This is a genomic window from Paenibacillus sp. IHBB 3054 (assembly GCF_051594305.1).
Classification (GTDB): Bacteria; Bacillota; Bacilli; order Paenibacillales; family Paenibacillaceae; genus Paenibacillus_AQ.
Window position 1 is genome coordinate 1 of record NZ_JBOFBG010000007.1, and the last position, 56,753, is coordinate 56,753.

The 56,753-nt window shown below is 51.0% G+C and carries 55 protein-coding genes, 1 tRNA gene and 1 other RNA gene (1 of these 57 running past the window's edge); 38 read left to right on the top strand and 19 right to left on the bottom strand.

Annotation, left to right across the window (positions count from 1 at the left end):
* Window positions 1–135: 135 nt before the first annotated feature.
* A complete protein-coding gene (locus ACQ76X_RS10390; RefSeq protein WP_438493545.1) occupies window positions 136–1,413 on the bottom strand; it encodes an MFS transporter in 1,278 nt (425 codons plus the stop codon).
* A 192-nt stretch (window positions 1,414–1,605) separates the two neighbouring features.
* Here ACQ76X_RS10390 and ACQ76X_RS10395 point away from each other — a divergent pair, with 192 nt between their 5' ends.
* From ACQ76X_RS10395 to ACQ76X_RS10410, 4 genes are all read left to right on the top strand, one after another.
* Entirely contained in the window at window positions 1,606–2,688 is a 1,083-nt protein-coding gene (locus ACQ76X_RS10395) for a tetraprenyl-beta-curcumene synthase family protein (protein WP_038599341.1), read from the top strand.
* 66 nt (window positions 2,689–2,754) lie between these two features.
* Window positions 2,755–3,726, top strand: a complete 972-nt coding sequence (gene pfkA / locus ACQ76X_RS10400) for a 6-phosphofructokinase (protein WP_341091865.1) — start codon at window positions 2,755–2,757, stop codon at window positions 3,724–3,726.
* 128 nt (window positions 3,727–3,854) lie between these two features.
* A complete protein-coding gene (locus ACQ76X_RS10405; RefSeq protein ID WP_438493547.1) occupies window positions 3,855–6,338 on the top strand; it encodes a CoA-disulfide reductase in 2,484 nt (827 codons plus the stop codon).
* A gap of 14 nt (window positions 6,339–6,352) precedes the next feature.
* Window positions 6,353–6,613 carry a metal-sensitive transcriptional regulator gene (locus tag ACQ76X_RS10410; RefSeq protein ID WP_438493549.1) on the top strand — a complete coding sequence of 87 codons (261 nt, stop codon included), beginning with the start codon at window positions 6,353–6,355 and terminating at the stop codon, window positions 6,611–6,613.
* Between the two features lie 111 nt (window positions 6,614–6,724).
* Here the strand turns inward: ACQ76X_RS10410 and ACQ76X_RS10415 are convergent, their stop codons facing one another.
* The 4 genes from ACQ76X_RS10415 to ACQ76X_RS10430 form a co-directional block, all read right to left on the bottom strand.
* Entirely contained in the window at window positions 6,725–8,092 is a 1,368-nt protein-coding gene (locus ACQ76X_RS10415; protein WP_438493551.1) for an MATE family efflux transporter, read from the bottom strand.
* A 137-nt stretch (window positions 8,093–8,229) separates the two neighbouring features.
* Window positions 8,230–9,486: a putative glycoside hydrolase gene (locus ACQ76X_RS10420; RefSeq protein ID WP_438493553.1), complete on the bottom strand. Its 1,257-nt coding sequence runs from the start codon at window positions 9,484–9,486 to the stop codon at window positions 8,230–8,232.
* Window positions 9,487–9,724: 238 nt separating this feature from the next.
* Window positions 9,725–9,919, bottom strand: a complete 195-nt coding sequence (locus ACQ76X_RS10425; RefSeq protein WP_038589654.1) for a hypothetical protein — start codon at window positions 9,917–9,919, stop codon at window positions 9,725–9,727.
* A gap of 161 nt (window positions 9,920–10,080) precedes the next feature.
* Window positions 10,081–10,914, bottom strand: a complete 834-nt coding sequence (locus tag ACQ76X_RS10430; protein ID WP_038589657.1) for a YitT family protein — start codon at window positions 10,912–10,914, stop codon at window positions 10,081–10,083.
* Window positions 10,915–11,231: 317 nt separating this feature from the next.
* On the opposite strand from ACQ76X_RS10430, the gene ACQ76X_RS10435 reads away from it, so the two are divergent.
* Window positions 11,232–12,881: a DEAD/DEAH box helicase gene (locus tag ACQ76X_RS10435; RefSeq protein ID WP_438493556.1), complete on the top strand. Its 1,650-nt coding sequence runs from the start codon at window positions 11,232–11,234 to the stop codon at window positions 12,879–12,881.
* Between the two features lie 95 nt (window positions 12,882–12,976).
* Here the strand turns inward: ACQ76X_RS10435 and ACQ76X_RS10440 are convergent, their stop codons facing one another.
* Window positions 12,977–13,072, bottom strand: coding sequence for a YjcZ family sporulation protein (locus ACQ76X_RS10440; RefSeq protein ID WP_438493558.1), 96 nt, complete (start codon window positions 13,070–13,072; stop codon window positions 12,977–12,979).
* A gap of 179 nt (window positions 13,073–13,251) precedes the next feature.
* Here ACQ76X_RS10440 and ACQ76X_RS10445 point away from each other — a divergent pair, with 179 nt between their 5' ends.
* From ACQ76X_RS10445 to ACQ76X_RS10455, 3 genes are all read left to right on the top strand, one after another.
* Window positions 13,252–14,112 (top strand): YesL family protein, encoded by an 861-nt coding sequence (locus ACQ76X_RS10445; protein WP_438493560.1) that lies wholly within the window; start codon window positions 13,252–13,254, stop codon window positions 14,110–14,112.
* 103 nt (window positions 14,113–14,215) lie between these two features.
* A non-coding RNA gene (gene ssrS, locus ACQ76X_RS10450) (6S RNA) lies at window positions 14,216–14,408 on the top strand.
* Window positions 14,409–14,569: 161 nt separating this feature from the next.
* The gene (locus ACQ76X_RS10455; protein ID WP_438493562.1) at window positions 14,570–14,959 is read left to right on the top strand and encodes a DUF1499 domain-containing protein; all 390 of its coding nucleotides are present in this window, start codon (window positions 14,570–14,572) and stop codon (window positions 14,957–14,959) included.
* Between the two features lie 191 nt (window positions 14,960–15,150).
* On the opposite strand, the gene tpx is transcribed toward ACQ76X_RS10455, so the two are convergent.
* Window positions 15,151–15,669: a thiol peroxidase gene (tpx, locus tag ACQ76X_RS10460; RefSeq protein WP_438493564.1), complete on the bottom strand. Its 519-nt coding sequence runs from the start codon at window positions 15,667–15,669 to the stop codon at window positions 15,151–15,153.
* Window positions 15,670–15,779: 110 nt separating this feature from the next.
* On the opposite strand from tpx, the gene ACQ76X_RS10465 reads away from it, so the two are divergent.
* On the top strand, window positions 15,780–16,406 hold the full coding sequence (locus ACQ76X_RS10465; protein WP_438493566.1) for a rhomboid family intramembrane serine protease: 627 nt from the start codon (window positions 15,780–15,782) through the stop codon (window positions 16,404–16,406).
* 14 nt (window positions 16,407–16,420) lie between these two features.
* Window positions 16,421–17,335, top strand: coding sequence for a LysR family transcriptional regulator (locus tag ACQ76X_RS10470; RefSeq protein WP_038589672.1), 915 nt, complete (start codon window positions 16,421–16,423; stop codon window positions 17,333–17,335).
* A gap of 50 nt (window positions 17,336–17,385) precedes the next feature.
* Here the strand turns inward: ACQ76X_RS10470 and ACQ76X_RS10475 are convergent, their stop codons facing one another.
* A complete protein-coding gene (locus ACQ76X_RS10475) occupies window positions 17,386–18,063 on the bottom strand; it encodes a zinc metallopeptidase (RefSeq protein WP_379142704.1) in 678 nt (225 codons plus the stop codon).
* 34 nt (window positions 18,064–18,097) lie between these two features.
* The gene (locus ACQ76X_RS10480; protein ID WP_076112320.1) at window positions 18,098–18,529 is read right to left on the bottom strand and encodes a MerR family transcriptional regulator; all 432 of its coding nucleotides are present in this window, start codon (window positions 18,527–18,529) and stop codon (window positions 18,098–18,100) included.
* A 669-nt stretch (window positions 18,530–19,198) separates the two neighbouring features.
* Here ACQ76X_RS10480 and ACQ76X_RS10485 point away from each other — a divergent pair.
* Genes ACQ76X_RS10485 through ACQ76X_RS10495 form a run of 3 tightly spaced genes read left to right on the top strand, consistent with a single transcriptional unit; the run spans window position 19,199 to window position 22,449 of the window.
* On the top strand, window positions 19,199–20,593 hold the full coding sequence (locus ACQ76X_RS10485) for an ammonium transporter (RefSeq protein WP_038589677.1): 1,395 nt from the start codon (window positions 19,199–19,201) through the stop codon (window positions 20,591–20,593).
* Window positions 20,594–20,629: 36 nt separating this feature from the next.
* Complete coding sequence (locus tag ACQ76X_RS10490; protein ID WP_438493871.1) at window positions 20,630–21,703, top strand: DUF294 nucleotidyltransferase-like domain-containing protein; 1,074 nt, start codon at window positions 20,630–20,632, stop codon at window positions 21,701–21,703.
* Window positions 21,700–22,449, top strand: a complete 750-nt coding sequence (locus tag ACQ76X_RS10495) for an exonuclease domain-containing protein (RefSeq protein WP_438493569.1) — start codon at window positions 21,700–21,702, stop codon at window positions 22,447–22,449. Before ACQ76X_RS10490 ends, ACQ76X_RS10495 begins: the two co-directional genes overlap by 4 nt.
* Here ACQ76X_RS10495 and ACQ76X_RS10500 read toward each other — a convergent pair.
* Complete coding sequence (locus ACQ76X_RS10500) at window positions 22,431–22,907, bottom strand: M67 family metallopeptidase (RefSeq protein ID WP_438493571.1); 477 nt, start codon at window positions 22,905–22,907, stop codon at window positions 22,431–22,433. The genes ACQ76X_RS10495 and ACQ76X_RS10500 overlap by 19 nt on opposite strands.
* A gap of 163 nt (window positions 22,908–23,070) precedes the next feature.
* Here ACQ76X_RS10500 and ACQ76X_RS10505 point away from each other — a divergent pair, with 163 nt between their 5' ends.
* Window positions 23,071–23,634, top strand: coding sequence for a TlpA family protein disulfide reductase (locus ACQ76X_RS10505; RefSeq protein WP_438493573.1), 564 nt, complete (start codon window positions 23,071–23,073; stop codon window positions 23,632–23,634).
* 90 nt (window positions 23,635–23,724) lie between these two features.
* Here ACQ76X_RS10505 and cimA read toward each other — a convergent pair whose 3' ends face one another.
* Window positions 23,725–25,344, bottom strand: a complete 1,620-nt coding sequence (cimA, locus tag ACQ76X_RS10510; protein ID WP_438493575.1) for a citramalate synthase — start codon at window positions 25,342–25,344, stop codon at window positions 23,725–23,727.
* A gap of 226 nt (window positions 25,345–25,570) precedes the next feature.
* Between cimA and ACQ76X_RS10515 the strand changes: the two genes are divergently transcribed.
* The 3 genes from ACQ76X_RS10515 to ACQ76X_RS10525 all read left to right on the top strand — a co-directional run bounded on the left by ACQ76X_RS10515 (window position 25,571) and on the right by ACQ76X_RS10525 (window position 28,898).
* A complete protein-coding gene (locus tag ACQ76X_RS10515; RefSeq protein WP_438493577.1) occupies window positions 25,571–26,863 on the top strand; it encodes a DNA polymerase IV in 1,293 nt (430 codons plus the stop codon).
* 159 nt (window positions 26,864–27,022) lie between these two features.
* The gene (locus tag ACQ76X_RS10520) at window positions 27,023–27,265 is read left to right on the top strand and encodes a ferredoxin (RefSeq protein ID WP_076112325.1); all 243 of its coding nucleotides are present in this window, start codon (window positions 27,023–27,025) and stop codon (window positions 27,263–27,265) included.
* A gap of 166 nt (window positions 27,266–27,431) precedes the next feature.
* Window positions 27,432–28,898, top strand: a complete 1,467-nt coding sequence (locus tag ACQ76X_RS10525) for a L,D-transpeptidase (RefSeq protein WP_438493579.1) — start codon at window positions 27,432–27,434, stop codon at window positions 28,896–28,898.
* On the opposite strand, the gene ACQ76X_RS10530 is transcribed toward ACQ76X_RS10525, so the two are convergent.
* Window positions 28,895–29,032 (bottom strand): hypothetical protein, encoded by a 138-nt coding sequence (locus tag ACQ76X_RS10530; RefSeq protein ID WP_179091796.1) that lies wholly within the window; start codon window positions 29,030–29,032, stop codon window positions 28,895–28,897. The genes ACQ76X_RS10525 and ACQ76X_RS10530 overlap by 4 nt on opposite strands.
* Before the next feature lie 210 nt (window positions 29,033–29,242).
* Between ACQ76X_RS10530 and ACQ76X_RS10535 the strand changes: the two genes are divergently transcribed.
* The 6 genes from ACQ76X_RS10535 (at window position 29,243) to ACQ76X_RS10560 (ending at window position 34,931) form a co-directional block, all read left to right on the top strand.
* Window positions 29,243–30,337, top strand: a complete 1,095-nt coding sequence (locus ACQ76X_RS10535) for a quinone-dependent dihydroorotate dehydrogenase (protein WP_438493581.1) — start codon at window positions 29,243–29,245, stop codon at window positions 30,335–30,337.
* Window positions 30,338–30,365: 28 nt separating this feature from the next.
* Entirely contained in the window at window positions 30,366–31,178 is an 813-nt protein-coding gene (locus tag ACQ76X_RS10540; RefSeq protein WP_038589698.1) for a GTP pyrophosphokinase, read from the top strand.
* On the top strand, window positions 31,168–31,623 hold the full coding sequence (locus tag ACQ76X_RS10545) for a DUF309 domain-containing protein (RefSeq protein WP_438493873.1): 456 nt from the start codon (window positions 31,168–31,170) through the stop codon (window positions 31,621–31,623). The genes ACQ76X_RS10540 and ACQ76X_RS10545 overlap by 11 nt, the downstream gene beginning before the upstream one ends.
* A gap of 98 nt (window positions 31,624–31,721) precedes the next feature.
* Entirely contained in the window at window positions 31,722–33,248 is a 1,527-nt protein-coding gene (locus ACQ76X_RS10550) for an RsmB/NOP family class I SAM-dependent RNA methyltransferase (protein ID WP_438493584.1), read from the top strand.
* A 3-nt stretch (window positions 33,249–33,251) separates the two neighbouring features.
* Complete coding sequence (locus ACQ76X_RS10555; protein WP_438493586.1) at window positions 33,252–34,016, top strand: pseudouridine synthase; 765 nt, start codon at window positions 33,252–33,254, stop codon at window positions 34,014–34,016.
* A gap of 114 nt (window positions 34,017–34,130) precedes the next feature.
* Entirely contained in the window at window positions 34,131–34,931 is an 801-nt protein-coding gene (locus tag ACQ76X_RS10560; RefSeq protein WP_342439562.1) for a Cof-type HAD-IIB family hydrolase, read from the top strand.
* Between the two features lie 249 nt (window positions 34,932–35,180).
* Here the strand turns inward: ACQ76X_RS10560 and ACQ76X_RS10565 are convergent, their stop codons facing one another.
* A complete protein-coding gene (locus tag ACQ76X_RS10565; RefSeq protein ID WP_218642532.1) occupies window positions 35,181–35,270 on the bottom strand; it encodes a YjcZ family sporulation protein in 90 nt (29 codons plus the stop codon).
* Between the two features lie 113 nt (window positions 35,271–35,383).
* Window positions 35,384–36,778 (bottom strand): RsmF rRNA methyltransferase first C-terminal domain-containing protein, encoded by a 1,395-nt coding sequence (locus tag ACQ76X_RS10570; RefSeq protein ID WP_438493874.1) that lies wholly within the window; start codon window positions 36,776–36,778, stop codon window positions 35,384–35,386.
* A 184-nt stretch (window positions 36,779–36,962) separates the two neighbouring features.
* On the opposite strand from ACQ76X_RS10570, the gene ACQ76X_RS10575 reads away from it, so the two are divergent.
* Genes ACQ76X_RS10575 through ACQ76X_RS10585 form a run of 3 tightly spaced genes read left to right on the top strand, consistent with a single transcriptional unit; the run spans window position 36,963 to window position 42,842 of the window.
* Window positions 36,963–38,099, top strand: coding sequence for a glycosyltransferase family 4 protein (locus ACQ76X_RS10575; RefSeq protein WP_038589703.1), 1,137 nt, complete (start codon window positions 36,963–36,965; stop codon window positions 38,097–38,099).
* Window positions 38,050–39,501 carry a metallophosphoesterase family protein gene (locus ACQ76X_RS10580; protein ID WP_438493589.1) on the top strand — a complete coding sequence of 484 codons (1,452 nt, stop codon included), beginning with the start codon at window positions 38,050–38,052 and terminating at the stop codon, window positions 39,499–39,501. The genes ACQ76X_RS10575 and ACQ76X_RS10580 overlap by 50 nt, the downstream gene beginning before the upstream one ends.
* Complete coding sequence (locus ACQ76X_RS10585; protein ID WP_438493591.1) at window positions 39,498–42,842, top strand: AAA family ATPase; 3,345 nt, start codon at window positions 39,498–39,500, stop codon at window positions 42,840–42,842. The genes ACQ76X_RS10580 and ACQ76X_RS10585 overlap by 4 nt, the downstream gene beginning before the upstream one ends.
* A 141-nt stretch (window positions 42,843–42,983) precedes the next feature.
* Here the strand turns inward: ACQ76X_RS10585 and ACQ76X_RS10590 are convergent, their stop codons facing one another.
* On the bottom strand, window positions 42,984–44,105 hold the full coding sequence (locus ACQ76X_RS10590) for a YkvI family membrane protein (RefSeq protein WP_438493593.1): 1,122 nt from the start codon (window positions 44,103–44,105) through the stop codon (window positions 42,984–42,986).
* 180 nt (window positions 44,106–44,285) lie between these two features.
* On the opposite strand from ACQ76X_RS10590, the gene ACQ76X_RS10595 reads away from it, so the two are divergent.
* From ACQ76X_RS10595 to ACQ76X_RS10605, 3 genes are all read left to right on the top strand, one after another.
* The gene (locus ACQ76X_RS10595) at window positions 44,286–44,858 is read left to right on the top strand and encodes a xanthine phosphoribosyltransferase (protein ID WP_038589705.1); all 573 of its coding nucleotides are present in this window, start codon (window positions 44,286–44,288) and stop codon (window positions 44,856–44,858) included.
* Window positions 44,859–44,963: 105 nt separating this feature from the next.
* Window positions 44,964–45,281, top strand: coding sequence for a hypothetical protein (locus tag ACQ76X_RS10600; RefSeq protein ID WP_038589706.1), 318 nt, complete (start codon window positions 44,964–44,966; stop codon window positions 45,279–45,281).
* Window positions 45,282–45,418: 137 nt separating this feature from the next.
* Window positions 45,419–45,637, top strand: coding sequence for a hypothetical protein (locus ACQ76X_RS10605; protein WP_076112335.1), 219 nt, complete (start codon window positions 45,419–45,421; stop codon window positions 45,635–45,637).
* Between the two features lie 73 nt (window positions 45,638–45,710).
* Here ACQ76X_RS10605 and ACQ76X_RS10610 read toward each other — a convergent pair whose 3' ends face one another.
* Window positions 45,711–46,166 (bottom strand): hypothetical protein, encoded by a 456-nt coding sequence (locus ACQ76X_RS10610; protein ID WP_340899129.1) that lies wholly within the window; start codon window positions 46,164–46,166, stop codon window positions 45,711–45,713.
* Window positions 46,167–46,345: 179 nt separating this feature from the next.
* On the opposite strand from ACQ76X_RS10610, the gene ACQ76X_RS10615 reads away from it, so the two are divergent.
* The 6 genes from ACQ76X_RS10615 to ACQ76X_RS10640 all read left to right on the top strand — a co-directional run bounded on the left by ACQ76X_RS10615 (window position 46,346) and on the right by ACQ76X_RS10640 (window position 49,637).
* Window positions 46,346–46,429, top strand: a tRNA-Leu gene (locus tag ACQ76X_RS10615).
* A 252-nt stretch (window positions 46,430–46,681) separates the two neighbouring features.
* Entirely contained in the window at window positions 46,682–47,278 is a 597-nt protein-coding gene (locus ACQ76X_RS10620) for a TetR/AcrR family transcriptional regulator (protein ID WP_438493596.1), read from the top strand.
* Window positions 47,275–48,141, top strand: coding sequence for an alpha/beta fold hydrolase (locus ACQ76X_RS10625; protein ID WP_438493598.1), 867 nt, complete (start codon window positions 47,275–47,277; stop codon window positions 48,139–48,141). The genes ACQ76X_RS10620 and ACQ76X_RS10625 overlap by 4 nt, the downstream gene beginning before the upstream one ends.
* Window positions 48,142–48,302: 161 nt before the next feature.
* Window positions 48,303–48,506, top strand: a complete 204-nt coding sequence (locus ACQ76X_RS10630; protein ID WP_038589712.1) for a helix-turn-helix transcriptional regulator — start codon at window positions 48,303–48,305, stop codon at window positions 48,504–48,506.
* The gene (locus ACQ76X_RS10635; RefSeq protein ID WP_438493601.1) at window positions 48,503–48,925 is read left to right on the top strand and encodes a hypothetical protein; all 423 of its coding nucleotides are present in this window, start codon (window positions 48,503–48,505) and stop codon (window positions 48,923–48,925) included. Before ACQ76X_RS10630 ends, ACQ76X_RS10635 begins: the two co-directional genes overlap by 4 nt.
* Window positions 48,926–48,980: 55 nt before the next feature.
* Window positions 48,981–49,637, top strand: a complete 657-nt coding sequence (locus ACQ76X_RS10640) for a hypothetical protein (protein WP_438493602.1) — start codon at window positions 48,981–48,983, stop codon at window positions 49,635–49,637.
* Here the strand turns inward: ACQ76X_RS10640 and ACQ76X_RS10645 are convergent.
* Genes ACQ76X_RS10645 through ACQ76X_RS10655 form a run of 3 tightly spaced genes read right to left on the bottom strand, consistent with a single transcriptional unit; the run spans window position 49,618 to window position 51,801 of the window.
* Window positions 49,618–50,295, bottom strand: a complete 678-nt coding sequence (locus tag ACQ76X_RS10645; RefSeq protein WP_438493604.1) for a DUF7002 family protein — start codon at window positions 50,293–50,295, stop codon at window positions 49,618–49,620. The two genes, ACQ76X_RS10640 and ACQ76X_RS10645, sit on opposite strands and share 20 nt — an antisense overlap.
* 16 nt (window positions 50,296–50,311) lie before the next feature.
* The gene (locus ACQ76X_RS10650) at window positions 50,312–51,466 is read right to left on the bottom strand and encodes a DUF2812 domain-containing protein (RefSeq protein ID WP_438493606.1); all 1,155 of its coding nucleotides are present in this window, start codon (window positions 51,464–51,466) and stop codon (window positions 50,312–50,314) included.
* Window positions 51,463–51,801: a PadR family transcriptional regulator gene (locus ACQ76X_RS10655; protein ID WP_038599360.1), complete on the bottom strand. Its 339-nt coding sequence runs from the start codon at window positions 51,799–51,801 to the stop codon at window positions 51,463–51,465. Before ACQ76X_RS10655 ends, ACQ76X_RS10650 begins: the two co-directional genes overlap by 4 nt.
* A gap of 241 nt (window positions 51,802–52,042) precedes the next feature.
* On the opposite strand from ACQ76X_RS10655, the gene ACQ76X_RS10660 reads away from it, so the two are divergent.
* The 3 genes from ACQ76X_RS10660 to ACQ76X_RS10670 form a co-directional block, all read left to right on the top strand.
* Entirely contained in the window at window positions 52,043–53,773 is a 1,731-nt protein-coding gene (locus ACQ76X_RS10660) for a response regulator (protein ID WP_438493608.1), read from the top strand.
* Between the two features lie 59 nt (window positions 53,774–53,832).
* Window positions 53,833–55,680 carry a sensor histidine kinase gene (locus ACQ76X_RS10665; RefSeq protein WP_438493610.1) on the top strand — a complete coding sequence of 616 codons (1,848 nt, stop codon included), beginning with the start codon at window positions 53,833–53,835 and terminating at the stop codon, window positions 55,678–55,680.
* 168 nt (window positions 55,681–55,848) lie between these two features.
* Window positions 55,849–56,753 carry the 5' portion of an ABC transporter permease gene (locus tag ACQ76X_RS10670; protein ID WP_342440358.1) on the top strand. 7 nt of this gene lie beyond the right edge of the window, so 905 of the gene's 912 nt are visible here — the first part of the coding sequence; its start codon is at window positions 55,849–55,851; its stop codon lies off the right edge, out of view.

Here is a 56,753-nt window from a genome sequence, read left to right on the forward strand (position 1 = left end):
GGTGTGCGGGAAATCCGCATGCACGGTTTGACGGGGAGTCCGAGGGAGTAATCCCTCGTCTTACCCTACATTTGTGTTTTTTATTATAGAGAAGAGACCTTGCCGGCCATAGTCTGGGCAGTAAGGTCTCTTGTTTTATTGAGCCGGCGGGAAGGGCGAATCCGGCGGCTGGCTGGCGGCAGGTTTTATTTTACGGTTAAAATAACGTCCTGGGCCTCCTCCAACATCAACGAGATGCTTGCCGAGAAACCCAAGGAAGGCGAGCAGCGAAAAGCCCGTGGCCACCAGGTAAAAAACCTTGCGCCCGGCGTCCTGATAAATCAGGCCTCCGAATGTGCCGCTGAGCAGGCCGGAGGCGCTGGACCACACCACCGTGAAGAGAGCGAGTCCTGTTGCACGCAGATGATCAGGAATGATCCGTGTAATGTACCGGACGGCCGTCACATAAAAAATTCCGAACGAAATGCTGTGCATCGCCTGAATAGCGATAATGGCCCCGGGAACATCGGCCAGCGACATAAGCAGAAAGCGCAAGGCATACATAAGGCTGCCAATCGCGAGCAGCGGCAGCTCTTTGAATCTTTCTCCATATTTGCTGAGCAAAAAGAAGACAGGGATTTCGCTTAGTGCCGAAGCGAGCAGTGCCCAGCCGATGACTTCATCACCGGCATTCATTCCTTTCAGGCTGAGTGTTAGAAAAGCTTCATTCATTCTGTGGCCGAGGGCGAGTACGAATACACAGCCGAAGAACCACAGCACTTCCTTTTGCAGTAAAATATCTTTAAGTCCGCCGCTCTTGACAGGGGGCTCTCCAGAGCTGACACTGCTCTCGGTTGCTTCATCATTCCGCTTGGCATCCTTCAGCCCGAAGGTGATAAGCAGTGCGGCTGCAATAATAACAAGACAGACGGTAATGCTGTAGGAAGGACCCAAGGCCCGCAGAACATAGCCGATGGTGAGCGCGAAGAAGGAATACCCGAGAGAGCCGAACACGCGTATGGCGATGAAGTTGCGTCCGTGGCGCTGCGCAATTTTGATGGCCATAGTGTCTGCAAGCGGAAAAACCGGGTAATAGAAGAAATAGAAAAGGGAAATAATAAGCATAACACTTGTAAAGCCGGTGGCTCTAGCCAGCATTAGTGCAGTTACCAATTGACCTGCCAGGAGGATAGCCATGATCTTTTTGATCGTGCCCAGCCGGTCGCTGACCATGCTCCAGAACAGATTGGAAAGAATGGAGATCAGCGGACCGACAGAATATAGCAGTCCGACCTGAGGGCTGCTGAAGCCCAGATGGGTATAGAATAGCGGGAAATACGAAACTACCAGCACGCTTGTGCCGTAGAGTGTGAACATAAAGGATCGCAGCCAGTTCTGATCGCTGTACCGGCCTCCGGTCCGTCCTGAATACATGAAGTTGCACTCCTCCGGATATCAAATACGGATAGTATAGCATAAAGAAAAGTCAGCATGTTTGTTAAAATTGAGGTATTTCTGAATCTTTCAGCCTTTTGCGAAAGTGATTTTGTTGTTTGTACAAATACGTTGATGATATTATAATAATGATGATTTGGATAAGGAGACAACAATGTGGAGGCACTGTCATTGAGTGAATTTGAGCAAGGCCGTTACCTTAGCCCGCGGGGCCCTATTGGGCTTATGAACAGGGTCTACAAGTACGTGCTGCCGGAAGTGCGGGAATGTCTGGGCTTCTGGCGCCAGGATGCGGAAGGGATTCCCGATCCCGAGCTCCGCAAGCAAGCGCTTGCCAGCATTGAAACGAAGCAGTTTCATTGTGAAGGCGGCGGGATTTATGCCGCCGGTAATTTGTCAATGAGACATATATTGATTCCGTTAATTGTCGCATATCAAACGATCAGTGATTATCTGGACAACTTATGTGATCGCAGTACTTCGCTGGATCCTGCCGATTTCAGGCTGCTGCATCAATCCATGCTGGACGCAATTACCCCCGGTGCAGAGCCTGTTAATTATTATGCGCTGCGCAGCGAGCAGAATGACGGCGGATATTTGTACAGGCTGGTCCGCAAGTGTCAGGAGATGACCGCGCTTTTGCCCGGGTATGCTTCGGCGGTCGCGGAGATTCATGATCTGGCTGTACTGTATACGGATTTGCAGGTTTATAAGCACATAAGCCCCGAACTCAGGGAAGATGCCCTGAAGGAGTGGTGGGCGAAAGAGGGAAAGCGTGCTCCGCATCTTCAATGGAATGAGTTTGCAGCAGCAACAGGTTCCACACTGGGTGTATTTATGCTTTTTCTGGCCTCTTGCGACCCCAAGCTGACTAAATCGGCATCGGTTTCGATTCGTGCTGCGTATTTTCCGCATCTTTGCGGATTGCACATTATGTTGGATTACCTGATCGATCAGGATGAGGACCGGGCCGGCGGTGATCTTAATTTCTGCAATTATTATGACAATTCAGATACTATGCTGAACCGGATCGCTTCCATCGTGGAGTGGGCCCGTAAGGATGTCCGTAATCTTCCCGAGACCTCCATGCACCGCATGGTGATCGAGGGGCTTCTGGCACTTTATTTATCCGATCCGAAAGTCAGCGAACAGCGGGAGGTTCGCACGGTATCGAAGCGTCTGATGAGAAAGAGCCCGCTGACCAGACTGTTCTTTTTTGTGAACAGCCGCTGGATCCGCAAACACATGTATTAGATGTCGTGGAGCGCATTCCCTCAACAAGGGATGTGTACCGCACAATTTTAAGGAGGAACAAACAGGATGACTAATGTTAAAAAAATCGCAGTATTGACCAGTGGAGGAGACTCACAGGGCATGAACGCCGCTGTTCGCGCGGTAGTGCGCAGCGCAATTTTTTACGGGGTTGAAGTGTATGGTATCCAGCGCGGCTATCAGGGTCTGCTGAACCGCGACATTTTCCCGATGGATCTGCGCAGTGTAGGCGATATTATTCAACGTGGAGGTACCATTCTGCAGTCTGCGCGATGTCTTGAATTCGTGAAGCCTGAAGGTCAGCAGAAGGGTGCGGACATCCTGAACGAAATGGGCATCGACGGCCTTGTAGTTATCGGTGGTGACGGCTCTTACAAAGGAGCTAACAAGCTCAGCAAGCTGGGAATTAAGACAATGGCTTTGCCGGGTACGATTGATAATGACATTTCTTTCACGGACTACACGATTGGCTTTGATACAGCAGTAGGGGTAGTTGTAGATGCCATTAACAAGCTTCGTGACACCATGTCCTCGCATGAGCGTTCCTCCATTGTAGAAGTTATGGGACGCCACTGCGGAGATATTGCTCTTCATGCAGGTCTGGCTTCCGGAGCCGAAACCATTCTCGTACCGGAAATGCCTTATGACCTCAACGAGGTGGCTGACCGGATGCGTGACAACTTTGCCAGAGGCAAACGCCACAGTATCGTTATTGTCGCTGAAGGCGTAGGCAAGGGTGAAGACGTTGCACAAGCGTTGAAAGACCGCCATGCTTCACTGGATGCCCGCGTAACGGTTCTGGGTCATATTCAGCGCGGAGGTACTCCGACTCCAGGCGACCGCAACCTGGCAAGCCGTTTGGGTGACTTTGCTGTTCGCAAACTGCTCGAAGGTGAATCGGATAAAGGCTGCGGCATTATTAAAGGCGAGCTGACGCTTACCGATATCGATATTGTGGTGAATACGAAGAAAGATTTCGATACGGAATTGTACGAGCTGGCTTCCCGTCTTTCCCAGTAGAATACAAGAGAGCGGCAAACGCCGCTTCACAAGCCGCCTAGAGATAGGCGGCTTTTTTGTGTTTGACAATATACCCCCACCCGTATATTATATACCCCATGGGGTATAATTATAAGGAGGATAAGAATATGGGTAAAACAATCATTATTATCGGTGGCGTTGCCGGTGGAGCGACAGCTGCCGCGAGGCTGCGGAGACTGAATGAACAGGATGAGATCATCCTGTTTGAACGCGGGGAGCATGTATCGTTTGCCAACTGCGGACTGCCTTATTATATTGGTGAAACTATTGATTCCCGCGATAAGCTATTTCTTCAGACGCCCAAGGGTATCAAGGAACGATTTAACATAGATGTGCGGGTGCTTACTGAAGTAACTGAAATTGTACGCCAGCATAAACTTGTTCATTACCGTGATATACGCACCGGTGAGACGGGAGAGATTCCCTATGACATCCTGATTCTGTCCCCGGGTGCGAGACCCATTGTGCCTGATATCCCGGGTCTCTTAGAGGCCAAGAATGTGTTCACCTTAAGAAATATCCCGGATACGGACCGGATTAAATCTTTTGTTGACAGTTTGCGTCCTAAGCATGCCACTGTTATAGGCGGAGGTTTTATCGGGCTGGAAATGGCGGAGAACCTTCGTGAACGCGGACTTGAGGTGACGATTATTGACCGCGGCGCACAGCTCCTCAATCCGCTGGACCCGGAAATGGCCAAACCTGTGGAAGAGCATCTCCGGATGCACGGCGTGGAAGTAAGGCTGAATGAGGGGGTGGAGGCTTTTGAGCAACAGGGCGGGATGCTGCGCCTTTCTTCTGGAGACGTGATCAGGACCGAGATGATCATTATGGCAATTGGAGTCACTCCAGAGAATGAGCTTGCCCGCCACAGCGGTCTAGAGCTGGGAATCCGCGGCGCGGTTAAGGTCAGTTCTACCCTGCAGACCAGCGATCCCGATATTTATGCCATCGGCGATGCCATTGAGGTCAAGGACCGCAATCATGGATTCGCCACCATGGTTTCTCTGGCATGGGGAGCGAACCGGCAAGGCCGTCTAGCGGCTGATCATATCAATGGTCACGCCATCTCCTATGAAGGAGCTTTGGGAACGGCAATCATTAAGACCTTTAACCTGACCTCAGCGGTTACCGGGAACAACGAGAAGACGCTCGCTGCTCTGGGTGTCCCTTATGAGGCCATTCATATCCACCCCAATTCACATGCGGGTTATTATCCCGGGGCATCCCCAATTGCCATGAAGCTGCTGTTCAATCCCGGTAATGGTGATATATACGGAGCACAGGCCGTGGGGGTAGACGGTGCAGACAAGCGGATTGATGTAATCGCCACTGCCATTCGAGGGAAGCTGAAAGTGAACGAGCTCGCGGATATAGAGCTGGCCTATGCACCGCCATATTCTTCGGCTAAAGACCCCGTCAATATGGCAGGTTATGCCGCTTCCAATGTTGTGGACGGATTAGTCAGCAATCTGCAGTGGCATGAGGTGGATGCTTTCTCCGCCAAGGGCGGACTGATCATTGACGTCAGGGACGAGGTGGAACGGCTGGCAGGTTTCATTCCCGGCTCAGTGAACATTCCCCTATCCGAATTGAGAAACCGGCTTGCCGAGATTCCTGCGGATCAGGAGATCGCGGTATCCTGCCAGGTAGGGCTTAGAGGCTATATTGCTGCAAGAATGCTGAGTCAACATGGATACAGAGTGAAGAATGTCGATGGTGGATACAAAACGTATGCTGTAATGGCAATGAAGGACATCCTGCCGCCAGAGGAGAGCAGCGCAGATACGGCAGCCCATTTACCAACCTCTCCGGATTCTTTAGATGACAGGGCACAAAGCGGCAGCGGGGAGCAGCTGTTGTTGCTGGATGCTTGCGGACTGCAGTGTCCCGGCCCTATACTCAAGGTATATGAGACTGTAAAGTCCATGCAGGAAGGACAGCAGCTGGAGATTGCTGCTACGGATTTCGGTTTTGCCGCAGATATTAAGCATTGGTGCCTCAAGACGCAGAATACGCTGGAATCGGTGGATGTGTCGGAAGGGAAAGTGAAGGCCCTTGTACGTAAAGGGTTAAACAGGGTGACGGGAGAAGCCTTGCCAGCAGTGCCTTCTGAAGCCAAGGAGGGTACGACGATGATCGTGTTCAGCGGTGATCTGGACAAGACGATTGCTTCCTTCATTATTGCCTCCGGTGCGGCAGCGATGGGCAAGCAGGTGACCATGTTCTTTACCTTCTGGGGATTGAATGTTCTGCGTCAGAGAAATGCTTCTCCGGTTAAGAAAAAAGGGTTGGACAAAATGTTCGGAATGATGATGCCTCAAGGTACCACAAAGCTGCCGTTGTCCAGAATGAACATGGGCGGGCTGGGTGCAAGGCTGATACGGCATGCAATGAAACGGAAAAATGTGGACTCTCTAGAACAGCTGATGCAGGGTGCGCTGAATGCCGGCGTAAAGATCATTGCCTGCACGATGAGTATGGACATCATGGGCATCAAACAGGAAGAATTAATGGCTGGTGTTGATTTTGGCGGGGTAGCCAGTTATCTGGGAGCCGCTGAGGATTCGGGTGTGAATTTGTTTATCTAAAGGATGTGGGATGTATGGAATATGATAAAGGCATCAAAAACAGATTGAAGCGTATTGAGGGCCAGGTGCGTGGTGTGCTGGGCATGCTGGAGGAAGGGCAGGATTGCCGGGAGATTGTGACCCAGCTGACGGCAATAAGAACAGCTGTAGACCGCACGGTGGGTGCTGTTATCGGCGCTAATCTGGAGCAATGCATTCAGGATGAGCTGGAGCAGGGCAATTCACCGGATAAAGTGATTAAGGAAGCGGTAGAGATGCTTGTGAAAAGTCGTTAACTCAAAAAAAGGAACAGCTGCGGAAGACCGCGCTGTTCCTTTTTAATTTACTGCGAGAACATCACATTTCTTCGGTATGGTGCCGAAAAAGCTGTGCTGCACTCAAAGCCATTATTGTTCTCCAGCCCCGGTGGCCAAGGCAAACCGCCGCTGGACTTTGACTAGCCGTGTCAGCAGCAGAATGGCTCCAATCGCCAGACCGGTAATCAGTCCAACCCAGTAGCCGTAGGCGCCCATATCGGTATAAGTCGCCAGGACATAGCCTGTAGGCAGGCCGATTACCCAATAGGCGGCGAAGCAAATGATGAATGCCGGGTTTACATCCTTATAGCCCCGCAGCACCCCTTGCGTCGGCGTGGCAATGGCATCGGAGATCTGGAAGAAGATCGCGTAAATCAAAAAGTGCTGAATCAGGGAGATGACCTCGGGTTCGTCGGAATAAAGTCCGGCAACCGAATCGCCGGCGAACAAGAGGACGAGAGCAGTCAGCAGCGACAGCACGGCGGCCGAGGCGATGCCCATAATGCCGTATTGGCGGGCATCCTTCTGCCTGCCGGACCCGTTCTCAAAGCCGACGAGAATCGTCAGGCTCATGCAGATGCTGAGCGGAATCATGTACAGGGTGGAGGCGAAGTTGATCGCCGCCTGATGAGCTGCAATGGTTACTGTGTCGAATCGGCTCATGAGCAGTGTTACTGCCGAGAAAACCGCCGTTTCAAAAAAGATGGAGAATCCGATAGGCACGCCGATCTTAAGCAGCTCTTTGAAGCTGCTCAGTGATATGGCGTAGAACTTGCGGAACAGCTGCAGGCTTTTGAAGGGCTCGGAGCGGTAAATGAAGGTCAGGGCAATTCCGAAGATCACCCAGTAGGTGATAGCCGACGCGACCCCGGCTCCGACTCCCCCAAGGCGTGGGAAACCGAAATTTCCGAAGATAAGCAGATAGTTCAGCCCAACATTGACAGGTAAAGCAATTAGCGTGATGAACATCGAAACTCTTGTCTGCCCTAATGCATCGATACAGCTGCGGACTACCGTATAGCCGAACAGAGGGATGATGCCGAAGGAAATGGCACACAGGAAGCGGAAAGCGATATTCCGTACTTGCGGCTCCAGATTCATAAAATCAAGAACAGGCGACAGAGCGAAACCGCCGATCACAAGGACGAGCAGAGAAACAATCAGTGAGAGCCAGATGCCCTGGGTCACCTGATAAGCGACATCTTTATCCCGGCGGTTGCCTATTAAATTAGACACAATCGGTGTTATACCCATGAGTATGCCGCTAAGCCCGGTTTGAATCGGGATCCATAAGCTGGTGCCGATGGCTACGCCGGCCAGATCATCCGTGCCGAATTTGCCGGACATATTGGTATCAAAGAAAGTAATAGCTGACAACGCAATCTGCGTAACAAGAATAGGAAATAAAATATGCAGGAATTGGCTTGCCTTTTGTTTAAGAGTAGTAGTATGTATCATCGGTTTGTGCCTCGTCATCTGAATTTTATAAAAGTGTGTAACATAATCCTTATATTATCAGTAAAAGACCCGGCAGGGCGCCGGGTCCTTGGCTTATATTTGCTAATTGATTTCATTAAGGATAATTGCTGTAGTCATTATTTCTCGTAATCCACACCCGAAGTGTAACGGTTGTTGGCATTCCAGAGGAGGAATTCATCCACTTTCTCGTCTTTTAAAGCCCGGATCTGGTCTTCCACCTGCGTCTTGCCGTATTTCACATAATGGCCGCTTCCAAGCCAGCTTGCGGTGAAGTCCTGAATCCAGGGGCGGATAATCGGTTTGTAGCTTCCCAGAGGGTCGAGCTTCTTATGTGTATCGACCATAGAACCCTTAATGGTCGCGTAAGGGTCTTTGTCAGGGTCTTTCACATCGAACCATCCTGTTGAATAATGGCTTGGGTATACCATCGGGCTGATGACGTCCACATTCTTCGATATTTTCACGAAATCCTGGCCTATGCCTTCCGCAGCGGGAACTGAAGCGGCGTATCCGAAAATATCAACTGATACCCGTACGCCCAGCGGATTCAGCTCTGCTTTGGCGTATTTAACGAAGTCGCCAATGATTTCTACACGTGGTCTGTCGTTCTTGGTATATTTAAGAGTATCAGCACGTTTCTCGAAGCCTTCCGGGAAACGGACGTAATCGAACTGGATTTCCTTGAAGCCCAATTTGGCGGCTTCCTTGGCGATGTCTACATTGTATTTCCATACATCTTCATTATAGGGATTGACGAAGCTGTCTCCGCCTTTATTGCTCCAGACTGTGCCATTTGTATTTACGAATGACATTTCCGGCTTCTTCTTGGCGAGAACAGAATCCTTAAAGACTACGATCCGGGCAATCGGATATACGTCATGCTCCTTTAGGCGGGTCATCAGCTTGTTGATGTCACCGATGAACGGCTGGGGATGACCCAGCTTCTGAAGTTCCGCATTGTCTGTCTTGTAGGTAATATATCCCGCATCATCCTTAATATCGATGACCATGGAATTTAATTCCGTTTTATCAAGCAGGTTAAGCAGGGACTCCATCCGTGCTCCGCCTGCACTGTAGGCTGTTACATAAATACCTTTAACCTTGGGGGCATCCGGCTGCGGATCGGCAAGAATCGCGCCGTCAGTACCTCCTGCTTCAGTTCCGGGTGAAGCGCTTGTAACCGGAGTAGGGGATGTGGTGCCGCCTGTGGCGTTTGGTGATGCCGATGCTCCGTTTGGATTGCTGCTGTGCTCTGCGACGATGGGGGGATTGGTGGCGGACTGCAATGCAGCCGTCACGTCGGAGTCGTGTCCGCCATGCGGCACGCCAACGCCTCCCAGGGCCATCATCAGTAATGCCCAGGTGATGTTCATTTGCTATTCTCTCCCTTTATGTACATTCCCTTAAAGTATAAAGGAACGGCAGCTGCCAAAAAGAACAGACTTGTAACAATCCCTGTAATTTTTGGCTGTTAAAAATAACCGCTCTTGTTGTTTATAAACGGGATGTACAGATTTTAAACGGTCCTGATAAAAAGTAAATGCCGCCCGGACCCGGCACATAGCCGAACCCCAAGCGGCAACTATGAAGACTTGCTTCGAAACGTCTTACTCACTGAAGATACGCAGAATTCTGATGCTCGCAAATGCTGTAATGGATGATATCCATGGCATCTGCCGGTTCCAGAATACTCAGACCGTCACGCAGAACGATTACGGAATTCAATTCGTTCTGCTTGAGAAACGGCATCATATCAGGATACCACCTCATGACGATTGCTGACAGTTTTACCGTTTCCATTTCCATAAAAATCACCCTTTCCTTTTTCGAATGGTACTGAATTGAATTCAGGGTACACCCGTAAAACGAAGTGCCGGAAAAAAGAGGGGTAAATCCCAATCTTCATGAAATTGTAAGGGTCCTGCGTGAGTATAATATATCACAATTTTAATTTATGCGCATTTCTTTCAATGTGATCTTTTGCGGAATGAACCCATGACTCCAACGGTTTCCACAATGTTCACAAAAGCCTGAGGATCGCTGGTTCTAATGATTCTTTTAAGCTCTGCGAGCTCGTAGCGGGTGGTCACTGTCATTAGCATGTCCCGTTCCACATGAGAATAAGCGCCCTCTGTTTTGATCTTTGTGACCCCGCGTTGCAAGCCCAGAAGCTGCTGAAGCAGTTCGTCTGTCCTTGTGGTTACGATGTAGACAGTCACTTTAACATGACTGATGTGAATCAGGTCGACGACCTTTCCGGTCACATAAATGGAGACCATGGAAGCAAGGGCTAAATTCCAATTGTCGTCAAAATAGGCAGCGGCCAAAATGACGATACCATTCAGCCCTACAAGCACATTCCCGATCGGGAAGTCGCGGTAGCGCGTAATAATGGAGCCGATAATGTCAAAGCCGCCCGTAGATCCTCCAACCCGAAAGGAAATACCGCTGCCGACACCTACCAGCACTCCGCCGAAAACGGAGGCAAGAAGCATATCCGACGCTACAGCTGTCTGCGGTACCAGCGTCATTAGCCAAGTTGTGGCCCCTACGGATAAAATGCTGAGAATAATAAATCTGCGCCCGAGCTGAAACCACCCTGCCACAAGCAGCGGCACATTGAAGAGCAGATATAGCAGACTGATGTTAAGGGGAGTGAAATAACCCACTAACATTGCCACACCGGATACCCCTCCGCTTAACAGCCGATGGGGGATTAAGAACAGATTGAAGCCGCTTGCTATCATCGCCGAACCCAAGATGATGGCAAGGTAATTGCCTAGTTGTCTTAGTCGTAACAAGCAAATTCACCTCTGACGTGTAATGTAAGTAATGAAAGAAAGGAATACACTGGTATTCCTGATCGGGTTTGTGATATAATGTATAGGATATTCTTGAGTAGAACGTTACAATGGTACTTTTGCATTGCTTCGGATGTGAAGCTACAATTGTTCAGGCTAAATAACCAGGCTTGATCATAGGACATTTTTTCGTCCCAATACGCGTAAACCATGCAGAGATTACGGCATGGTTGGACAGCCTATAAATGTGTTTACCGCTACTTAAGAATACAGACAAGCATGTGGAATGTCCACTGTATAGAAGGAGCATGAATAATTTGAAAACATTCGCAGAATTCGGCTTGGAGCCAAAAGTGCTTCAAGCAATCACAGAGCTAGGATTTGAGGAAGCAACACCCATTCAGGAGCAGGCAATCCCGCTCGCGCTGACTGGAGCAGACTTGATCGGCCAGGCACAGACCGGTACCGGCAAAACAGCCGCTTTCGGTATTCCCCTCATCTCCAAAATTGCTCGGGAAGAAGAAAGAATCCTGGCGCTAGTTATGACGCCAACCCGTGAGCTTGCTATTCAGGTTGCTGAGGAAATCGGCAAACTGACCCGCTTCAAGGGTCTGCGTTCACTGGCTATTTACGGCGGACAGGATATCGGCCGTCAAATCCGCGGATTGAAGAAGAAACCACAGATCATTATCGGAACACCTGGACGTCTTCTGGATCACATCAACCGCAAGACGATCCGTCTTGATGACGTGCAGACCATCGTATTGGATGAAGCTGATGAAATGCTGGATATGGGCTTCATGGAAGACATCCAGACGATCCTCAAGCTCGTGCCGGAAGAACGTCAAACCATGTTGTTCTCAGCAACAATGCCTCCTAACATTCAACGTCTCGCCCAACAGTTCCTGAAGAACCCGCAACATGTTTCCGTAATTCCAAAACAAATCAGCGCTCCATTGATTGACCAAGCCTATATCGAAGTTCCTGAGCGCCAGAAGTTTGAAGCACTGAGCCGTCTGATCGACATGGAATCCCCAGATTTGGCAATCGTCTTCGGACGCACCAAACGCCGGGTTGACGAGCTTGCCGAAGGCCTCCAGAAACGCGGATATTCCGCTGACGGATTGCATGGCGACTTGTCCCAGAACCAACGCGATGCGGTTATGCGTAAATTCCGCGACGGCAGCATTGACGTCCTGGTAGCTACTGACGTAGCGGCGCGCGGACTCGACGTTTCCGGTGTAACACATGTTATCAACTTTGACCTTCCGCAAGATCCGGAAAGTTATGTACACCGTATCGGCCGTACAGGCCGCGCAGGTAAAGAAGGAACAGCGTGGTCATTCGTGACTCCGCGTGAAATGGATCACCTGCATCTGATCGAGCGTGTAACCCGTCACCGGATTACCCGCAAACCGCTGCCAACAATGGCTGAGGCAATTGAAGGCAAACAGCGCATCACTGCAGAACGTCTGCTGGCAATGGTTGAAGAAGGCAGCGAGCTGAACGAATACAAAGGCATCGCGATTCAATTGCTGGAGCAATATGATTCCGTACAACTGCTCTCAGCAGCAATGAAATTGCTTACCGGCGACAACAAGGACACACAGGTTGAGTTGACACCTGAAGATCCGATCCGCGCAAAACGCCGCGGCGGCAAGAATGACATCCGCAGCGGCCGCAAGCCTAATGGCGGCTACGGCGGCAACCGCACTGGATCGAGCACAGGCGGTGGCTATAAGGGCAACCGTGATAGCGGCAGCAGCTATGGCGGCGGATATAAAGGCAACCGCGATAGTAGCAGCGGCAGCGCCACAACCCGTGGTGGTTACAGCAGCGGCTACGGCAGCAACAGCAGCAGCGGCGGTTACAAAGGCAACCGCGACAGCAGTGCCGACCGCAAACCATCGGCGCGTCCAAGCAGCACAAGTACTCGTCCGGCTAAACGCGAAGATTACGACATTTAAGCAGCACCGACAATAATGGAAGAAGACGAGTACCGGTTACGGTTCTCGTCTTCTTTTTGTACAATTGAACAAAATTAGGCTTTGTGTTTCATGCCTTAGATAATAAAAGTACGGGTGATAATAACGAGCAGGATGAACAGAACGAGGATAGTGCCTGTGGAAGTCCAGACGCCGCCAACTGGTGAGGACATAGGTAAAACCTCCTTTGAATTAAGGTGATTGTAATGGTTACGTTCCTAATATATGGACGGATCGCCGGGCTTGTATAGACCATAACCCAGAATCTTAAGAATGGGCGCTGGAAAAGTCCGGGTCAAATAAGGTATAGTTAAGATACGCAGTATGCGCGAGACAGACAGGAGGAAGGGAATTGGAGTTTAAAGGAGCAATGGGCGGTCTATACCGCGTCACGGAATGGATTTCACGTATCGCCTTCAGTAACATTTTGTGGGCAATCTGTTCGGTTCCGTTTCTGTTCATGGGAGTAATGAAGATGATTATGTGGGGATCGGGTGCAGGCGGCCCGAATGAACAGATCACACTGAACTGGGCGATGGGCATTTTGGCACCGTTTACGGTGTTCCCGGCAACAGCGGCACTATTTACGGTTGTACGCAAATGGGTTATGGGCAATAGCGATGTTAGCACATTCCGCACTTTTTTCCAGGGGTACAAAGAAAATTATTTCAAGAGTATGCTTGGGGGAGTAATCTACACAGTGCTGTTTGTTGTGATGTACGTAGATGTGACCGTATACATGACGCAAATGGCGAATTTCAGAATCGTCGGGATTTTAATGCTGGTGCTGATGATTATTTTGTTCGTCTCCATGTTTAATTTCTTCTCGATTGTGGTTCATTATCAAATGACCTTCAAAGAAGTGGTGACCAACTCTGTTCTGTTGACAATCGCCCGGCCGATCCGCGTATTCTCCACGCTTATTGGTGCAGCGGTTCTTGTCTATATAGGTCTGAAGTATCCGGTGCTTTACGCCCTGTGTATTCCTACACTGATTGCCTTTTTCGCCTTCTTTAACTTTTACGCTACATACAACAAGCTGCAACTGCAGGTGGAGAAGAAGAAGCAACAGGAACTGGAAGCCCAGGAAGCCCAGGAGGCTGCAGAAAGAGAAGCCGCGGAATTGCTTGAGGCAGATGGTGACGATTACGATGAAGATGATGACGACGATGATGACGAGTACGATACAGATAAAGATAAAAAACGGATCTAACATTAATTACACATAAGCCGCGAAATTAGGCGAGAAATTTATTCCAGTGTAAATTAAAGCGCATACAGGTTTACTTTTTCGTCAAAACGCAATATAATAGTAACAAATCCTGCGATGTACGTTTACGGTTGCTCGTTGTTTTGAACCAATGATAATGTCTTGGGAGATCTATACGAAGCGCGGCTGAAAGGCCCTGTCTATACGACTCGGGGAATTCAAAAACGACTTCTGCGGTCACCCACCTGCTATAGCAGGTTCAGAAGACACTGTAGCCGGACGGCATAGGCGGGTTTTCTACTGTTTTTGACAAGGTGCCCTGTTTCCCGCTTACCCGCGGGGATGGGGTACCTTTTTGTTTATAGTGAACAAGGTGAAAGTGAGCAATGCCCTTTTGTTCCTGGGATAAGAGTGTTACACTTAGACTAATGAACTTGGGATTTGAAGAGGGGGAAGAATTTTGTCGTTGAAAAGAACTTTGGTCGGTTTATTTCGCAGTCATGACGGAACAAGCGACCGTGCAAAAGATCCGACATTAAAGACGCGTTACTACACTCTTTCTAGAGATAAGGCGTGGGAAGAAGTATCCTCAACGCTGAAGAAGGTTCCTGGCTTCAAAGTGCTTCATGAAGTGCAATCTGTAGGAGAGATTACGCTTGAGAAGAGAACGGCATTCGGGCGTACGCTGGATATTACCGTTTCGGTGCTGAGTACCTCACCGGTGCGTTGCGGCGTAGATATGTACTCGGCATCCAGAGGTTCGCTTGGCGACCTGGGCGCCAACTATCGAGTAATTCAACGTCTGTACCAGTCTCTTGATAAGAAGCTGGGCAAATACAAGACAGAATAAAGGCAAGCTGCACTTTTCTGTTCAGAGATTGTATACGGTTTCGTGAAGTATGAAGATGCAGCCTGTCATTAAACAATAAGCCTACCCATAAGCAAAAAGCGGGAGAAGGATGACCTTCTGCCGCTTTTTTTAAAAAAATAAGAACTTATAGACTTTCATGTACTACGAATGAAATTCAATTCGGCTGCAGGCTACAGCAGTTCCTTTACAGCTACAATAGCGGCCTCGTAATTGGGATGCTCGGACATTTCGCCGAGGTACTCCACATAAGCCAAAGTATCGTTTTTGTCGATTACGAAGATGGAACGCATGTCCAGACGGAATTCTTTAATCAGGACGCCGTAGGCTTGTCCAAAGGCTGCTTCCTTGTGATCAGACAGTGTGATGACCCGGTCAATGCCGGCTGCGCCGCACCAGCGGGCTTGGGCGAACGGAAGATCCATACTGATGGTGAGAATAACGACATCATCGCCGAGCTCTGCGGCCTCGCTGTTGAAGCGGCGGGTCTGCGCATCGCATACACCGGTATCCAGAGAAGGCACCACGCTGATCAGCTTGATTTTGCCGGCGTAATCACTGAGGGAAGTATCTTCCAGCAGATTCTTGCTCACTGTGAACTGTGGTGCGGAATCTCCGGCTTTGAGCTGCGGACCCACCAGTGTGATGGGGTTGCCTTTAAATGCGGCCACGCCTGTTCTTTCTTGCGTCATATCCTTGGTTCCTCCTTGAATTGCAATATTGGATTCTTACTGCCACAATAAATTATAATCTTTTTAGAAGCTGGATGTCCAACCGACAACTTACATAAAGGGTGGGTGTTATGATATTCATACGATATGAAAAGTGGAGAAGCTATCTCCGGTATTATCCGGTAACCTGTTTGCTTATTTTGGCGAATGTGATTATGTTTATTGTTCTGACGTTAAACGGCGGCTCGACAAATATCCAGACACTGATTGATTACGGGGGAACTGTTAATGTCAGCCCGCTGAAAGAGGAATTGTGGCGTTATGCGACAGCGATGTTTCTGCACAATGGCTTTGCCCATCTGTTCTTTAACTGTTTTGCGTTATTGGTGTTTGCTCCGCCTTTGGAACGGCTGATGGGCTGGTGGCGCTACGCGCTGCTCTATCTGGCAGGAGGTTTCCTTGCCAATCTTCTGGGAGTCGCGGTCAGCAGCCGTTCTGTGGTGGATTACGGTACGGTTTCAGTAGGGGCTTCAGGAGCGATCTACGCCATATACGGCGCATTTCTCTATATTGCGCTGCTGCAGAGAGCGATGATGGATGAGAGCTCACGTAAGACGTTGTACGGGCTTTTGGTGATGGGGATTATTATGTCCTTCGCCACACCTCATGTGGACTATACAGCCCATATTGGCGGCCTCGTGGCCGGGTTCTTTCTTTATGGACTTATGATACGGGTATTCAAAAAAAGCCGAAGGTAGGAGGTGTTGGATTCGTGGAGCTTAGACAGCTGCAATATTTTTTGAAGGTAGCGCAAAAAGAGCATGTTACCCGAGCGGCAGAGGAGCTGCATGTGGCGCAATCTGCGGTTAGCCGCCAGATTCATCAGCTGGAGCAGGAGCTTGGAGTGGACTTATTCATGCAAAAGGGGCGCAATCTGCAGCTCACCCCGGTGGGGCAGCTTTTTTGCAAACGGGTAGAGTCGGTGCTGAAGGAATTAGAGCGCTCGGTAGCTGAGGTGCATGAATTTCTGGACCCGGAGCTTGGAGAGATCCGCATCGGATTTCCGCATAGCCTGGGTACGCATCTTATACCTTCCATTGTGGCGGAGTTTCGCCGGCATTATCCTCAGGTTAAGTTTCGTTTCAAGCAGGGGTCTTTTCCGTCTTTGATTAAAGACGTACTGTCCGGTGAAGTGGATCTGGCTTTTATTTCTCCCTTCCCCGAAAATGACGGTCATGTGGCCGGAGATATTGTAATGACAGAGGAGCTGTTCGCGATCCTTCCGCAGAATCATCCGCTTGCCGGAGAGAAGGTAATCCGGCTTGAACAGCTGCGGGAAGAAAAGTTCGTCTTGTTCAGCCAGGGATATTCACTGAGACCGATCGTATGGCAAGCCTGCCTGCAGGCGGGGTTCAAGCCGCAGATTGCTTTTGAGGGCGGAGAGACTGATACCATACGAGGTTTGGTTGCCGCTGGCATGGGAGTGAGCCTGCTGCCGGAAACGGCATTGTATCAGACTAATCCTATGCAGCCGGCTCAAGTGAGGGTGATAGATCCCGTTGTGACCAGAACGGTGGGAATCATTCACCGCAGTGAGGGTAAGCTGCCGCTGGTAGCCCGCTCCTTCCGCACTTTCCTGTTGACATATTTCAAAGATAGAAATAACAATACCCCGGTCGGCTCGTAGCCTCCCGGGGTATTTGCTCTGTATATCGACAGAGGGTTAACTAGATTAGCTTAATCACGATTTCCCAAGAACATCATGATCAGACGCAGCAGTTCAAGCAGGGAGACCAGGGCAGCAGCGACATAAGTTAAGGCAGCTGCATTCAGGACCTTGGCTACGCCACGCTCTTCCTCGTTGCGGATGTAGCCTTGCTCAACCATAACCTGGCGGGCCCGGCTACTGGCGTTGAATTCAACCGGCAATGTAACAAGCTGAAAGGCTACTGCAGCCGAGAAGAAGATAATACCCAGACCAATAAGATTCAATGAACTGAAAATAAATCCTGCCAACAGCATGAAGGGGGCTACGCCGGAAGCGAAATTGACAACCGGGAACATCCGGTGGCGCAGGGTGAGCATTGGATAATGTTCTTTATGCTGAATGGCATGGCCGATCTCGTGACATGCGACAGAGACAGCGGCGATGGAGCTTTCATAATATACAGGCTCCGACAGGCGCACCACTCGGTGGACGGGATCATAATGGTCGGAAAGGGTGCCGCGCACAGGTTCGATCGGTACATCATAAAGGCCATTGGCATCAAGCATGCGCCGTGCGGCTTCATAACCTGTCAAACCGTTCATGTTGGCAACCTTGGACCATTTATTAAAGTTGCCTTTAACTCTGAACTGAGCCCACAACGAGAATAGAAAAGCGATAATAACTAAGAGATACATCAAAGGCATCATATAACATTCCTCCACTATGGTGTAAAAATACTATTTACATTGGCGGCCCCTGCAAGAGCAGGAGCCGGATCGCCTCCATGCACGCAACGCCCTGCGGAAGCAGTGCGGCCAGCGCTCGTTTGGCTTGGACCGGTTTCAGTCCGCTGATCATCGGTTCCAGTGCCTTCACTTCGCGCTCAAGCCGCTGCATCTGCAGTTCCAGCTCCACGAGTTTATCCGAAACATCGGTTTCTGGTGCGGCTGAATTCCACTTGCTCATCATGGTTTTGATTTCTTCCAATGTATATTTCTCATGCTTTAACTGATTGATACGTTCCAGAGCGATTAAAGTTTCATGGCTGTACAGCCGATAATTCTTCATGCTTCTGGTTTCTGGTACAATGAGTCCCAGCTTCGTATAATAATCGATTGTACGTTCACTGATGCTTGCAGCTTTGGCCAGTTCGCCAATCCGGTACAGGGTCATATCCCCATGTTCTTCTCACCTCGCTAACAGAATCCGGCCGGTTTGATCCGGCGCTCTTCTTACTATATTTATACTTATAATGATATCAAATGATAAACCGTACAGTCAAACGTGACACTTACTTTAAGTATATGCAGGATTAAAGCCAAAGATACCTTTGGAAAAGCAGGTCTTCCTTCTATAAGATTGTACACCGAATGGACCTTACGAACTGCGGTATATTCACAAGGCTGGATGGGTTTCTGTAATTATGTTATATTATGTGTCATGTTTTTTGAATTGACGGAAGAGCGCGCTGCTTCTTTTGCTCATGAAAAGAAAGGGATTCGGCAAAATAAGCACCATTCACTTGATATATGTTCAGAATACTTAACATACAATACAGCATCTTAGATAATTTACATTAATGAAAATACATATTCATACATGGAGAAGTCCGCTTTTGCTGTATGCGTTTGCATAAATAAGGTTTGCTGATCGGCTGGAAACCTGTGATTTAACAGCGAAAATGCGTAGCTACAGGCAAATAGTGAAGAAATCATGTGCCTCAAGAAATAAATCGCAACATTCATAAAAATAGTCTTGTCAATTTACCTGACTTCTGATTATAATGACATTAAGAGTTTCACGCTTTGTTAGAAAATATAACATTGGGGAGTGGGGTAAAGAATGAAAAAAAAGATGATAATGATGTTTCTGGCCATGATTACACTGATGGTCTACCCGGTCAGCGCATTTGCCGCTGAAGGTCCGGCAGCACCGGATCTCCAAATAGGATTGGATACGGCGTTTACTTTCCTGGCATTTATTCTTGTATTCTTTATGCAAGCGGGGTTTGCGATGCTTGAAGCCGGTTCGGTCCGGATGAAGAATGCGGGCCACGTAGCTGGTAAGACCGTATTGACACTCGCAATTGCCAGCTTGTGTTTCTGGGCACTGGGTTTTGGCCTGGGCTTCGGTAACGGCAACGGGTTCTTCGGAACTACAGGCTTCTTCTATGGTGGTGAAACACAAGCAGCATCATTCGATTCCCTGGCATTCTCAGATGTAACCTTAAACGTTAAATTCCTCTTCCAAATGGCTTTTGCCGCAGTTTCTCTGGCCATCGTATCCGGTGGTATGGCGGAACGCGCTAAGCTTAGTGTATACATTATCTTCGGAATTCTGTTCTCTGTAGTTATCTACCCTGTCGTAGCTCACTGGGTATGGGGCGGCGGCTGGTTGGCTGAACTGGGTATGCAGGACTATGCAGGTTCAACGGTTGTCCATCTTACAGGTGCAACGGCGGCTGTAGTCGCGACAATCTTGCTGAAACCCCGTCTTGGCAAGTTCAACAAAGAAGGCAAGCCGGTTATTATTCCGGGACATAACCAAGTATTCACAGTACTCGGTGTTATCATCCTCTGGTTCGGCTGGTTCGGATTTAACCCTGGTAGCGCGTTGTCTCCAATGGGCGGATTCTTCGGCCACGTAGCATTGACAACTAACCTGGCAGCTGCGGCTGGCGGTCTGGCTGCACTGATCGCTTCTTGGCTCTACTTCGGCAAGTCGGATATCCCGGCAATGCTGAACGGTGTTCTGGCTGCACTGGTTGCAATCACAGGCGCTTGCGCATTCGTAGTGCCTTGGGCAGCAATTCTTATCGGGTTTGTAGCGGGAGCATTCACTTTCATGACTTCACAATGGCTGGAACGTGCCGGCCTTGATGATCCAATCTATGCCTTCTCTGTACATGGTATCGCTGGGATGTGGGGAGCGGTGTCCACCGGGTTGTTCGCAACACCTGATCTGATCGCGGAAGGCGCGCTTGTTGGTAAACCCGGATTGTTCTACGGCGGCGGATTCCACCAGCTCGGCGTACAGGTGCTGGGTGTGGCAGGTACCTTTGTCTTCGTAGCAGTTCTGTCCTTCATCATTCTCTACGTAATTAAGTTGGCTATCGGCCTGCGTGTTACCGAAGAGGAAGAATTGATGGGCCTTGATATCAGTGAACATGGTACTTACGGTTATCCTGAACAAATGAAACTGATTGCAGAATCGGAATCCAAGACCCTTAAAAATTAACTACTTCATAGATGGGGGGCGGACCGAGTGGCTTCGATGGAGTCAGCAGAGTGGAATGAAGATAAAAATTACTTGTCCATCGCAACGGCCGGTTCGCCGCAGGAGCTTAAGGCAAGGCGCACGGCCTGTCAAACCGTACTTCTGGCACAGTTAAACGTTGTTCCAATCGAGGAATGGATGACCCGTGTCAATGCAATGCATGACAGTATTGCGAAGGCGGCAGTAATCATATGTGAGGCGCAGATGAAAGAGGCGGGCTACGGCCCGCCTCCCTGCGCCTATTCCTTTATTGTGTTTGGCAGCGCAGGCAGGCAGGAAGCTACGCTCTGGAGTGATCAGGATAACGGCCTGATTGTGGAAGGGGAACCGGATGGGCTCAAGAAGAGTTATTTCCGAGCCTTTGGTGCGATGTTGTCGGATTTATTTGAACAAGTGGGTTATGAGAAATGCAGCGGCAAGGTGATGTGCTCCGAGCCGCTCTGGTGCAAGACACTGACGGAATGGAAAGAACAGCTGCAGAGCTGGATGAACCAGCTGGAATGGGAGCCGATCCGTTATCTGATTATTTCCTCCGATATGCGCCATGTAGCCGGGAACGCGGAGTTATCCGCGGAGTGGCGGGAAGCTTTTCATGCGGGATTTATCGGCAACGAGAAGCTGTCCACGGCGGTATTGCGCAATACGGTCCGCCACAAGGCGACACTAAATCTTCTTGGACAGGTACTGACGGAACGGTTCGGCGATTATGCCGGAGGATTTGATGTTAAATATGGTGTTTATATTCCGCTCGTGAATATTGTTAGACATTTGTCTTTATTTGAGGGAGTCTGGGACAGCTCCACGCTGAAGAGGCTGGAAGTATTGGGGGCGCTTGACAAGTACCAGCACCTTGAAGATATCCGCCGGGCATTTTTGACCGCGCTGCGGATGCGTGCGAACACTCCCTACAGTGTAAACGACGGCTTGTTGTCCAGCAGTGATTATATTGCTGAAAGTGATCTGAAGAATAAGCAGCTCATGTCCGAGCTGCGGGAAAGTCTGCTGCTCGTCAGGCGCCTGCACAGGGCACTGCAGCGTCAGCTCCGGTCAGCGGAAAGGGGACAGTCATGAAGGAGCCGAACAAAGGCGGCGGATTCTGGAACAACCTGAGACAAGGCGGAATGCCATCCGCCATCGCGTCGATGAGAGGCGGGGAATCGGCACAGCAAACGGCGCAGCAAATGGCCTTTATCCGTTCCCTGATGCGCGAGAAAAGGCGTCCTGAAGTGCTGCATACCCCTCTCTCTGAACTTGAGACCGTTATTTTTGACCTGGAAACGACAGGTTTCTCCCACCAGCATGGGGATGAGATTATGTCATTTGGTGCGATTCGTGTAGTAGGGGAGGAAATAAAAGAAGACGAATGCTTTTATACACTGGTAAACTGCCAGACAGCGATACCGGATAATATTACCAAGCTTACGGGGATTTCCAAAGAGATGACATCCGCTGCACCGTCGTTAATGGACGGGCTGCATAATTTCATGTCCTTTGTGGGCCAGCGGGTGCTGGTGGCGCACGGAAGTGCGCATGACAAGTCTTTTCTGAATGCTGCATTATGGAAAACCTCCAAAGTGCAGCTTACCCACAGAGTGCTGGATACGATGATGCTGGCCCGCTGGCTTGAGCCGCACCGCAGCAATTATACGCTGGATGAACTTCTTGCCGTACACGAAATTCCGATCCAAGGGCGGCATCATGCGCTGGAGGATGCCAAAATGACGGCGCGGCTATGGGTGTCTTATCTGAATGAGATCTCCCAGAAGCGGCAGGTTGATACCTTGGGAGATCTGTATGCTTATTTAAGCAGAGCATAGAGCGGAGCATGCAGCAGCCGGTAACCCGCTGTTCCGCTTGAATCAGGCAGCCGGTCGATATGAAAGCCCCTCAACATTATTTCCTCATTATTGTCCGTACCGGGAGAACCGATCAGGTATACCTTGAATTCGGGACCCAGTGCGCTTAGTCCCTCGATGTCGGAGGGAGAAGGCCAGGGGGCAGAATGGGGATGGGAGTGGAACAAACCGACAGGGGCGGGTTCGTTATAGAGTGCCTTTACCCATTCGCGGGGATCGGGAACGAAGGCATGCAGCGGGTCAGGCGCTACGTTGCTCATGGGGACATAGTCCTTGATGTGCATGCCGCCCGCTGCGGCAGCACCCAGCAGTACGCCGCAAGCTTCATGCGGATAACAGGTCAGCAAATGCTTCCCCAGCATGAGCTGTACGGAGCTATCCAGTCTGATGGGCTGGGTTTTTCCCTGGTATGCTGTCATATATTCACCCCTCTCTCTTCATAGGATTTCGTCTCTGACGGAATCCTCTTTTTTTGTTACGGAAGAAGCTAATTTTACTTGGATGTAAAGGATGGTTTGAAACTGCACATATTGGGGGTACAATAGGAGAAAACCATCCCATTTGCAAAGGAACGGTCTTCCCATGAGAGCTGTGAATAAACGAAATGTAACTGTTGTGGCCTTGATTGTGATATTGGCCGTTCTCGTAATTGCGCATGAATTCAGGGCTGAGCCCGAGTCAGTACCAGTAGTGCAGCAATCGACCAAGCTGGAAAGCGGTGCAGGTGCTGGCTTGTTGGCTCCATCTTTCACTTTGCAGGGAAACGACAGCACTGTTTATGACGTAGGAGGACCTCGGGAGAAGGCGCTGATGCTTAATTTCTGGGCTTCCTGGTGTGAACCGTGTCAGCTGGAGGCTCCAGAGCTGAATGCAATGGCTGTTAAATATAAGAATGTTCTTGATATTTATGGAATCAATGTGACCAGCCAGGATTATAAGCCCAACGCCGAACGTTTCATCAAAAAATATATGCTGTCCTTTCCGGTCATGTTTGATCTAAAGGGCAAGGTGTTTGATGAATATAACGGTGCGGTGTTTCCTACCAATGTATTGATTGACAAGAATGGGGTGATCTCCGAGATTATTCTCGGCGTCTTGACTCCCGAAGAGCTGGAGAAAAAAATCATCACACTAACCGGCTCTTAAAGAAACGGCAACTATTAAAGCCCCCATGCGGAACGGGTGTTTTCCCGGCTGCAGGGGGGCTTTGTCTGAGGCATTTGTGAGGCCGAATCTTTAATGGTTGACTAAGCCTCTAGGCTCACTGCTGGACTTTTTGTCGTTTTCGCGTGAGATTTGTCCCAAAAGGGCATAGCGCATACTGTCGACCAATGCTTCCCAGCTGGCCTCAATGACATTGCTGGATACTCCAACCGTACTCCAGGTATTAGTATAATTTCTGGATTCGATCAGAACCCGTACTTTCGCAGCGGTCTGATCCTGTTCATCCAGCACGCGAACCTTATAGTCGGAGAGATGCATCTCATCCAATTGTGGGAAGTAGGGCAGCAGCGCCTTGCGCAGGGCGTTGTCCAGCGCGTTGACCGGACCGTTGCCTTCTGCAGCGGTATACAGGTTCTCTCCTCCGGCCTTCAGCTTGACGAAGGCCTCGGAAACGACCGGACTGCCGGCTGTCTTCTCTACAAGCATTTTGAAGGATTCAAAAGTGAACAGCTCGTTCATCTCGCCGGTGGCTTCACGCAGCAGCAGCTCTAGTGAGGCGTCGGCGCCTTCGAACTGGTATCCCTGATGCTCCAGGTTCTTGATCTTGTCAATCACCTTGCGGGCCTGCTCGCTGCTTGGGTCAAGACTGAGGCCCATATCCTGGGCTTTGGACAGAACATTGCTCTGGCCAGCCAGCTCAGAGACCAGCACGCGCTGTTTGTTGCCCACCAGTTCAGGAGCAATATGCTCATAGGTACGCGAGTCGCGCATAATCGCTGAGACGTGAATGCCGCCTTTATGGGCAAATGCGGCCGTTCCAACATAAGGCTGATTAACCGGCATATTCACATTGGCGACTTCGCTCACGAAGCGTGCGGTGTTGGTCAGCTGGGGGAGGGAATCCCCCGGAATACAGTGATAGCCCATCTTAAGCTGCAGAGTGGGAATGATAGAGCACAGGTTGGCATTGCCGCAGCGCTCACCATAACCGTTGATTGTGCCTTGCACCTGCCGGGCACCTGCGCCAATGGCACTGAGCGTATTGGCGACCGCAAGCTCACAATCATTATGGGTATGGATACCCAGCGAAGCGCCCGGAAGGATCCCGGCCATACCGGATACAATGTCTTGAATCTCATTCGGGAGTGTGCCGCCGTTTGTATCGCACATGACCAGCCAGTCTGCACCGACTTCCCGTGCTTTAGCCAGGACGGCAGCTGCATACTCCGGATTGTTCTTATAGCCGTCGAAGAAATGCTCAGCATCGAAGATCACTTCGAGGCCTTTGCGTTTCAGATAAGCGATGGAGTCGCCGATCATCGCCAGATTCTCTTCTAATGTAGTTTGTAGGGCAGTATGCACATGGAAATCCCATGATTTCCCGACCAGAGTAGCCGCCGGTACGCCGGCATCAATCATTCTTTGGAGATTGTCGTCGTTCTCAGCTACAGAGTTCTTGCGGCGGGTACTGCCGAATGCGGTGATTTTGGCATTTAAATGAAATTCCTTGACCCTTTTGAAAAATTCGATATCCTTATTGTTGCTTCCCGGGATGCCACCTTCAATGTAGTGCACACCCAGATCATCGAGTTTTCTGGCAATCTTCAGCTTATCATCCGCCGACAGGCTGATGCCTTCGCCTTGGGTGCCGTCGCGTAGTGTCGTATCGAAGATGGAGATGGACTTAGACATGGGAGTCCTCCTAAAAGTTTTGTGAGAATGGCTTCCTGGATTTACTCCGTACAGAATTTACTTCGGAAGCATCCGCTTAAGGGAAATGAATTTTTATATTATAGCATTTTTACGCGGGAATGTAACAAAGAACTTTACAGCGCATCTGCTTTTGTTGACCTTCCGGCAGTTGAAGAGGTATGCTAAATCCGACAATGGAAACCCTGAAGATAAGAAGGTAGATATTGTGCAGAACGTGGATCAGTATTACCCAACGAGCGGCAGGGTTATTCTACATGTGGATATGAATGCTTTCTACTGCTCAGTGCATGAGGCGGAGGATCCGGAGCAATACAAAGGCAAACCGACGGCGGTTGCCGGAAGCGTGGAGCTACGAAGAGGGATTATTGTCACCTGCTCCTATGCTGCACGCAGGCTGGGAATCTCAACAGGCATGCAGGTGCAGAAGGCACTCCGGATTTGTCCATCGTTAATTGTTATTCAACCGAACTTTCATCTATACCGCAAGTATTCGAATGCATTCATGCAGATTGCCTACAGCTATACTCCGCTGCTTGAAGCAGTCTCAATAGACGAATGTTATCTCGACATTACCGGCTCCAGACAGTTCGGGACTCCACTGGAGATTGCCGGGGCCATCCAGCGCCGGATCATGGAGGAGCTGGGGCTGCCTTGCTCCATTGGGGTTGCCCCCAATAAGCTGCTGGCCAAAATTGCCTCGGATCTGAAAAAGCCCAACGGAATCTCCGTCCTCCGGCTGCGTGATGTGCCGGATGTTTTGTGGAACAAGCCATGTAATGAAATGTTCGGCATCGGCGGAAAAACAGCCGAAAAGCTCCGGAAGCTTGGCATCTACAGCATCGGCCAGCTGGCTGCGGCCGATGAGAAGATGCTGGTGGATTATTTCGGGGTCATGGGCTCATGGCTGAAACGGGCGGGCAACGGTATTGACCACGGCATTGTGAATCCCGAGCGCGAACAGAGCAAGTCGATCGGGCATACGACAACCTTGCCGAGAGATGTAGTCGGTCTGGCAGAGGCCCGGCCAATTCTGCTGAATCTTAGCGACCAGGTTGCCCGGCGGCTGAGGAAGCAGGGCTTGGTGGCAGCAGGTGTGCAGCTTACGATCCGCACACCCGACATGAAGACCATTACCCGGTCGCGCCAGCTGGAGACTCCTTCAGAAAGTGCTGAAGACATCTATAAGACGGTGTGCGAGCAGTTTGCTAAGCACTGGAAGGGGGACAAGCCGGTGCGTCTGCTGGGTGTTACCCTGCAGGGACTGAGCCCCAAGGAGGACTCCGCTATCCAGCTGGATTTGTTCGATTATGAACGTCAGCCGAAGAAGGAGTCCCTGAACAAAACGATGGATATGCTGCGCAACAAATTTGGCGAGAATGCGGTGCTGACGGCCGGCATGCTCAGTGACAGCCACTCGGCCCGCCTCCGCAATCATAAGGAGCGCGGCACCTCACTGCAGAAGGACAATCTTGAAAGTGTTGATCCTGATAAAACATGAGAAAAGCCTTGCCCGGCACGGACATTCAAGCAATGGCATATGCGTCGAAAATGGAAACGAATTGAAAACTCATTGAAATTGTATTCTATTTATATTAATATGAGAAAAATAACAGGCTGCTACAGCAGGCTGTATTGTTTAACGGGAGGCAGAGAAAAAATGGCTAAATACACTTGGGTCGAAAAAGATACTTGCATCGCTTGTGGTGCTTGTGGCGCGACGGCTCCTGATATTTTTGATTATGATGATGAAGGTTTGGCAGAAGTGATCTACGAGAATGACAGCAATCGCGGGTGTACTGTAATTCCGGATGATTTGTTCGACGATTTGCAGGATTCTGCAGATGGATGCCCAACGGACTCCATCAAAATTGCGGATGCTCCTTTTAATAAAGAAGGTTAATCCAAGAGGTTTTTCGTTGACTACAGGATATAAGGATCGCTCAGCGCGAACCTTATATTTACATAAAGACATCTCTTCGCCGGCGTAAATTCGGTTGGGGGATGTCTTTTTTTGATGGACTGACCGATATATATAAGGAAAGAATCACAAACCCGCGGAGGCCCCGATGAAAAACTCGCAGCATCTTAAGGCGTATGTTCAGTTGCATCCTGAAAACAAGATGGCATGGTACTTGCTTGGTAAGGAATACTATAAGAACGGCCAGCAAGGCAAAGCGAATTACTGCTTCAATCAGGCCGGTGAAGTATACGAAGCTTTCGAGCACAGCAAGGTGCCGGCCGAAATGCTGCGTGAATATGAAGACGGCCTGCTTCAGGCTGCCCGGCAGCGTCACCAGAACAAGCAGAGAATGCGCCGTATTCTGCTTACACTAGTTCTGCTGCTGCTGGTGTTTCTGCCGGATGCAGCTGCGCCGGGTACCCTTCCCGGTTTCGGTGAAACGGACAACTCGGCTCCAGAGATTGCCGGCGGAGCTCCGGTAGATTTACCGGAGGAACTTACGGCAACGTCGGTGCCTGAGACTGGAGTACAGCTGGCCCCGGATCCGGTAAAGCTGGCCTTTACGGCACAGCCGGGGGACGCTGCCGGACCTGGCAAGGCGCTGGCGGGCTTGCTGCAGAGCAGCCAGCCGACCGGCTCAACGGCGATCCTGCGAATGGAGCGCTCCGGCAAATGGCTTATATGGAAGAAGAAACTGCCGCTCGAGGCTACGCTGGAGAAGAGTGAGGAAGGACGAATTGTATACCAATCCTACAATTCGGCGGTCTGTGCCTGCCAGCCCCCGGATTCAGCAGAGCTGAAGAAGCAGGCGGCAGGATGGCAGGAGGACCAGGAGGAGCTGGCAGTGCTGTGGAGCGCCATGCGATCCTACAAGAGCAGCAAGGGCGTGCTGCCGAAATCCCTTGGGGAGCTGGAGGCGCCGTTTCCGGGAAATTGGCTGGGTGGAACGACTCCGCTGATGAAAGCGAAGTTTGCCTCGCTGCGTGCGGCAGCTTCCCCAGCAGTCCCGCAGGCCCCGGCGGCTACTGCCAAGCCCGATACTGCCACGGCAACGGGGATTCCTGCAGCTGGCCAGAGCGGCAATTCTCCTGGAGCAAGCGGTGATGCGGCGGCGGAAATGCCCTTTTTTACAGGACCGCTGACTATTATTGTAGATAAACAAAAACACCGCCTGGCAGTGACCAGCGGCTCGATAATTCTGCGGAACTATGAGATTGGACTCGGCGGCGACAAAACACCTGAAGGGACTTTTACGATCACAGACAAGGTGGTCAATCCGAATGGCCATGACAACGGGGAATTCGGCAGCCGCGGGATGCAGCTCTCGGACAGCAACTATGCCATACACGGCACAAATGAGCCTGACAGCATAGGCAAAGATGAATCGCTGGGATGTATCCGGATGAACCGCAAAGATGTGGAGGAATTATTCGCCATGGTACCGATGGGAACGAAGGTTCAGATTACTAAAGGGGTTCTGCCTGAGGAGCTGCTGCTTCCGGAGGAAGCCTATCCCTCTGGAGCACCTCAAAATCAGACCAACCCCCACAAAGTCTACCACTGGCTGAATTAATTACCTGCTACAAGAAATAGAACAATAATAAGAAGAATCAGCAAGGCCAGACTTACACTAATCCACAGGATTGCTTTGCGGTTGACTTCTTCCTTCTTCTGCTGGAGTGTAGGAGGTTTGCGTTTAGTTGACATACTGGTCATCCTTCTTTCTCTCTTGATCGGTGATTACCCTTACATTGTAATGCGTTTGCAAGAAAAATACTATACTCTGCATTTCGCTCGCAGGCATCACCTGGGCAAAAAACTTTTCTTTTCTTCCCGAAACGGATAAAATTAAGAAGAAACCTATAGAAACGGGGAGTCGCGGGACATCACGTATTATCCCTTGAAGGAGCGAGAACGGTGCTGTATCGAAATTTAGGTAAACCAATTTTCTTTAAAATGGACCCGGAGAAGGCACATCATCTCGTTATAGGCGGTTTGAACAAAGCGGCCTTGGTTCCGGGCGGCAGCGCGGCCATGCGCTTGATGTACGGCGTTCCAGAGACAGCCGATCTTGCGGTAGACCTGTTCGGTCTGCATTTCCCCACTCCGGTGGGTCTTGCGGCAGGACTGGATAAGAACGCTGAAGCGGTGGGCGGCTTCTCATCAATTGGCTTCGGATTTATGGAAGTGGGTACGGTTACGCCCAAGAGCCAGCCGGGCAATGACAGTCCGCGGTTGTTCCGTCTTCTTCCGGACGAAGCACTGATTAACCGGATGGGCTTCAATAATGAAGGTGCAGAGGCCATGGCCCAGCGGCTGAAGGTGCTGAAGAAACGCAGAATTCCTGTGGCGGTCAATATCGGGCGCAATAAAGTGACCCCAAATGAATCAGCACATGAGGACTACCGGCAGTGTATCCGTACGCTTTATCCGTACGGTGATTTTTTTGTGGTTAATATCAGCTCTCCGAATACACCGGATTTGCGGAGTCTCCAGCATGGCAGTGAATTATCGAACCTGCTGGCCCAAGTGAAAGAGGAAATGGAACTCCAGCGTGAGAAAAGCGGTATGGCCAAAAGTCTGCTGGTCAAGATTGCTCCCGATGTCAGCGACACCGAGCTTGAATATATGGTACATACACTCTCTGAAGCCGGCGTGGACGGCGTGATCGCTACGAACACCACGCTCAACCGCGAGGGGCTGAAGAGTGACAAAGCCGGAGAGACAGGGGGCCTCAGCGGCAAACCGCTGCGCGACCGTTCCACGGAGATTATCCGCAGCATTTATCGCCAGACCGGCGGCAAGCTGCCGATTATTGGTTCAGGCGGTATTTTTACCAGCCAGGATGCTTATGACAAAATCCGGGCAGGTGCCAGCCTGGTTGAAATTTATACAGCTCTCATCTATGAAGGACCGGAGGTTAACCGTAGTGTGCATGCCGGACTTAGGCAGCTTCTGCGGCGGGACGGATTCCGTAATATCCTAGAAGCGGTGGGCGCTGATCATCACTGAAGGATGAATGGACAGGAGGACGAAGGCGATGGACGGCAGGGACTGGGGAACTTTTTTGCTTCCATATGAACAGACTGTGGAGGAACTCAAGGTTAAATTCAAGACGATGCGCTCGGAGCTCAAGAAGAGAGAGGAATATACGCCGATCGAGTTCGTAACCGGACGCGTGAAGCGGCTGTCCAGCATTCTGGAGAAGGCCAAGCGGCTGAATGTGAAGATGGAAGATCTGGAGACAGGCATTGAGGATATCGCCGGCATACGCATCATGTGCCAATTCGTTGAGGATATCCGCAGAGTGGCGGAGTATATCCGTGCCCGCAAGGATCTTGAAGTGCTTTACGAGAAGGACTACATCACCAATTACAAGGAAAGCGGCTACCGCAGCTTCCATATGATTATTAAATATCCTGTTCAGACGGCTCTGGGGCAAAAGATTGTGCTCGCCGAGATTCAAATCCGCACACTGGCGATGAATTTCTGGGCAACCATCGAGCATTCGCTGAACTATAAATACCGTGAAAGCCTACCTGATGAAATGCGGGTGCGGCTCAAGACGGCGGCAGAGGCCGCTTCCATACTGGACAGTGAAATGTCCAGCATCCGTGAAGAAATTCTGGAGGCTCAAAAAACCTTCGAAGAAAATTCCAATATGACGACTCAATTGCTCAAGGCGATTCATCAATTGTATTTCTATCATCTGGTGAACGAGGCAATTGAAAGCCAGGAACGTTTCAACGTGATCTGGCAGGCGCAGGATATGGATGCGATGAAGGAATTGCTGGACCATGTGCGTGAGCTGCTCTCTAATGCGAAGAAGGACAGTCTGCCGGATGGTCTATGAACCGCTGTATCTGGCGTACCTGGTCTATTTTAATAGAGACAGAGATTATTTCGAATGTCATGAGGTGCTTGAAGAGCTGTGGCTGGCCAAAGACCGTGATCCGCTGTACAAAGCACTTCTTCAGGTAGCGGTCGGGTTGTATCATTTCCGCAACGGGAATGTGCGAGGCGGGAGGATTATGCTGGGCGGGGCACATAATGTGCTGCAGAAGTATCCGGATAAAACGCTGGGGATTCATCTTGCGAAGCTTGTACAGGAGACTGGTGAGTATGTCCGCAAGCTGGCAGGCTATGATGTACAGCCGTTTCCCTATTATGATCTGACCCTTGAAATTGCAGATCCCGGTCTGGAAGAGGCTGTAAAGATTGCAGCTGCCCGGATTATACCCAACTTGCCGCAGCGCAGGGGGCCCCAGCGGCCGGCTCACTCACCGCACCGCAAATGAAGCAATAAATACAGCAAGACAACAAGGAGCACTCCACCGGGGTGTTCCTTGAATTATTCATTCCTACATTCAGAAACAAAAAGCAGGAGGAAAGCAACATGGCGGCACAATTGCCCGGCTCGTTCACGCAGCGGATGAAAGAACTGTTGGGAACGGAGTATGAACAATTTGCGGAGACCTACAAGGAAACTCCTTATGGCGGCATCCGCGCCAATACCTTGAAAATATCGGTGAAGGACCTGCTGGCGCTAGCACCTTTGGAGCTGGAGCCGATTCCCTGGTGTCCGACCGGATTTTATACCGAGGAAGGCGCCAGACCTGGCAAACATCCGTATTACCATGCCGGCCTGTATTACATTCAGGAGCCGAGTGCAATGGCTCCTGTAGAGCTGCTTGATGTGCAGCCAGGTGACCGGGTGCTGGATTTATGTGCCGCACCGGGCGGCAAATCTACGCAGATCGCCGCTAAGCTGCAAGGCGAAGGTCTTCTGGTCAGCAATGATCTTCATCCGGAGCGGACTAAGGCTTTGGCCAAAAATTTGGAGCTTTATGGAGTCCGCAATGGCATTGTACTGAATGAAAGCCCGGAACGGATCGCAGCGGCATTCCCCGGGTTCTTTGACCGGATTCTAATCGACGCGCCATGCTCCGGTGAAGGCATGTTCCGCAAGGATGAAGACATGGTGAAGCAGTGGGAGCCGGGAACGCCAGAGAAATATGCGGCGATGCAGCGGGACATTCTTGTCTCTGCCGCTGCGGCGCTGAAGCCCGGCGGGACATTGGTCTATTCGACCTGCACGTTTGCGGTAGAAGAGAATGAGGGGACGATAGCCGGTTTTCTGGCCGCACATCCCCGGTTCTCACCGGTTCCGGCAGGCGGCACCGGCTCTTTCGCGCCGGGGTTCGGCGAATTGCCGGAGACGGCCCGTCTGTGGCCGCATAAGGTCAAGGGCGAGGGGCATTTCATGGCCGTGCTGCGCCATGATGGAAGCCTCGCTCCGGAAGAGGAGGGCGGAAACCGGGACATTGCGCTTGGGATCGCTGCGAGGAACAAGTCAGGCAAAGCATCACCTTCAGCTAAAGCAGCTGGAGGCAAAACAGAAAGAGGACGCGGCGGCAAAGGCGGCCGTGCATTCGGCAAATCCGGCAACGGCTCCGGCAGAGAACAGCAAAGCATAGGAGAAGAGGCACTGCTTGCCGCTTATGCCGATTTCTTCAAGGAGCAGCTCGGCTGGCAGCCTGCGGGATATCCCGTATGGTTCGGTGAACATTTGTACATCTCGCCATTGCCGAAGGAAGCCTTGGATGGACTGAAGACGATCCGTCCAGGCTGGTATGTAGGTCATGTGCGCAACGGCCGGTTTATTCCCGGGCATCCGCTCGCTACCGCCCTGCACCCGGATGAGAGTTGCCGCAGTCTTTCCCTGTCCAGCAGCAGCGGTGAAGCGGTCTCCTATCTTAAAGGCGAAACGTTGTCCATTCCGGCAGAACGACTGTCTGTGAAGTCAGGCAGTGCACTCAAAGGGTATGTGCTGGTCTGTATCGACGGGTACAGCGCTGGCTGGGCGAAGTGGCAGGACGGAATGTTGAAGAATGAATATCCGGCTGGCTGGAGGTGGACATAAGGCATGGGGGCATCGGGAAATAACGCTAAGAAACAACGGATCGATAAAGTGCTGTCCCATATGGGCGCAGGTTCCCGCAGTGACATCCGCAAGCAGGCGAAGCAGGGATTGATTACTGTTAATGGGATTGTGGTAAAGGACAGCGGGTTTCATGTTGACCCCTATCTTGACAGAGTAGAGCTCAATGGGGAGCCGATTCTGTACCGCGAGCATATTTATCTGATGATGAACAAGCCCCCGGGTGTCCTGTCTGCTACAGAAGACAAACGGGACCGGACTGTTCTTGATTTATTGAAGCCGGCGTATGCGCAGTTCGAGCCATTTCCGGTCGGGAGACTGGACAAGGATACGGTTGGACTCCTGCTGCTTACCAATGACGGCAAGCTCGCCCATGAGCTGCTGTCCCCGCGAAAACATGTGCCGAAGACGTATGAGGCTATCGTGGAGGGCGAAGTAGACGCAACAGATGTGGCTGCATTTGCCGCCGGTGTGGAGCTGGAAGATGGTTATGTGACTCTCCCGGCACAGCTGAGTATCCTTGGCAGAGAGCGCGGCAGCAAAATCACCTCACAAATCTCCCTAACCATTACCGAAGGGAAATTCCATCAGGTGAAGCGGATGTTTATTGCGGTAGGCAAAAAAGTGACGTTTCTGAAGCGGGTGTCTATGGGGGAGTTGAAGCTGGACGAAAGCCTGCCATTGGGCGCTTGCCGGGAGTTGACGGCAGAAGAGCTGAGTCTGCTCGGTGCAGACGGCCGGGAAGCATGAGAAATAGCCCCGCTGCTGATTTAATACCGGCTTAATTAAAGTACGTGTCTTAGTTGACGGGGGTTTTGTAAACTTTCATATATAGATATAAAAGACAGACAAGGATGGTGGGGTATGAGATACAAACTGATTGCGCTGGATGTAGACGGAACACTGTTGAATGATGATCACCACTTAAGTGATGAGAACAAAGAGGCAATTGCTGAGGTTACGCGGCTGGGCGGACAGATAGTATTATGCACAGGCCGCAGCCCGCAGAACTCGATTCCATTTATGGAAGAAATGGGCCTGTCAGGGTATGTGCTGGGCCACAACGGAGCGGCGACGGTCCGTGTCAATGACCGCAAAGTGCTGCATCAATTCGGGCTGGATGCCCGTGGACTCGACCCTTACATTGATTATTGCCGGCAGCATGATATCCATTTCGATGTTAATACCGCTTTTGATATGTACGTCGATAATGTGGAGAATTTGACCCAAGAGGCTAATTTTATGTACGAGCACTTCCGGATTATGCCTGCTTCGCTGCCGGCCTGGGAGGATTTCCGTGAACCGATTGTAAAATTTACGGTTTTCACCCAGTCGGACATTCTGGATGAAGCACAACGTGAATGGGGCACTTGGACGCAGCAGTACAACATTTTGCGCAGCGGTGAATTTTTTGTAGACTTCATGCATCCCGAGGCTTCCAAGGGGAATGCGCTGAAGAATCTGGCTGTGCAGCTTGGGATTCCTCAGGAGGAAGTCTTATCAATCGGGAATTATTATAATGATATTTCGATGCTTACCTACGCCGGACTGGGTGTTGCGATGGACAATTCACCACTCGAGGTCAAAGCAGCGGCAAACGCGGTTACTGGAACCAACAACGACAGCGGGGTCCGCGACGCGCTGGTGAAGTACTGCCTATCGTAATACTTGAGAAAGTATGAAATAAGTGAGCGTGAAGTAAGAATATAAATGTGAAAGCATAGACTAGTGCCCTGAGGCGCTGGTTTATGCTTTTTTTCTGCTTATTTGATCTGCTTTATCAATCTGCGATCACTGATAAAACATTGCTAGATATAAACAGCCGTGAACTAGAAATGCAAAAAAGCGGCTGCACCGCCTCTTAAAGGGACGGCGGGCCGCTTGGTACCACTGTGCGTTGCTGCTTGAGCGGAATTAGACAAACAACGAACGGGAAATGATGACAAGTAAAATAAAGAGCACCAAAATCGCACCGGTCGATGTAAAGCCTGGATGTGCACCCATGTCTGATTCCTCCCTTAACTCATGTCTAGTTCCCATGCCGCGCTGTTATGCTGGGGCGTCTTTGGGATAATGTCATCATATGCCGGGGGAGGCCTCACGAACTGGTCAGTTGCCTATTGCTCGTCAATATGGGCTTTTAGGATCCGCAGCCCTTTGGGCAGGTGATTCTTCAGTTGACCGGAGCTGGCTTTGCCCCAGCCAACGGGAAGTCCGTCAACGGTGACCAGTGTCCAGCCGTGCAGCTCAGCCGGAACCGGCAGGCTCTCTCCGCGCAGCCAGACCTGAATTTCATGACTATCGGCCGCAAGGTCCCAGCTACGGGCAGCTTGACTGGGCTGAAGAGACATTGCCAGAGCATGGGCCGGTTCGATCCGGTTTTTCTTCAGATGGGCCACATGCAGCCCGGCCCGCGGGATTTTGAGGCCTTCTAGCAGACCGGTATGCAGGCTAGCGTTAAATGTCTCCGGGAGCAGGTACAAGGATTCTCCAAAGAGCAGAGGCACACCCTGGCCGGTGAATCCTGGCAGATGCTCTGCTGCCCAGCCCAGAAACTGCTGGTAAGCATCGCGCACGGAGGAGGTTGTTCGCGGGCTGTTTTTGCCCCGTCCGCTGCCCCGTTTGCTGCGGCTATTCGCAGTTTCTTCTGCAGGTGCCTTGCGCAGCAAGGCGACGAAATGTCCTTCGCCTTTCTCCAGATGCGGCCAGAGGCGTTTCTCGGTAATCAGCTCCATATCGGGATAATGCTCTATAAACCGGGCGATGGTGTCTTCATTCTCGCTGCGGTTGAAGGTACAGGTCGAATACGCCAGGCAGCCGCCCGGTTTCAGCATGATATAGGCATCCTGCAAAATATCCCATTGTCTTGCCGCACACATCTCGACATGGCCCGGAGACCATTCGCTTACAGCAGCGGGATCTTTGCGGAACATACCTTCACCAGAACAGGGGGCATCCAGCATTATCCGGTCGAAGACCTGCGGGAAACGCCGTGACAGCTCCCCTGGAGCTGCACTGGTCACCAGTGCGTGGGAGATGCCGTGGCGTTCGACGTTTTCGGCCAGAATTTTGGCCCGTTCGGGATGGATCTCATTGGATATAAGCAGACCTTGCCCCTGCATTAGAGAGGCGATATGTGTCGTCTTCCCGCCGGGAGCGGCGGCAAGATCCAGCACCGTCTCACCGGGAAGCGGCCCCAGCAGCTCGGCCGCGGACATTGCCGAGGGCTCCTGAATATAATATAGTCCGGCGGTATGGTAGGGATGCCGTCCGGGCCGGGCCGGATGTTCGTAGTAATACCCTGAGGGGCACCAAGGTACCGGTGTAAGGCCGAACAAGGAAACCGTATGTTCGGCAGCGCGGACGCCGGTTCCAAGCCGGCTTTTTAAAGTGTTGAATCGCAGACCCTGGGTCCGCAGCAAAGTATAGCTTTGCAGAAAAGCGTCCGCCTCCTGCCCCAGCATTTCTCTCATGGCAGTGGTGTAAGCGGCGGGCAGCTGTTCTTCCGTCATCATTCATTCTCCTCATGTCAAAATCAATTCAGGCTCAAGTGTTCTTCTTGGTTGCTGTTTCAGGTGGATACCGATAAAATCAAGGTATGGGACCTTTGCGTACCAGTAATTGTACATATTTATTACTATATCATAATTGCCGGGCCTCACCGTAATCAGGGCAATTGTAAAGGGGATGTACCAGATGAACTTGCTGCAAGCGCTATTCTTCCCGCCGGAACAGCCCGGTGGGGTATCTTCAATGATTCCTTATCTCCAGGAACGTTTCCGTTCCAGCCGCTGGGATATGGATCTCTTCTGGTTGCCCAAACGGATTCGCGGCAAGGGGCGCGAAGAGATTGTATTTGAGACCTTTGATTGGACTAAGTATGGCGAAAGTCCGGTTGTACAAAAATATATTCAGACCTACCGCGATTATATATGGTGGACGAAGCTGCGGATGAGTAAAAAGTATGATCTGATCCATGCACATCATCCGATTGCCGGTCTAGCGATGAAAAAGATCTATCCGGAAATCCCGCTGATCCAGACCCTCCATTCCAGCTATGAACGTGAGCTGATTCTGAATGGAATCATTGAAGAAGGCGGTCCGGAGCATCAATTTCTTGTCTCGGTGTACCGTGAGCTGGAGCATGTCAGTGACCGCCTGATGACGGTTTCACGCTCTTTTGCCGATTATTTGGCGCCATATATTGACCAGCCTTCGAGCGTTGGCGTCATTCCAAACGGCTTCGATGAGAAAAGATTCAAGCCTGTTCCGCATGATAACAGCATCCCGCAATTGGTGACCGTAACCCGGCTTGTGCCGGCCAAAGGGATAGATACGTTGTTTAAAGCTTGTGCCGAGCTGAACAAACGGGGACATGAGTATGTGCTGCACATCATTGGGGATGGTCCCAGCCGCGGTGAGCTGGAGTCACTAGCCCAGAATCTGGGCATTTATAATGAGACGATTTTTTACGGATACACTTTGCATCCGGAAGAATTCATGCCTTTCTTTGATATTTTTGTACTCCCTTCACGCGCGGAAGCCTTTGGCTCGGTGTTTGCGGAGGCGGCGCTCAGCTGTCTGGCTCTTGTCGGCACGAATGTGGGAGGGATTCCGGAACAAATTGAAGACGGGGTGAACGGACTTCTGGTCAATCCTGACGATGAGGTGGCACTGGCGGATGCGCTGGAAAAAGTAATCAGCGATCCGGGTTACCGCTATGAGCTGTCCCGTTCGGCTTGGGATAAAGCAAAAAGCCTGTATTCGCTAACCCGGGTGGCCAATGAGCTCAAAAAAACCTATCTGCAATATCAGCCGGGAACGAAAGGGTGAGCAGATGATTCCTTTTCGTTTCCTGCATGCCGCGGATCTGCACCTAGACAGCCGTTTTGCCGGATTGGCGCAGCTTCCGCAGGCTATACGCTCCTATTTACGGGAGTCTACCTTCGCCGCCCTCGGGCGGCTTGTTAACGTAGCCGTTCATGAAGAAGTTGATTTTGTGGTCATTAGCGGGGATGTGTACGATGTCTCCGATGCTTCGCTGCAGGGACAGCTGCGGTTTCAGGAAGCGCTGCAGGAATTGGGAAGGCATGGCATCCAGGTCTTTCTGATTCACGGCAACCATGATCCGCTCGACGGGCCGCGTCTGGCAACAGAACCACCGGAGCATGTCACTGTGTTTAGTTCAGGAGAGCCGGGACAGGCCATCGCCCGCCGTCGGAGCGACGGGAAGGAGGCTGCTGTGGTCAGCGGAATTTCCTATCCAACAGCAAAGGTAACGGAGAATACTGCCTTGAAATTTAGCCGCAGGCCCGGAAGCAGCCTGTTTCATATTGCGCTGCTGCATGGCAACGTGGATGGGGATCTTCAGCACGAAACCTATTCCCCCTGCACCCGCAAGGATTTGATCAGCCGGGGATTCGACTATTGGGCGCTGGGACATATACATAAACGCAGTATTCTGCATGAGCGTCCGTCTATTGTGTATCCGGGCAATATCCAGGGCCGCAGCATTAAAGAGACCGGACCCAAAGGTTGTTATGTGGTGGATGTGGATGAAGCAGGAGCTGCATCGCTCCAGTTTCATGAACTGGATTCCGTCCGCTGGCAGGTGCGGGAGATTTCCATTGAAGGATTGGCGGATGAGGTGAAATGGATTGAAGCTGTCGAGCAGGCAATTGAAGAAATCAGGAATGAGCTTCCGCAAATGATGTCGGTTGTGCGGTTTCGGCTTACAGGCAGGGGAGGCGTGCACAGGATACTGGCAGAAAAGGGTGCGGCGGATGATTTGCTCTCTGAGCTGCAGCGGCGTGAGGCTAAACGTGCGGAGCGGAAAGAATATGCCGGTCTCGTGTGGACAGAGGGTTTCTCGGTGGAAACGGGTCTGGCGATAGACCGGGAACGGCTGCTGCAGGAGGACAGCTTCCTGGGTGAAATGCTGCGGCTGTCGGGGCGCAGCGGGGAGACGGCAGAAGGACTGGATGAACTGATCGGAAGTGCATTGAAGCCGCTCATGGAGAACCAGGAGCTCCGCAGACTGCTATCCTCGGTAGATGAAGAGGAGAAACGGGGCTGGCTGAAAAGCGCGTCAGAGCTGGGGATTACACTGCTTAGCGGGGTGGAAGAGACCGCTGAGGGGGAAAAAGCAGACATCAGACTGCCAGGTGCAACGGATACAGCCAGCGGAGGGACCGGGCATTCCCCCGACCGGCAGGAGCGGGGGAGTACAGGATGAAGATACAGCATGTGCAGATCGGAGGTTTCGGGCGTCTGCATAACCGGGAACTGGAGCTGCAGGAGGGCGTAACCGTTCTGTTTGGACGTAATGAGGCCGGTAAAAGTACTACGATGCAGTTCATCCGGGCGATGCTTTTTGGGATCCCGACCAGGGTGAATCTGGCGGAAAGATATGAGCCGGCACAGGGTGGTCTGCATGGCGGCATGCTGACGGCGAATGACGAGCAGGGAGGCCTATGGAGAATCCGCCGTTATGCCGCAGGTGGAGAGACGGCGGGACGCAGCGAAAAGCTGAACATTACTGTCAGCTATCCGGATGGACGGTCCGAGGAAGTGGGGCAAGCGGAAATGGAGCGCCGTCTGCTCGGCGGCATTTCCAGAAGCATGTTCCGGCAGCTGTTTGCCGTGTCGCTGGACGAGCTTCAGGAGCTTGGGGCACTGCAGTCCGAGGAGATGAGCAGCTATCTGTTCCATGCCGGGATGGGCGGTGGCGGCGAAATTATGCGGGCCGAGCGGCGATTGATCCAGGAAGCCGAGAAGCTGTATAAGCCGCGCGGCAAAGTGCAGGATGCGGCCAAAATCCTGCAAAGCATCGACAAGCTGGAACGTGAAATGGCTGAGAGCCGTTCTTATCTTCCCCGGTATAATGAGAATACTGCTGCTTTGGATAATGCGCAGCTGGAGCTGGCGAGGCTGGAAAAGTTGCGGACTTCCACCGGGGAGATGCTGGTCAAACTGCGGAAGGTGCAGGACATCCGCGAGCTGTGGCTCAAGTGGCGGGAAGCGGGGCTGGAGCTGGCAGAGCTGCCGGTGATTGAGATCTTTCCGGAGAACGGTGCAGTTCGCTGGCAGTCCCTTGAAGGGGAGATCCGCAGCAGCGAAGCAGCGGTATTCCGCATGGAGCGTCTGGAGCAGGAGCTTATCGCTGAGCTTGCCCAGCATCCGCCGGATCTGTTGCTGATTGCACAAGGACCGGCACTTGAGCGTCTGGACCGCCGGCGTTCCAGTTATGAGGACCGGAGGGCTGAACGCCAGCGTCTCACGGGCGAGCTTGCTGCGCTGCATGAGCATCTGGAGCGCATCCTGCGCGGGATTGGCGCAGGCTGGAGCCTAGCCGAGCTGGCGGACTTCTCCGGTGCGGCGGCGGATCGTGAAGCCGCACGGCGCTTCGTGGCATCCTTCGCCGGGTATGACCGGCGAATGGAAGCGCGTGAGGCGGAGCGGCAGAGCCTCCGCTCCCGTCTCGCCGCCGCGGGCGCTGCGCTGCAGGCGGCGGAACGTTCGCTTGCACGCGAGCACGCAAGCGGCGCCGCGGACTTCGCGGGCCTCGCCCCGCGCAGCCCGCGTGAAGTGCTGCAGCTATGGGACGAGCTGCAGCAGGCCGCCGAGCGCTGGCGCGAAGCGCAGCTCGGCGGGGCAGGGCCGCGCAGCGGCCCCAGCGCCGGTGGCGGCTCCGGCGCGGGAGAGCGCCGGGCTGCGCTGTACCGGCGCTTGCTTGCGGCAGGCGCAGCGCTGACGCTGCTGCTGCCGGCTGCGCTGTACCTGACCGGTGCGCCGCCGGTCAGCGCCTGGACCGCGCTCGGCCTATTGGCCGCCGCGGACCTGGCCCTGTGGGCCGGTCTGCACGCCGCGCGCAGACCGGGAACGTCCCCGCCGGAGCATGGCGGGGACGGGAGCGTGGCCGCAGCGGAGATGCTGCGGCTGCGCGGGCTGCTGCTCTCCGGTGCGGAGCCGGAGAGTGCTTTAAGCCGGCCGGGCCGCAGGCCGGCGGCAGCGCCCAGCCCTGAAGCAAGCGGGCTGGAGGCTGGCATGAAGGAGCTTCGCAGGCTCATGGAAGCCTGGAATGCCTGGCGGCAGCGGGTGGAACGGCTGGCCGGGGAACGGGAAACCTGCCTGACAGAGGTTGAGACGCTCTCCGGGCAGGAGCGGGCGCTGGCTGAAGAGATGGACCGTGCTGAGGCTGAATTTACCCAGCTGGATGAGAGCTATGAAACATGGCTGCGCCAGCACAGATTGCCGGAAGGCTTGTCGCCCGAAGGGCTGCCGGATATATTCGCCAGAGTGGAGCAGGGGAACGAGCTGCTGCGCCAGGAGAGCAAACTGGCGGCACGGCTTAAAGAGCTGCAAGAAGAGTGCGCTGCTTATGAGCAAGAATGCCTGGATTTATGGCATGAGGCAGCACCCGGGGGCGAACTGTCATCAGCTGCCGCCGACAACGCTGCAGCAAGCACAGCAGATCTCTCGGGTTTGTTGCCATCCGTAAATACTGAGGTTTTATCCCTGAACGATACAGCAAGTACAGGTAATACACGGGTTCTGCCATTAATAGAACCTGTCGCTGGAACTGCCGCGCTCACTTTGCTGAGCTGGCTGGAGATCAGGAAGCGGGATTGGGACCAGCTCAAGACGGAACTGCTCCGCCGGGAAGCTGCCCAAGAGCGGCTGCATGAAGTACAGGCGGAGCTTGCCGGGGGCCGTCAAGCACTTGAGGTATTGAATGAGCGCAGCGGCAGATTGCTGCAGGAGGGCGGTGCTACGGACGGCGAGGAATTTCTGCGCCGTTCGTCAGCCGTGCAGCGGCGTCTGGAGCTGACCAGATCGATCCGCCAGTGGGAGCTGGCCATGTTCGGTGGATGGGAGAACGGGGAAGCGGTTGAACTGCAGAAGCTGCTGGAGCATCATGATGCTGCTGCGCTGGAGCGGGAACGGTCCGCAGCGGAGGATGCTGCGGCAAGTATTGAGGAAGAACGTAATACGCTGCTTCAGCACCGGGGCAAGCTGCTGCAGGAGCGCGAGTATTTGAAGGAGCGCTGCCTGGAAGACACAGTCCTCCAGCAGTTGGAGGAGCAGCGGGCGGCGCTGAAGCTTCTGGCCGGACAGTATGCTGTATCAGCCTTGGCGGCCGAATTGATGGGAAGGACGCGCCGCATCTACGAGCAGGAGAAGCAGCCGCAGGTACTGCAGCTGGCTTCGGCGTATTTCAACAAGCTGACGGAAGGGGAATACCTGAGAATCGTGATGACGCTTGGGCACAAGGAGTTGAAGGCGGAGCATAAGGATGCCGGGCTTCTGGACAGCGGACTGCTCAGCCGGGGAACGGCGGAGCAGCTATATCTGGCTATCCGCCTGGCCTTGGCAGAGACGATGACCCGTCAGGCCAGCCTGCCGCTGCTCTTCGATGACCTGTTCGTCAACTTTGATGAACGCCGCCTGCATGCGGCACTGGCACTGATCGGTGAATTGTCAATTTCCCGGCAGATTGTCATGATGACCTGTCACCGGCATGTAGCCGAAGCGGCTGTACGTTTGATACCGGCAGCCGCTGTGATCTCTGTATAGAAACTGAACGGCTGCGAACTAAGCGGCCGTACAGCTTTTTAAAAATATAAGAAATCATATGCTTCACGCTATAAATTATCCTTCTAGTTCTCGCTGAAGTGGATTTATCCGGAGGGAATAGTTGCTTCATCCTTCCAGCTGTTATTTCCGTGTGAATCGAATCACCGGTTTGACAGCTACAATAGTGATGGCTTTACCTTCCGGGTTGGAAGGGTCAGCTATCCGGGGCGGAGGAGACATAGGCGCGCGCAGCAGCATAATAACCCAGACTAGCGCCAAGGCACCGAATATAGGGTAGAAAACTCCCAATAGTGAGCTGAAGCCAAATTGGCTGAATAAATAACAGATCAGCATCAGCAGGGGAGTGACGAGGGACGGGGCGATGGGCAGATGCTGCTTAAGCTGTACTCCAACTCCATAGATATTGGCTACAAAAGTGCTGAAGATTTCCAGAAAGATCAGCAGCAGATAAATGCTCTGCACAAGGGGGCCTAGCCGGAAGGCGATGCTGCCCATAGGGATTTCAAACTGCAGGATGCCAGGCATTTGCGAGCTCATGGCAAAATGAGCGGCCAGCAGCATGAACCCGATCCCTGCCCCGCCGAGGATGCCGCCCCGCACCAGGGATTTTTCATCATCGGTATGGCGGGCCAGCGGAACAAGCACGGCTTGGGCCATCCCGAGGTTGAAGGCGGTATAGAGCAGTGGCGACATCCACGCCCCGAAGATGCTGCGATCGGTTTCAAGAAACAGAAAGCGCCCTGCTCCCGGCACACCGAGCGTATTGGAAATGATGATTAGCGACAAAGTAAGCATTAAGGGCACGACAACACTGTTGATTTGCAGGATCCCGGAAATTCCGCGTTTCAGTAAAAAGTATGAGCCGAATATTGTAATCAACAGACCTGCCTGGAACGGCAATCCCAGATTCTCCTGAAATATCGCCCCTGCCCCTGCCAGCATGATGCTGTTGACTGCGACGAGAACGATCAAGGTAAAGAGGCTGATGCTGCTGCCAACCCGCTCGCCGAAGAGATGGCGGTTAAAGTCTTCATAAGAATCGGCTTCGATGCGCCGGGCAATCACCATCATCTTGGTGCCCAGCCAAATAAAGAGCACCGTCGCGAGCAGAATGGTTAATACCGCCCAGTGGCCGTACCGGGTGAAAAACCGGAGGATTTCCTGGCCGGTGGCAAATCCGGCGCCTACAATGGTGCCAATATAAGTGAAAGCGATTTGCAATGTGCGGACATGGGACTTCATGGCTCGCCTCCTTCAATGCTATGAATATAAAAAATGGGCAGCGCCCGCAGGATTGCCTTGTGCAGTCCGTATAGTACAGGTTATGATGAGGAACAGAAGGACATGACTTCCGCCTAATGGCAAATGGGTGTATTAGAGTGGAATGTCTGAAATTATAAAGGGTAATGGAGGTTCAAAGTCATGGAAGTATTGAAACAGCGGATTTTGCAGGAAGGGGTCGTCGTTTCGGATCAGGTACTGAAACTAGACGGTCTGCTCAACCATCAGGTGGATCCCATGCTGACGATGGAAATGGGACGGGAGTTTGCCGGGAGATTTGCGGACGCCGGAGTTACGCGGGTAGTTACCGTGGAGTCCTCGGGTATTGCCGTGGCATTTGCCACCGCTTATGAAATGAAGGTACCGCTTGTTTTTGCCCGCCGCAAAAAAACATTGCTGGCCGATCCTGATGCTTTATGCGAAAGAGTACCATCGTTCACCAAGGGAATCGTTACTGATATTATGCTGTCCCGCCAGTATATCTCCCCGGATGATAAGATTCTTTTTATTGATGATATTATCGCCAATGGTGATGCAGCGCGCGGACTGATCAAGATCATCCAGCGTTCAGGGGCCGAACTGGTTGGACTGGGCGTAGTGGTGGAAAAAAGCTTTCAGGCAGGAGCCCGCACCATCCGGGAACAGGGCATCCGTCTGGAGTCGCTGGTCAGAATTATGTCTCTAAGTGAAGGAACAATAGTCTTTGGCGACTAAGCAGTGGCAATTAATAGGTGTATAGCCTATTTTTAAAACATCTGCTTTTCACCCTATGACTTTTCCTTTATAATAAACATTAGACATAGGAGAGGAGGCGTCACAATGGGGAAAGAACCGGTGACAGAGCAATTCTTTATAGATAAATTATCCGAGGCCAAGGATCATTTCGAGCGTGCGCTGGATTGTAAACACACGGAGTTCGACGATCTGTATCCCTATATGATTGAACATCCTCAATTTTTCTGGTACAAACGTTATGTAGCTTGGTCGGAGCTTTTGACAATCACAGGTTTGTGTAAAGAACTGGATTTCAACTGGAAACAGAACTTCAGTGATCATCAGGTTGAATATCTGGAAGAACGTGTGATGTCCGCTAAAGTTCTTGATTTCTGGTTTGAGAAGAATGAAGCGCTGATATAGTATCTTCATAAGACATACAGAATTGCTTTCTAGTAAGGAACTGAGGCCCAGATGATTTATCATTCGGGCCTTTTTCATGAGTGAATTGCGGGAGACAATGGACAAGCTAACTAACGGAGAGAGGGGAGTATAACCACATGATCAGTGATGAACAGTTGGATGCGTACCGGATATCCGGAGAGAAAATACGTGTCGTACGTGATGCGTTGGAGAGCAATGACGTCAAGGGTATTGTATTGGCCTGGGACGAGTCACAGGTGATGGTGCGCCGTCCCAATAAGCGGGTAGTGAAGCTTGACCGTAATTACGTGTATCAGCCTTTCTCGGAGCCTAGACAAGATCCGGACAATATATAAGCAACTAACAGCATGACAGCCCTTGTCCGGTTATGGATAAGGGCTGTCATTATTTATATACTTCATTATGCTATTAGATGGACATAGCCATCTGTTCGACGCTGTCTTCCTTAGGGAGAACAGTGAGCTCGGGATTTAATCCGAGATAAGCGCGCATGCGCAGCATCATTTCATTGCGGAATCCAGGCCACGGGATGTTGATCTCTCCCACATAACCGCGGCAGGCATATTGTGCTTCAACGCCGCGCTGATCCTGGCGGATGGTGGTGATCTTCAAATGATGTGAAGCCAGCTCACGGGTTACCTCTTGCAGCATTAGCGAGGTCTTCTTGGTTGCGCTGGACACCAGTTCCATGTAAAGCTGAGGCGTCTTAAACAGACCACTCTTGCCGATCACCCGGCAATCCCGTTCAAATACTTTATGAATAAACGTTAGCAGCAGATAGCTTCTGACAAGGGACAATTCGTCTTTGGTTATATCTTCAGGAATAGCTGGTGTGATTAGTGTGCTTCTCTTGGTAGTCGCCATTATAAATCACCTCATTTATATTATGCGAACCTTTGTTCTTATTATACCTCTTATTCATCAATAAAAGCAATATTTAACCAAAAATTAATGAAACCAATGAAAAATTAAAAAAGATTGACTCTGATTTCTCAGTATGATATGATCTATCTTGTGACCGCGAAAGCGAGTCATCATAATATGCGGTCATGGCGGAATTGGCAGACGCGCTGGCTTCAGGTGCCAGTGGTAGCAATATCGTGGAGGTTCGAGTCCTCTTGACCGCATCCTGTTTTACAAATAAGACCCTTCCTTGGAAGGGTTTTTTCTAATTTGTCTGGCTTAGTATATTTAGGCGAATTGAACGTGCCGCCAGCGTTAGTTGCCTTTTCTCCTGGCATGTGAACGTCTTTGTTCAGCTCTTATGGAGTATAAGAACCCGGGGCAAGAAAACAGGGATGCCTATTGATTTCAAGGAGTGAAAACGTTATTATATGACTATAAAGACAAAAACGGTCATAGAGTTTTAAGGAGGCGGCATGGCGAAGAAATTTAGCGATAAAGAAAAGGAGATCATACAGGAAAGGCTCCTAAGCAAGGCTGAGATATGCTGGGGAAAGTATGGAATTAAAAAAACCAGCGTGGACGAGCTCGTCAGAATGGCGGGTATATCAAAAGGTGCCTTTTATTTATTTTATCCATCAAAAGAACTGCTTTTTTTCGATGTTCTTAAAATCGTTGATAAACGTATAAAGAATGCAATGCTTGAAGCATTAAAAACCTCTAATGAGCCCCCAAAGCAGAGTTTTATCCAGGGTCTTAAGCAAATGTTTATAGAGGTCCAGAAAAACCCGTGGATTCTAAATCTTCAAAATGGTGATTACGAGCTTCTGATCCAAAAGCTGCCGGAAGAAACCGTTAAAGAACATCTATCGGATGACGAGGACGAAATCTCAATGCTCTTAAAGTACCTTGAGGTTGAATGTGATATAGGCTTTGTATCATCAGCGATGAGAGCGATATTTTTCACAGTACTTCATAAAAATGAGATTAGCGTAGAGCATCATGAAGAAGTGGTGCATTTCTTTATCGAAAGTCTTGCGGAGAGGATTTTTGAAGGGAGGGTGGAGCGATGAAGTCAATCTATAAAAGTCCCTTGGGTAAAGAAAAAATACTTGGTATCTATGACAAGCTACAATCCCAGCTGGATACGAAATTTGAGAGCCGATACGTGGATACGCGATTTGGCAAAACCCATATTTTAGTCGGGGGTGATGAAACGGCACCACCCTTAATCTGCTTTCATGGAGGAAATGTAGTAAATCCAATAACGCTCAAGTGGTTTGAACCTCTGTCTAAGATCTATCGTATTTTTGCGCCAGATACCATCGGACATCCGGGCAAAAGTGATGAAATCCGGCTCAATCCCAAAACAAATGAATATGCTGAGTGGGTTTGTGATTTTATGGATGGTCTGGGTCTAGCGAAGGCGAAATTTATTGGCCCCTCGTACGGAGGCGGAATACTTATACGTTTGGCTGCCTACGCACCTGAGCGTATTGAAAAAGCTGTATTTCTTGTACCTTCAGGTATTGCGGGAGGTAAAATGATCGGCATGATGAGGAAGATACTTATTCCGCTTGCTGTATATAAAGTAATTTCTACCGATAGGAATTTATATAAGGCTTGTGCAGCAATGTTCGATGATGAAATCCATGATGATTTGTTGTTGCAGATACAATACATATACGATTATGTCCGGTTGGAAACGGTATTTCCCAAGTATGCAACCAAGGAAGAGTTGATGGCGTACACCGCACCTTCCTTACTAATTGTCGCAGATCAAGATATATTTTTCCCTGCTGAACAGGTTGTTCCAAGGTCGAAAGAGATTTTTAATCATCTGCAAAAAATTGTTGTCCTGGAAAATGCAAGCCATTTTCAAAACAACAGAAATCTTGAAGCTATTATAAAGGAAATAGAGGATTTTTTTGAATAGTTCTGCCCGTATTAGCAGGCTCTTGATTTGGCAGTGATGCCATCAAGGGCCTTTTTTATATTTATTAGAGTTATGAGGAAATGGAAAGTGTGCTTTACATTGGAAAAGGTGAATGTTATTATTATGGAAAGTTAACTTTCCGTAAATAGTGAGGTGAAAGCATGGAAAACAGATTGGAGCAGCTTCGCAAGGAGCGGGGGATCAAGCAGGAGGAGCTTGCCGAGGCATTAGAAGTTTCACGGCAGACCATTGGTTCGCTCGAAAATGGGAGATATAATCCGTCCATTATTCTAGCCTTTAAAATTGCCCGCTATTTCAAGCTGGCCATTGAAGATATTTTTATCTATGAGGAGGAATCGGAATGAAAATGAACAAGACAGTTTGGCTGTTTACTATTCTGCTGCTGCTTGGAGGTACTCTGACTGTAGTCGGACTTCTGGTGATTGATGAAAGTACAGAGAAGCTTGCTGGGATATGTGTGGGGATAGGCTCGGGGCTGTTCAGTATGAGTGCCGCTAATCTTATCGTTCAAGGGTATTATCGGAAGCACCCCAAGCTCAAAAAGCAGGCTGTGATTGATTTCCGCGACGAACGCAATACAGCTATCCGGATGAAAGCCAAGGCCAAAGCCTTCGATATTATGTTTGTGGTCATGATTACACTGCCGTTTCTGTTAATCTTTGCAGGGATTTCTCTATGGGTGGTGTTGACCACCATTGGCCTTTATTTATTTGGCTATTTCACGCAGCTCTTCTACATGATTAAATACAGCAAACAGATGTAGCCGATCTAGGAGAAGCGGGAATACAAGGAGTTACTTACGTTGGAGGGATATCACAATGGAGGATGCTGTGAAGAACAGGATGCATTGGGAATTAACCTATATTTTTTTTCTTACGGCGCTTTTGACGACATTGGCGGGAATTGTTCGTGAGTTGCCACATGCAATTGCTATTGCCGGATTCACAGCTGCGTTTGCGGCAAATATTTGGATCTGGAAGAAGAGTATCAGCAGGACTGTTATTTATCTGCACAATGGTTTGAACATCGTCTGCGCACTATTTCTGGCATATATGCTGTCAGCCTACGTATTCGTCTCGGAGAGTGCAATTATTGGTGCTGCCCTCGGAGTGGTGGTAATGGATGTGTTTAGTTTCACCAAGAGAGGGCGATTCACGCTTAATGCCAAACTAATGGGACAAAACAATACAGCCGTGCGGCTGTCCATCTGTCTTCCGGTTTCCGGGAAACGGGGGCTGATTCCGGTCATTGGTGTGGGGGATTTGGTCTTTTATTCGATGCTGACAATGGTTGCATTGAAATCGGACAGTGAGTTCGGTCTGTTATTTGCTGTACTGCCCATCCTGGCAGGGCAGCTGCTGAACATTGCCATCATTCTTGCTGTAAAAGATAAAAAGGGATTCAAAGGCTTCCCGGCAACCTTAATGCCCGGATTGTTGTTTATTGTTTTTTATATTACAGGTATCCCGGCATAAAAAGCGGCTTCCAGACCCCGGGGACTTGCCCGGGGTCGGAGCAATATACCGTCTGCAGATAGCGGCTTACCGGAGTCAATTGCTGTTCAACCAGCACTTCTTTGATCTCGGAAGGTTTTGTTGGGATCGAATGTCCGGCAGCTTCCATGAAACGTTCAATGGGCAGCAGCATCCCGCAGCTCTTGCGGTAAGACATCCTGTGGGGATAACGGGGGGAGCTCCCGGAGTCATATTTGGACAGCTTGATATGCTCAAAATGATCACTCAGCAGTTCATAGGCGGAGAATTTCAGAATGGCAAAATGTTCGCCGGGTTCTCTGCGGGAGTACATAGCAGCCATGGCAAGGCAATCACGCTCTGTCGGCCACAGGAAGACATGCCGGTCAAGGCAGGCGCGGAATTGCTCCGGCGTTGTTTCCGGGTCCATGGCCTCGGGAGTGATCCGCAGATGGGCATTTAACCAGACTGAGCGGCCTTGATAACGGGTCTGCTGCAGCGTCGCCCGGTGCACACCGCATGCATGCTCAGGGTCCAAAAGCACGGATGCGGCCAGTCTGTCCAGTCCGGCAATAGCCGGAAGATTGCGTGCTCTGGTGAAATGGTAGAGCGAGCGTCTTAACGGGCTTTTAGTGATAGCTGCTAGCGTGGTTGTTTTCATATTGGCATTTTGTCCTTTACGGTCTACTGTTTTTGAGACGCCGGTAATACAGCCAGGTTCTGCCCGCAAACGACCCGAAGAGGAGAATGCAGATGAACATTAGCGAAGTGTTCCATGCCCGGGAAGCGGTGATTCCGTCATTTAGCATGCCATCAATGAATGCCCCCAAATTCACGCTATAGAGCAGAAGCATCGGGAGGAATAGCGAAGTGTAGCTGATGGCGATTTTTCGGGCGTGCTTCAAGCGGTGGAATTGATCGCTGTATATTTCAGGGCGCTCAGCGCCTTCCGAATATTCCCGGCTCCAGATCGTCCATTTCTGCAAGGAGGAGAGGGAACTGTAGACGTTCTTCCAGCCGGCTTCCCTATGCAGCTCTAAATAACCTTCATCGGAAATCACTTGATAGTCGGCATGATAGTTCATCCGTCGTGGGCTGCCTTTGCAGAAATAGAACAGCGTCCCGCCTGGACCGACTTTACACAGATTAAATCCAAGCCGTTCTTTGTTCTCAAGCCACTGCTCCAGCCGGTCCGGAGCGTACATCCAGCCTAGTTTGATCCGGATGATCTTGGGTCCGGCAGGGTCGGGCTGTACGTCAAGTTCGTAGCTGTCTTGATTGTCCCCGCGTAATGTTTTATTGGCTGCCCTGATCTTGATAACGGAATAGAACGCGAGTACCAGCAGAGCAATGGCGAAGGCTGCAGCGATATAGGTAACCAGCCACATGGGGCTTTTCACTACCCGTAGGGGTGTATCCTGCGAAAGGGAAAAACCTATCGTGATTAGCGGAATTAGTGCAATTAATAACAAATAAACGATAATCGCCATGAAAAAATAAGAAATCTTCCGGTTTCGCTTGATCGCTTCCTGGCGGGAGGGGTAGGCGTTGATTTGGCCGGGTTGCCGTTCATTGGCATAAATGGTCCACTTCCCTTGATGCACGTTCCTTGTCCAGCCCTCAGCGGCCAGATAGGTGGACAAGGAGGTTTGAGCTGATGGAGCATACCCGATTTGATAGGTAATGTTACCCGGCTTACCCTGCCGGAAAATAAACCGCCGAAGTTTAATATTCCATCCTTCAAGCAGCCATCCCTGGCTGGCCATCTCGGTCAGCCAGATTTCTGTTTGGAGTAAGTCGTAGCTCCAGAAAGGCCGAAATACAGTCTTCATAAGAATTCCTCCTCGCAGTTAATCGCATTGTTGTGCAGTTCTTTCAATCTGCCAATTTCTACGGTCATCACTTTTTTTCCAAGCTCCGATACCTCATATACCGTTTTTCTCTCTTCATCGGCAAATACGGTGATCAAGCCGTCTTTATTCATTTTGGTCAATGTTCCATAGACCGTACCTGACCCCAGTCTGAGCCGTCCGCCTGACAATTCTTCAACATGCTTGATGATTCCGTATCCGTGGCGCGGTTTGGTCAGGGACAACAGAATGTAGAATGCTGTCTCGGTCATCGGCACGTACTTTTTAAGTGCTTTTTCAATGGAGGACACCAGGATCACCTTTTTCCCAAAATATATGTCTCATCGTGACTATGTCATAACGTGACTATATCACGACGTGACTTATTATGCAAAGAAACTTTCCCGGGAAATAAGAAATGAGGGGAATGACAAATCATTAATCCTACTTTGTATTATTTTTGCAGGAGAATATCTTAATCGGTTGAAATTTTTTACAATGAAATAAGGTATTTAATTCTGTGAAACAAATAATCTCATATAGAGAGGAACTGATACTATGAAAACATTAGTCATTGTGGATGATGAGCCCTCGGTGGTGAACGGGCTGCGCACTTATGTAGACTGGGCAGCACAAGGGATTCAATTGATTGGAACCGCGGATGACGGAGATACAGGGCTTATGCTCATACGTGAGCTTAGGCCGGATATTGTGCTGACGGATGTGCAGATGCCTTCCATGGACGGAATTACGATGGCTGCGGAGGTCCGTGCACTGCTGCCGGATGCCAAAATTGTGTTCATCAGCGGGCATAACGATGCAGAGTATTTGAAATCGGCGCTGCAGATGCATGCGGCTGATTATATTTTTAAACCAGTCAGCAGGAAAGAATTGTACGCCGTGATGGAAAAAGTGACTGCTGCACTGGATACGGAGAGGCGGGAGCGGGACCGGGTAAAGGAAATGCAGGTTAAGCTGACCCAGAGCATGCCGCTGCTGCGCGAGAAATTTCTGCTGTCGGTGGTCAGCGACAACATCAACATGGCCCAGGTGCAGGATAAACTGCAATTTCTGGGACTGTCGCTGCTCTCTGCGGACAGCTATATCATTATGGTCATCGTAATTGATGATGTTCCGCAGGTAATGGATTCCCGCAGTGAGCGGGATAAACAGCTTTTGTCCTATACGGTGCTGAATATCATTCAAGAGTTAACGGATAAGCAAATGCGCGGTGTGACGTTTGAGAAGGAGCCGGGAGAGTATGTCGGCATTTTGCTCACCCGGTCTTTTGGAGGGCAGGGGGCGGACCGGGAGATCAAACCGGAGCTTGCGGGCAGGGCGGCAGATGTTCTAGATGCAGTGCCCCAGCCAGGAGAAGCTGGTGAAAATGCGGAGCTTTCAGCTGACCGCTCTCCCGAGAACGAATTGCTGCTGCTGGCGGAATCGATCCGCGACAATCTGCGGAAATGGCTGAAGCTGAGCGTAACCATCGGGGTGGGGGATGGAGTAGGCAGCCTTTCTGAGGTGCCGGCCTCCTATAAGCAGGCAAGAGCTGCCGCCGACCAGAAATGGTATCTGGGTAAAAATCGCATTCTGACGATGGACAACATTGAGTCCGGAGAGAATCTGCGTTACCGCTTTGAGCCGGAATGGAGCGAACGCGTAATCACCGCTCTTAAGTCAGGCGATCAAAGCCGGCTGCAGGGGGAACTGAGTGGAATCTTTGGCCTGCTGGAGCTGAACCGGGGGCAGGGCTCCCGTTACGCGCAGAATGTCAGTCTCCACCTGATTCTGCAGTCCAGCCAGGTGCTGCTGGAGCTGAACGGCATGACGGCAGAGTGGGAGAAACGGGAAATGGAAGCCTGGAAGCTGGTTATGCGCCAGGAAACGATACAGGATTTGCTGCGGTATACGGAATCGTATTTGCGGCATGTCTGTGATTTTGTGGAGGCCAAACGCAGCGGGAAGTCCAGTGATGTCATTGAACGGGTCCGCCGCCTGATCGGAGAGCGCTATGCAGACAATTTGACGATCGCCGATATTGCAGCAGGTGTATATCTCAGTCCTACCTATGTAAGGCTGCTGTATAAACAGGAAACGGGCGAAACCGTATTTGAATATTTGACCAAAGTACGGATTGAGAAAGCGAAAATGCTGCTAAGAGATCCGCAGAACAAATTTTACGAGGTCTGCTATGCCGTAGGTTATACCGATCCCAGCCATTTCAGCAAGCTGTTCAAAAAAATGACCGGGAGCACACCCAGCGCCTACAGAGAACAGCAAAATTAGAACTTGAGCCTCCCATGGGCGATACGACAAAAAGGCCGGAGAAACGAGGTGTCACCTTTATGAAATTGGGATGGAGTTATCTGACTGGACTCGGACAGGGGATTCTGGCCGCAAGAAAGTGGCTGCTTGTCTATGCCCTGCTAATCTTGCTGCCGGTGTCCATTTTACTGGCTTCCTTCTATCAGCGGTCCAATGAAATTCTGGAACAGGAAGTTACCCGTTCGATGCAGCTTACACTGAAGCAGGCAGGGCTGAATTTAACCTACAAGCTGGAACACATCCGCGACAGCAGCAATTCGGTGTTTATGAACCAAATCCTCTACGATAATCTGCTCCAGAAAGCCAGTATCACGGAGCAGCTAAAACAAATTAAGGAGCTCCGCAATCTGGCCGAAACCGCACAGGAGAATGAGGATATTTTCCGCCTGCGGTTTTTTGTTGATCCTTCCCGCCTGTATGCCGGAGACCGGATTAATCTGTATTCCTTCGAGGATGCAAAGCAATATCCATGGTATGAATCGGTGATAGAGGCTGGTGGGGGGATGGTATGGACCGGTGTTTACCAGGAGAAGTATAACGACATTGGTAAAAAGAATATTTTCTCCGTTGCCCGGATGCTGCGCAATCCCCAGGAATATGAAGAGATTGTAGGTATTCTCGTGATGGATGTGTCCGAAGGTCTGATCGGGGAGATTATGTCGGAGCTGCAGTTCTCGGACAAGTACGCTCCTTTTCTATCGGATGCCAGCGGCAGATTGATCTACAGTTCAGATAGTGCCGGTCTGAATAAGTCGGATAATAAAGCAGGGAATTTGCAAAAGGACGCGGATGTCCTGCCTAAAGAGCTGTTTGATACCATCGAACACTCGGAGGAAGGCATACTGAAGCGCTCGTTAGGCCGTGAAGAAGTAAACGTAGTGTACACCACCATCGGAACGACTGGCTGGAAGCTGGTCGCACAGGTATCGGAGCCTGAGATTTCACACAGGGCTACAGCGATGAATCAGTTCACCAGTATTGCTACACTCGCGGGAATTACGGTTTTGTTCCTGGTACTGGTCTTTGTTCTCTTCATGTTCATGATTCAAGGCATGCAGCGCAGAGTACAGATGATTCTCAAAATGATCCGCAAGGAAGGTATCGGCTGGCTGGAAGACCGCCGTTCTATGCCTGATGGTGATTTCCGGCTGCTGGAGCGCAGCGTGGACCATCTTATTCACAAGGTCAATAACTTGATGGAAGAATCGTATCAGGCCAAGATGCAGGAGCGGGAGGCTCAGCTTCGCACACTTCAGGCGCAGATCAATCCCCATTTCCTGTACAACGCCCTGGATATGATCAACTGGTCGGCCATTGCCCATGACGCTGAGGACACGAGCCAGATGATTGAAGCGCTGGCCCGTTATTTCCGGCTCAGCCTTAACCAAGGGCGGGACAACGTCAGCATCGTGGATGAGCTGAATCTGGCCAAGGTATTTCTGGAGATTCAGCAAAACCGCTTTCCGTCCACGTTTACGTTCACCATTCATGCGGAACAGGGGCTTGAACAATATATGATGCCGAAGCTGACGCTGCAGCCTCTGGTGGAGAACGCTCTGCTTCACGGCATTCGCAAGACGAAGCAAAAACAAGGGGTAATCATAATCACAGCAGCTCTTGAGCAGGGGGATATCGTGCTGACAGTCTCTGATGACGGGACCGGTATGAGCCAGGATCAGGCCAACCGTCTGCTGATCGATCACTCTGCCGGGAGTCAGCCGGGCGGTTCAGAGGGCTCGTTTGGGCTCTATAATGTCAATGAAAGAATCCGCTATTTCTCAGGCAACCGCTATGGATTGTCCATTGAGACGGAGATCGGAAAGGGAACCCTCGTTACTGTGAGATTTAAAGCGGTTTCATCAGAATAGTTTCTGCAGCTTTTTTTACAGTCGCCTGAGACCAGAAATAATCGCTTTACCTCCTACAACAGGACCGGGGCCGATCTTTATAATTAACCCATAAACAGTTGGGGGTGAGTCATCTTGGGCGCAGGTGTCACGGATTTGAACCCGAAGAGCAAGGTTAAGCCAACCAGAATCAGGTCCGCAAGCAGGTGGAGATATGCATGGAGAAACAGGGATTACTATGTACTGCTGATCCCCGGATTATTGTTTCTCCTGCTCTTCAAATATACACCGCTTTACGGGGTGCTGATTGCTTTTCAGGATTTCAACATTTTTGAAGGCATCAAGGGCAGTGAGTGGGTAGGGCTTGAGCAGTTTCATAAGCTGATCCAGTCGGAAGAATTCGGAAGGGTGTTTATGAATACGCTGTTAATCAGCGTTTATAAAATTGTGATACTTTTTCCGGTTCCTATCTTCATCGCGCTGGTGCTGAACGAGGTTCGGCTGATGTTCTTCAAACGGACGATTCAGACGATCATTTATCTTCCGCATTTTTTGTCTTGGGTCATTATCTCTGGCTTATTCGTGACCATCCTCTCTACATCGGGCGGGCTGGTCAACAACATCATCCAGTGGTTTGGCGGTGAGCCGATCAGTTTTTTTGTCAGCAATGAGTATTTCCGCAGTCTCGTGGTGTTTACCGCAGGCTGGAAGGAAACGGGCTGGAATGCTATCGTCTTCATTGCCGCCATTGCCGGTATCGATCAGGAGCAATATGAAGCGGCTGCCATTGATGGGGCAGGTAGAATCCGCCGGATGCTGCATATTTCCATTCCGGGAATTCTGCCGACGGTGGTGCTGATGTTCATCCTCCGTCTCGGTTCAGTACTCGACGCGGGTACAGAGCAAATTCTCACAATGTACAATCCGGTGGTATATGAAACAGCTGATGTCATCGGAACCTTCGTGTACCGAATCGGTCTCGGCAAGATGGACTACAGCTTCAGTACTGCAGTCGGGCTGTTTAACTCCGTCGTCGGTTTCATCCTGATTGTCTCAGGCAACTACATCAGCCGCAAGCTGCTTAAGCGCGGAAT

Excerpts from the sequence above, each read along its gene's own strand:
- ACQ76X_RS10390 (WP_438493545.1), bottom strand. The coding sequence starts at position 1,413 with ATGTATTCAGGACGGACCGGAGGCCGGTACAGCGATCAGAACTGGCTG.
- pfkA (WP_341091865.1), top strand. The coding sequence starts at position 2,755 with ATGACTAATGTTAAAAAAATCGCAGTATTGACCAGTGGAGGAGACTCA.
- ACQ76X_RS10405 (WP_438493547.1), top strand. The coding sequence starts at position 3,855 with ATGGGTAAAACAATCATTATTATCGGTGGCGTTGCCGGTGGAGCGACA.
- ACQ76X_RS10410 (WP_438493549.1), top strand. The coding sequence starts at position 6,353 with ATGGAATATGATAAAGGCATCAAAAACAGATTGAAGCGTATTGAGGGC.
- ACQ76X_RS10415 (WP_438493551.1), bottom strand. The coding sequence starts at position 8,092 with ATGATACATACTACTACTCTTAAACAAAAGGCAAGCCAATTCCTGCAT.
- ACQ76X_RS10420 (WP_438493553.1), bottom strand. The coding sequence starts at position 9,486 with ATGAACATCACCTGGGCATTACTGATGATGGCCCTGGGAGGCGTTGGC.
- ACQ76X_RS10425 (WP_038589654.1), bottom strand. The coding sequence starts at position 9,919 with ATGGAAATGGAAACGGTAAAACTGTCAGCAATCGTCATGAGGTGGTAT.
- ACQ76X_RS10440 (WP_438493558.1), bottom strand. The coding sequence starts at position 13,072 with ATGTCCTCACCAGTTGGCGGCGTCTGGACTTCCACAGGCACTATCCTC.
- tpx (WP_438493564.1), bottom strand. The coding sequence starts at position 15,669 with ATGACGCAAGAAAGAACAGGCGTGGCCGCATTTAAAGGCAACCCCATC.
- ACQ76X_RS10465 (WP_438493566.1), top strand. The coding sequence starts at position 15,780 with ATGATATTCATACGATATGAAAAGTGGAGAAGCTATCTCCGGTATTAT.
- ACQ76X_RS10475 (WP_379142704.1), bottom strand. The coding sequence starts at position 18,063 with ATGATGCCTTTGATGTATCTCTTAGTTATTATCGCTTTTCTATTCTCG.
- ACQ76X_RS10480 (WP_076112320.1), bottom strand. The coding sequence starts at position 18,529 with ATGACCCTGTACCGGATTGGCGAACTGGCCAAAGCTGCAAGCATCAGT.
- ACQ76X_RS10485 (WP_038589677.1), top strand. The coding sequence starts at position 19,199 with ATGAAAAAAAAGATGATAATGATGTTTCTGGCCATGATTACACTGATG.
- ACQ76X_RS10490 (WP_438493871.1), top strand. The coding sequence starts at position 20,630 with ATGGAGTCAGCAGAGTGGAATGAAGATAAAAATTACTTGTCCATCGCA.
- ACQ76X_RS10495 (WP_438493569.1), top strand. The coding sequence starts at position 21,700 with ATGAAGGAGCCGAACAAAGGCGGCGGATTCTGGAACAACCTGAGACAA.
- ACQ76X_RS10500 (WP_438493571.1), bottom strand. The coding sequence starts at position 22,907 with ATGACAGCATACCAGGGAAAAACCCAGCCCATCAGACTGGATAGCTCC.
- ACQ76X_RS10505 (WP_438493573.1), top strand. The coding sequence starts at position 23,071 with ATGAGAGCTGTGAATAAACGAAATGTAACTGTTGTGGCCTTGATTGTG.
- cimA (WP_438493575.1), bottom strand. The coding sequence starts at position 25,344 with ATGTCTAAGTCCATCTCCATCTTCGATACGACACTACGCGACGGCACC.
- ACQ76X_RS10520 (WP_076112325.1), top strand. The coding sequence starts at position 27,023 with ATGGCTAAATACACTTGGGTCGAAAAAGATACTTGCATCGCTTGTGGT.
- ACQ76X_RS10525 (WP_438493579.1), top strand. The coding sequence starts at position 27,432 with ATGAAAAACTCGCAGCATCTTAAGGCGTATGTTCAGTTGCATCCTGAA.
- ACQ76X_RS10530 (WP_179091796.1), bottom strand. The coding sequence starts at position 29,032 with ATGTCAACTAAACGCAAACCTCCTACACTCCAGCAGAAGAAGGAAGAA.
- ACQ76X_RS10540 (WP_038589698.1), top strand. The coding sequence starts at position 30,366 with ATGGACGGCAGGGACTGGGGAACTTTTTTGCTTCCATATGAACAGACT.
- ACQ76X_RS10545 (WP_438493873.1), top strand. The coding sequence starts at position 31,168 with ATGGTCTATGAACCGCTGTATCTGGCGTACCTGGTCTATTTTAATAGA.
- ACQ76X_RS10550 (WP_438493584.1), top strand. The coding sequence starts at position 31,722 with ATGGCGGCACAATTGCCCGGCTCGTTCACGCAGCGGATGAAAGAACTG.
- ACQ76X_RS10555 (WP_438493586.1), top strand. The coding sequence starts at position 33,252 with ATGGGGGCATCGGGAAATAACGCTAAGAAACAACGGATCGATAAAGTG.
- ACQ76X_RS10560 (WP_342439562.1), top strand. The coding sequence starts at position 34,131 with ATGAGATACAAACTGATTGCGCTGGATGTAGACGGAACACTGTTGAAT.
- ACQ76X_RS10565 (WP_218642532.1), bottom strand. The coding sequence starts at position 35,270 with ATGGGTGCACATCCAGGCTTTACATCGACCGGTGCGATTTTGGTGCTC.
- ACQ76X_RS10570 (WP_438493874.1), bottom strand. The coding sequence starts at position 36,778 with ATGACGGAAGAACAGCTGCCCGCCGCTTACACCACTGCCATGAGAGAA.
- ACQ76X_RS10575 (WP_038589703.1), top strand. The coding sequence starts at position 36,963 with ATGAACTTGCTGCAAGCGCTATTCTTCCCGCCGGAACAGCCCGGTGGG.
- ACQ76X_RS10580 (WP_438493589.1), top strand. The coding sequence starts at position 38,050 with ATGAGCTCAAAAAAACCTATCTGCAATATCAGCCGGGAACGAAAGGGT.
- ACQ76X_RS10585 (WP_438493591.1), top strand. The coding sequence starts at position 39,498 with ATGAAGATACAGCATGTGCAGATCGGAGGTTTCGGGCGTCTGCATAAC.
- ACQ76X_RS10590 (WP_438493593.1), bottom strand. The coding sequence starts at position 44,105 with ATGAAGTCCCATGTCCGCACATTGCAAATCGCTTTCACTTATATTGGC.
- ACQ76X_RS10595 (WP_038589705.1), top strand. The coding sequence starts at position 44,286 with ATGGAAGTATTGAAACAGCGGATTTTGCAGGAAGGGGTCGTCGTTTCG.
- ACQ76X_RS10600 (WP_038589706.1), top strand. The coding sequence starts at position 44,964 with ATGGGGAAAGAACCGGTGACAGAGCAATTCTTTATAGATAAATTATCC.
- ACQ76X_RS10605 (WP_076112335.1), top strand. The coding sequence starts at position 45,419 with ATGATCAGTGATGAACAGTTGGATGCGTACCGGATATCCGGAGAGAAA.
- ACQ76X_RS10610 (WP_340899129.1), bottom strand. The coding sequence starts at position 46,166 with ATGGCGACTACCAAGAGAAGCACACTAATCACACCAGCTATTCCTGAA.
- ACQ76X_RS10620 (WP_438493596.1), top strand. The coding sequence starts at position 46,682 with ATGGCGAAGAAATTTAGCGATAAAGAAAAGGAGATCATACAGGAAAGG.
- ACQ76X_RS10625 (WP_438493598.1), top strand. The coding sequence starts at position 47,275 with ATGAAGTCAATCTATAAAAGTCCCTTGGGTAAAGAAAAAATACTTGGT.
- ACQ76X_RS10630 (WP_038589712.1), top strand. The coding sequence starts at position 48,303 with ATGGAAAACAGATTGGAGCAGCTTCGCAAGGAGCGGGGGATCAAGCAG.
- ACQ76X_RS10635 (WP_438493601.1), top strand. The coding sequence starts at position 48,503 with ATGAAAATGAACAAGACAGTTTGGCTGTTTACTATTCTGCTGCTGCTT.
- ACQ76X_RS10640 (WP_438493602.1), top strand. The coding sequence starts at position 48,981 with ATGGAGGATGCTGTGAAGAACAGGATGCATTGGGAATTAACCTATATT.
- ACQ76X_RS10645 (WP_438493604.1), bottom strand. The coding sequence starts at position 50,295 with ATGAAAACAACCACGCTAGCAGCTATCACTAAAAGCCCGTTAAGACGC.
- ACQ76X_RS10650 (WP_438493606.1), bottom strand. The coding sequence starts at position 51,466 with ATGAAGACTGTATTTCGGCCTTTCTGGAGCTACGACTTACTCCAAACA.
- ACQ76X_RS10660 (WP_438493608.1), top strand. The coding sequence starts at position 52,043 with ATGAAAACATTAGTCATTGTGGATGATGAGCCCTCGGTGGTGAACGGG.
- ACQ76X_RS10665 (WP_438493610.1), top strand. The coding sequence starts at position 53,833 with ATGAAATTGGGATGGAGTTATCTGACTGGACTCGGACAGGGGATTCTG.